Source organism: Vibrio sp. Isolate33, from assembly GCF_022397895.1.
GTDB lineage: Bacteria > Pseudomonadota > Gammaproteobacteria > Enterobacterales > Vibrionaceae > Vibrio > Vibrio pomeroyi.
Map to the genome: position 1 here is coordinate 1 of NZ_JAKEUP010000003.1, position 57,310 is coordinate 57,310.

Sequence of the window (57,310 nt, forward strand, 5' to 3'; positions counted from 1 at the left end):
TGGGCTTTTTAAGGATAATCTGGCGCGGATATCATCGTGGAGCTGGGAAGCTAGTGCTCCCAACAAGGACTCCGAATACATTAGCGCAAACCAACTCCGTTATTACTTAATTGTAGTTGCAATAACGGGGCGGACCATACATTTTTGTATCTGTTTTATCGCTCTTTTTTATTCAATCGAACACCTTTGCTAATTATATATTGCTCATTGGAAGTTACGACTTTGGTTAACAAAACAGCGAATAACAAAAAAGAACAGATTATTATGAACTTAAGTGAAAATGCGATGCCTTAGCCTCTGAGTTTGGCGTTTGTACGCCCTGTGACTTTTACAATTTTATGACTTGTGGCACGCCACAAAGTTATCTAAGCTAGCCTGCTTATAACCTGTGTTAAATACTAACTGATTCGATTACTGACTGATTTGCTGAATACACCGCTACTTTTTTTATCCCAACAGAACCGCCAACAAAAGCAATCGCTTTGGGCGCTTCTTCTTACCGGACTGGTTATCGTAACTTGTCTGGCAAGTACGCTGCCTGCAAATAAAGTGACGTTTTCTAAGGCTTCGGTTAGCCAATCAACACACATAGGGTCTGAAACCAGCGATCCCCAAGCGACTATCGCTTCATTTGAAAAAATGTCTGAGCTTTATGCCAGCGTTTTTGGTTCAGATGCGTCTAAGTCACTGACGGCACCGAATGCTAGCGCCTGCGACCTGAGCTCAAAAATGCTCACCTTCGCCACACCGAAAACAGGTTGGCTGATCCCTTTCATTCTATTTATCGCTGTCGCATTCAGCCTTTCACCTCATATATCGAGATTATCTAGAGACAACCATCGCTCTACTCGACCAACAAAACACCGCCTACACCTAAAGCACTGTATATTTAGAGAGTAAATAACCGGGCTATTCCACCCTTTTATTTATTTTTTGGAGATACATTTGTGTACAACACACTACTAACTAAGTTTGTCGATTCATTGGCATTCTGCATGCGTACATGCGCGAAAACTTTAGTCACTGCCATTTTGGTCATGACGTCATTTACTGCTTTAGCACAGACTACGGGCTGGCTCAGCGTGCCTGAACACCCACCGGTCAAAATGCGAATGATGTCGACAGGTGAACAGTCGGATGACGGTTCTCAGATTCAAACCGTGCTCGATGTTGTGCTCGACGGCGACTGGAAAACCTATTGGCGCAGCCCAGGCGAAGGTGGCATACCTCCAAGCTGGGACTGGTCTGGTTCAACAAACATTGAGTCGGTAGAGTGGCATTGGCCAATTCCGAAGTACTACGAGCAGCTAGACGTAATGACGTTGGGCTACAAAAAGCACGTCAGCTTTCCGGTCACACTCACACTGAAAGACAACACTAAGCCTGCCATCTTTAAGGCTTCGTTCACCTTTCCGTCGTGCACGAATATTTGTGTGTTAACCGATTACGACATCGAACTGCCGATCGACCCACAAACATTAGAGCTCGATGAAGAAGCCATGTTCTTGTTCAATCAAGGCATGAGCCAGTCACCACGCGAAGCAAACCGAACTTCAGTAAACGGCCTGTTTTGGGATAAGAACAAGCAGCAACTGGTGACTCAGCTAACAAGTAAAGAAGGCTGGGATAAGCCAATGGTATTGATTGATGGCCAAGAAGTGATTGACGACTTCTTCTCTCAACCAGCCATTAATATCACAGACAACACAATGACTGCCGTTTTCGATGTGAGTAACTGGATTGGTGACGTCGACTTAACGAATCGTACCGTTAGCGTCACGGTGTCAGATACTAACTTTGCTGAAGAGATGACAGCTCAGGTTGGCTCAGAGCCTATTGCCTATCAATCAAGCAATACTAGCTTTATTGCGATGATTGGCTTTGCCTTAATTGGTGGCTTGATCCTCAATATCATGCCGTGTGTTTTACCTGTATTAGGAATGAAGCTAAACAGCATCATTCAAAACCAAGGTGCATCAAACCGACACATCCGAATCTCATTCCTAGCTTCGGCGATGGGTGTCATCACTTCGTTTGCACTCTTAGCCTTAGGTATGACAGTGCTCAAAATGGGCGGTAATGCGATTGGTTGGGGAATCCAATTCCAAAACGTTTGGTTTATCGGGTTCATGCTGATCATCACCCTACTGTTCTCCATTAACCTACTTGGTTTATTCGAGTTCAGACTGCCATCGGGTTTAAACACTTGGATGGCAACCAAAGGCGATGACTCACACTCAGGTCACTTTGTTCAAGGTATGTTTGCCACGCTGCTAGCAACGCCTTGTAGCGCGCCATTCCTAGGAACCGCCGTGGCTTACGCGCTTGGCGCAAGCTCCCAAGAACTGTGGGCGATCTTCATCGCACTTGGTATTGGTATGAGTGCACCTTGGCTTATTTTCGCGCTGTTCCCGAGCCTAACCAAATTGCTACCAAAGCCGGGCGCTTGGATGTTCAAGGTTAAGCTGGTATTTGGCTTAATGATGTTCATCACTAGTCTGTGGTTAACAAGCCTACTTAGCCCATTCATTGGCAAGTTCCCAACCATCTTGTTGTCACTGTTTATCGTGATTTCAGTACTGGTTTGGATTGGCATGAAATTGGGGCGTAAAGTACTCATACCTATCATGGCAACCACTACCTTGATGTTTGGCGCAGCTCTTATTGTCGGCAGTGTTACTGCAGATAACTGGGCGACGCCTATCGTTGATGATCTTGCTTGGCAAAAACTGGATGCGAAACAAATTCCACAATTGGTCGATGAAGGCAAAACCGTATTTGTCGATGTGACAGCAGAATGGTGTATCACCTGTAAGGCGAACAAGATCGGCGTGATTCTTCAAGATCCTGTATACAGCCACCTGCAACAAGAAGACATTGTTTTGATGAAAGGCGATTGGACAACACCAAGTGAAAGCGTCACTCAATACTTACAAAGTAACGGACGATTTGGTGTGCCATTTAATATCGTGTATGGCCCAAGCTATAAAAGCGGTATCCCACTGCCCGTAATTCTGGACAGTGACACTGTCGTTCAAGCCATCGATGCTGCGAGATAAGTGATGAAGACTCCCAACAATGAAGAGAAGCCCAACACGACCAAAGACCAACCTGTAAAGGGTGAGGCTAAAAAGCCAAGTCGTCTTAAGAAGTGGGGAAAGGAACTGGTCTCAATGATACTGATCGTTGGCGTGGTTTCGTTTGCTATGGATTTTTATCACAGCAGAAGCATGCCTCAAGGAGATGCGATTCCAATCGTGGGTCAGTCACTCCAAGGTGAGGATATTGATGTTATCGAGCTCAGTAAAAACGGTAAGCCTGTCATTGTCTATTTTTGGGCAACTTGGTGTGGTGCGTGCAAATTCGTGAGCCCAACCGTCAATAGCTTCAATGACTCTTACCAAGTCGTTACGGTCGCCCTTCCATCAGGACCCGATGAACGAGTGCAACGCTACTTGGATGCAAAAGAGTATGACTTCCCTGTGATCAATGATCTTTCTGGGTCAATCAGCAGAAGTTGGGGCGTCAATGTCACTCCAAGCATCGTCATCATCAAAGACGGAAAGATCAGCAGTATCGCAACTGGCGTGACTTCCCCTATCGGCCTGTGGTTAAGAACCTATTTTGCATAACTCGCTTACCAAGAAAAAGCGAAGAGAATGAACCGACTTAAGCCAATTTAACAAACAATAATACCGTGTGCGTAACCTAATGAGCGCTCACGGTTATCAAGAATTAGAGAATACATAACATGAAAAAACATCTGATTAGCGCACTGATTTTAGGCTCACTAATGAGCACCAATGCCTTCGCTGAATTAAGCAAAGAACAAACCCAACAACTTGAAGAAATTAATCAGTTTCTGAAGGAAAACCCTTCGACTATATCGGGTTTGCATACCAGCTTAGAGCAGTATGTGGCCGGCCAAGAACAAGCAAAGAAAGCTCAAGCAGAAAGCCATGATTGGTTGTACAACAATGACGCTCACCCAATAACAGGTAACCCTGACGGCAAATCGGTAATCATCAACTTCACCGACTACAACTGTCCTTTCTGTAAACGCTTGGAGAAAGGCTTGGTTAAACTAGCCTCTGAAAACAGTGACATCAAGATCATCAATGTCTACCTGTCGTTTAAGCAGCAACAAGTGAGCGGCCTTAATACCAATGCGGCGCTATACGCGATGAAGGTATGGAAAGACAACCCAGAAGCCTTCCCTGAAGTCGATCGATTACTGATGGCGAAAAGCGGCAGTCACACAAAATCGTCACTGCAAGCGGTAGCGAAAAAAACAGGCACTGAAGCGCAGTTAGAGACAACCACAGAACAAAGCAACACGTTAATGACTAACCACCAAACCTTTAGCGCACTCGGCTTAACGGGTACACCAACGCTAATGATGAATGGTCAGGTCTTACCGGGGTATGTGCCTTACGACCGACTAAAAGACATTGTGGATGACGCTTTCTAATCGAATCTACTAAGGTTTGAGAGAGGTTGTGAGCCTTAACTAAAATTTAAGACGAAATTGATAAAGCCTACTTGCGTTAACCCGCAGTAGGCTTTTTATGGCTTTGAATAATAGATTTTAAGATACAACGATTTCAGGTCAGGCTTTGAAATAATCGTTTTGAAACAAAAAAGCAGTCGAAGTGTCACCATCTCGCAATGGGTTCTTAATTTATCCTATTTACTCTAAAAGCAGTTCTGTCGACGAGTCCAAGACGTGTTAACTCTAGACAACTGTCCTTTGACCGAGCCTAGCTCGGTCTTTTTTTTCACGTTTCGAATGGCAGACCTAGTCGCTGTATAACTAATTACTAGCTCAATAAGCGGCACACCAAAGCACCCGGCTCTCTTAATGCGTCCACGTTATAACTGAGTACACGACCAGAAGATGGCGCATGATAACGACGACATTCATTGCCGAACGCATCATATTGAATGGCTAACAGGTCATCTTGCTCCACGCTTTGCAAAAGCTCGACCTGAGGCAGAACAAAACCACCAATATCAGCACGAATGGATACGACATTGTTGCCTTCAATCCAATCCATGCTCGGCAGTTGCTTTGTCTCTAGCGGATCTTGTCCATCGACCTCAAGCATCTCGTAATAGGAGAGCATATTCAAAACGCCGTCTACCGCTCTTTGAATCATGTCAGGTTGAGTGAACTTACCCATCCCGACTTCGACAGTGATGCTCGGTATACCACTGCGATTCCAAACCGTTTCAAGAATCCCGGGGTCGCCGGGATCATTAAGTACACAGTCGGGTTGCATCAGCCTCGCCATGTCTAAACATTGCTCTATGCGATAATCTGCAAACACATAAAGTGGGTAAACTGCACCACGAGTTTGGGTATGAAGGTCAACGGCGAAAGTAGCATTGTGCTTGAGTAAGCGCTCCCAAAGTGACGCAACAAAGCGCTCTGCTGCTAATCCGTGGGCGTCACCGGGAAAGAGTCGATTGAGATTTGCAGGGCATGAACCCGGATCGGAAGAGATGAAGTCACGACTGTGATTTAGCAAACCAGACAGGTTCACCGTGGGCACAATTGTTACCGTGCCCTTCAGTGTTTTACCCACCAAGTCTCTGATAATTTGCTGAGCAGCCAATACACCGTTCAGTTCATCGCCGTGAATACCGGCTGTGATCATCAACTTAGGGCCATCTTGGCTGCCTTTAAAAACAGAAACCGGCATGTTTTTAGGTTGGCCGAGTCCATCACTAGTCACTTGAAACCAAAACTGATGCTCTCCAACCTGTAAGTCTTCAACATTCAAGGAGCCAATAACCTGTCTACCTTGTAAAACATCGCCTAAGTACTCTGTTTTCATCCAACTACTCCATCTTGTTGAGCAAAATCTATTCTCTTGTCAGTTTTTGCATCATAGAGGATATCTTAACCAGTACAAGCAGTTAATCGATTTAACAAGTACAGTTCAGCCCGTAAAACTCACTCATAACATCCTCACCTCTTTCAAAGTGAAACTTGCACAAATGGCTGTTCTAAAACTTCCAATTTGGATAATTATTCACAAACCACTCAGCCAAATGAAATAAAAGTGCAATAAAATCAACACTTAAAAAGTTCCCTATTCACGAAAATGTAATTTTATAGAAATGAAAGCTTAATTTATCTGCTCTAAATTAGCTTCATATCGAAACGGAGAGCGCATTGCTCACGGATTTTAAAATACAAGGTAAGTGATTATGAAAAAGGCAGTTCTAGCTTCTGCAGTGGTAGCAGCACTAGTTTCAGGTTCATCTCTAGCAGCAACAGTTTACAGCTCTGACGGTACTGAGCTTAAGATTGGCGGTCGTGCTGAATTCCGTGGTGACTTCATTGGTTCAGGTGGTGCAGAAGTTGCAGGTACGATGGAAGATAAAACTCGTTTCCGTTTAAACCTTGCTGGTGAGACACAACTTACAGATACTGCAACAGCATTCGGTTTCTACGAAGCAGAGCAAAGCACTGGTGACAGTGAGTTTGATAACCGTTACATGTACGCTGGTGTTGATTTCGATGGCCAAGCACTTTCTGTCGGTCGCCAAGACATGGCTTCAGTCATCGTTTCTGACTTTACGGATATCACTGAGTTTTCTGGTGTTCAGCAAGTAATCGACGCGGCTTCTGACAAAGAAGACAGCGTATTTGCATACCGCGGTGGCTTTGACGCACTTCAATTAGAAGCGACTTACCAAGCAAATAGTGCAAAAGACACGGATGGCTACAGTATTTCTGGTGTTTATTCATTACCATTCGGTCTTGACCTCGGTCTTGCATACTCTGGCGAAGATCTAGGTGCTGGTGCAGGTAGCGCAAACCAAATCCTAGCTGGTCTAGCGTACTCTTTAGATAACCTTTACCTAGCAGCAACATACTCTACAGGTGATTCAAACGATAAAGCAGTTGGCGCAGATGTTGAGTCATTTACTGCAATGGAATTCGCAGCACAGTATAAATTCACTAAGCAGCTTTCTGCCGCTGTAGTGTACACGTATCAAGAAGATGAAGCGGCAAACGGTTCTACAGCAGATTCTGTTGATGGCATTGAGCTAGCAGGTTACTACAAGCTGAACAGCAACTTCCGTACATACCTTGCATACTACATCAATGGCTTAGATGAAGAAAAAGACACAAATTCAGGTCTAGCAACTGAAGGTGAAGACACACTTCGCCTAGGTGTACGTTACGACTTCTAATCTAAATTCACTTTAGATGAAGACTAAAAAGGTTGGGCAATGGCTCAACCTTTTTTCATATTCGAATATTCTGACTAACTTCATCAATGCTTTTTCTGGTTAAGTGGTGTTAAATCCGTATCATAGGTGAACCACATCAAATAATTAGAAGCATCATGTCACAACACCATCCGATCCAAGGCGCTAGCTGGATGCTAACCGCAGGTTTAGCCTTTGCTTTGATCAACAGCCTAACTCAAATCGCTAGCATTCATTTCGGACTGACTTCTACTACCGTTGCCGTCATTCAGTATTCAATTGCATTGTTCGCCATCCTTCCTTACTTGAAAACGCTAGGAATTCGCCGCGCACTAAAAACTGATAATCTCAAGTTACACGTATTCCGTGTCTTTTTATCCGTTATTGGTATCCAACTTTGGATTTGGGCGCTGGCCTACCCTGTGCCGATTTGGCAAGGCATAGCCCTTCTTATGACTTCGCCACTGTTTGCAACCATAGGTTCTGGTCTTTTCCTAAAAGAGAAAGTGGGCGCAGCTCGTTGGGGGGCAACCTTAGCAGGCTTCGCAGGTGCTATGGTCATTCTCGAACCGTGGGCCGAAGACTTTAGTTGGGCAACATTACTCCCCGTTGGCGCAGCTTTCTTTTGGGCATGTTACTCACTGATGGTGAAAAAGCTCTCTTCACAAGACAGCCCTTCAACCATGGTGGTTTACCTTCTGCTATTGATTACGCCATTTAACATCTTGCTGGCCGTTCCTGATTGGCAAATGCCAAGTGGCGGCACTATTTGGGCTATCTTAATCGTTATCGGTGTTATGACAGCATTGGCTCAGTGGGCTATTGTAAAAGCATACTCGGTGGCTGATGCCTCTTTCGTTCAACCGTTCGATCACGCGAAATTACCACTTAATGTCTTGGCTGGTTGGCTGGTCTTCAGCTGGGTTCCACCAGGTCGTTTATGGCTAGGGGCTGCGATTATCATTGCTTCTGTTGCGTTCATTACCCATTGGGAAACGAAAAAACCGACGAAAGTTAAGAAAGTTTAAAGTCGATGAAATAAATAGTTCTACTGTCCGTTCTATATTGATAAGAGAATTTTAAGCGAGGTCGTAACCATGAAGAAACCAGTCAAGATTACACTATACCGTTGGGCAGGCAGCTGGGGTCCATTTAAAGTAAACATCCCATGTGGAGAATGTACCCTTACCAAAGACATTCTTAAGGATACCTTTGAGAATGAATTGGCTGATGTTGATGTCGAACTAGAAGTGAAAGATTGGTTATCTCACTGGTGGGAACCGCTAAAACTTGGTTCTTGGCATGCGCCTATCCTTGTTGTTGAAGGCAAGGTTGTTAGCCAAGGTGAAGCACTCAATCGTGGTGTATTGGTTCAATCCGTAATCAAAGAGTGGACCAAACGAGACAGCCTAAAGGGCAATATCGTTTATGGCAAAGCAACCTGCCCATTCTGTGTGAAAGCTAAGAAAATGCTTGATGAAGCGGGTGTCGAATATGCCTATCACGATGTCGTTAAAGACAGTGCTGCCTTATATCGAATGATTCCAGAAGTGAAAGCACACATTGGTGAAAAAACACCGGTGACGGTTCCTCAGATCTGGCTTGATGGTAAGTACATCGGCGGAGCAGACAACTTGGAAGCATGGATGAAAGAACATGGTCTAGATTCCATTCCAAACAATGTGGTCGACTTATCCAATCAATCGGCTAGCTAATCTCGCTTAGATAGAGTTAGACTTCCGATCATTAACTAATCAGTGTTTTCTTGTGTCCATCCACAACAAAACAGAGCGATGAAAGTCATCAATCGCTAAAACGAAAAAGGCCTTAAACTTCTATGAGTTTAAGGCCTTTTAAAATTCCGTTTTGGAAAATGCTTACTTAGCCATTTTCTTCATCATTCGCTTAAAGAATGATACTTTTTTTGGCTTTGACTTGCCGTACAATGCTTCGTGCATCATGTTTTTTGCTGCCATTTGACCAAGGTATGCGTGGCCTAGTTCGTAGTTCATGCTTATCTCCGCACATAATCAACTTTCTTATGCGCGGATTCTACACTTTAAACACCCAAAAACAAGATCTAAATCACACTTTAATGCAAGTTAGTTCATTTTATTACACCTCGAGTATTCCCGTTGTAATCACAATCAAAAGTATATTTATATATCAATAACTTAAGCTGTGACTCGTTTTGGCTTTGATGCAATACGTGTGATGCCGCTTAGGATCTAGATGAAACATCCATAAAAAAAGCAGCTCATGTGAGCTGCTTTTTTAAATGCTTGGCTTAAACTTCATGCTTTGATGCTGAAGTCGTTAACGATAACTAAAGCCTTAGCTACGCTTTGGCTGACGGTAAGTTTTACCCGCAATTTGGTAAGTATCTTTTTGCTTTAATTCGAACATAGTTTCGAAGAACCAAGCTGCAAATTTGATTAAGTCATCGCCTTCATTCATTACATGTTCGATGTACTCTTGCTCTTCGCCTTGTTCATTCTCTTGAAGCGTCACGTGGTAAATGCGCTTTTCGCCTTCCACTTCCGCTAGCGCAAATTGACCAGTCAGTGAAGCGGCAGCCTCAGCAACTTCAGTATCCTCATTGGATTTCAATAGCTCAAGTGCTTGAGGTAGGCCATCTAGTGCGCAGATAGCTTTTACCAGTACTTCAAATTCATTTTGCTGCATTTTGTTTTACCTATTAAATGGACGCCAGTATTGTAGAAAACCAGTCAGACAAATACAACGTCTTAACGATAAAGCACTTCTTATTATCCCAAAGAGCTCTATTCATCTAGACTCAGCGACCTCACTTAGACATTAAGCTCCGCCTGAATCGCAGTGCCTTTATCTTTTCGATTGTTAACCACCAAGCTTGCGACGACCATCAGAGCACTGAATACCGCAACGCCATGCCAACCAAAGTGTTCAAACGACAACACGCCAGAAAACGAACCAAACGCGCCACCTAAATAGTAACCCAACATGTAAATACCATTGATACGACTTTGCGCTTGCGGGTCGATAGAAAACACGCGAACTTGGTTAGAGACCTGTGCACTGAACACGCCTAAGTCGATTAGAATGATGCCAACAATGAGACCCATTAAGTGATCGCCGAACAGGCCTGAAACCGCAAAGCCAACCACAATCAAAACTAACGCCATATTGATCATCTTGCGAGAGCCGAACTTACTCACAATCGCGCCAGATACCTTTGCACCAATTACACCAGCCAGTGCCACCACACCGAACAAACCCGCCTGTTGAGCGTTGTAATTGAACGGCGCTTCACTCACGTGCAATGCTAATGTTGCCCAAAGCGCATTAAATGAAGCAAACCACAACGCACCAGTCAGCGCTGATTTTCGTAAAATCGCATGCTGTTTCACTAAAGTCGCCATGCTTCCCACGAGCTTGAGATAAGGCATGTTGTTGGTCGGTTTATTGGACGGCAAAAACACGTAAAGCAATATACCAAATAGCGATGCTAAAGCGGCAGACATAATAAACACTGCGCGCCAGCCGTATTGCTCCCCTACAAAGCCACTGACTGTACGAGAAAGCAAAATACCAACGGTTAAACCTGTCATTAAGGTACCAATCACTCGTCCTTTGGTTTCAGGCATACTTAAAGAAGCCGCAAAAGGGATGAGTTGCTGCGTAATATTCGCGCTGAGACCAATAGCAAAACAAGCCAACACCATTGCCAACAAACTGGAAGCGTTTGAAGCCACTAATGAAGATAAAACAAGTAATACAGAAAGAATCGAGATGAGTTGCTTACGCGGTAACTTATCCCCTAATGGTGATAGAAACAATAATGCCGCTGCATATCCTATCTGACCCGCAGCAGGAATAGAGCCGAGCTGTTCACTTGATAAACCCAGTTCAGCACCAATTTTCGGCAATATTGGTTGGTTGTAGTAAAGGTTGGCGGCTGTTGCAGATACTGCACTAGACATTAACAGTAAACGACCTGTGCCTAGTAATTCTCTTTGAGTTTGTTTCATGTTTCACCCTTAAATTCTGTCTCATTGCGTTGATGAGTAGAGTTTAAGGGGATGCTTTAAATAACAGAAATAGCCATTTAATCTAGAATCGATGCCATTATTGTATAGATGGAATTTAGGTCATTTTACAACGGATATTATCAATCTCGCTGTATACAAGATCGGCAAACAGTCGAGCCGTTGGGGAGAGTGTATGGCGGTGATGCGTCATGACCAAAGGGATCTCAACGGGCTTTGAGTCAATAGCTTGATTGGATTTAAGAGAAAGAAATGAACATTCATCGCACCTAAGATCTTTTACCGAATAAGGCACAATGGTCACCCCTAACCCAGCAGCAACCTGAGTAAGCACGGCCTGCATCTGACTCGGCTGTTTCTTGATGTTGGGTGAGAAGCCTGACATTTGACACTGAGTGATGATGGCATCGAATAGCCCAACAGCCTGATCGCGCTCGAACAAAACAAAAGGATCATTATTGAGTTCGCTGAGATTGATTTCATCCTGATTTGCTAAAGGATGTGTGATAGAAACCGCTGCCACCAGCTTGTCGGTGTAAATATTGGTCGATATGTAGCTATCTTCGAAACCAGCAGGCAAAACGCGCGAGAAAGCGATATCAATGTCATGTTTCTCAAGCGCCTCAATTTGCTCAGACACGGTCATTTCATACAAACTGACATCGATATTTGGATTATGTTGGAGATAGTTTCGAACTAAAGCAGGAAGAAAACCGAGCGTTGCTCCTCCTAGATAGCCTATCTTGAGGCTACCTACCACACCTGAGGCGGCTTGGATGACGGCTTGTTTGGTGTTCTCTGTTTGTTCAATCAGATGAATTGCATCTTGCAACAACCTTGAACCCGCAGCGGTAATCGTAACTTCTCGCGAGGTGCGGAAGAAAAGCTTAACACCCAACTCATCTTCAAGGCTGGTAATGTGGCGACTAATAGCAGGCTGCACCGTATGCAGCTCTTTTGCTGCCCTCGAAAAACTACAGTGTGTTGCTACGGCCACAAAACTACGAAGCACTTTGATTTCCATAAGTATCTCAGCTCACTATCAATCAGTTACTTAAAGTATCGCATCTTTTTAAAGCTGAGTAACCGAACCACACTTATTCATTTAGCTGAATTCTACTTCCGCGTTGTCCTCTTTCTTGTTCATTCTCGCTGAAGACCAAAGCACACCGCCCATACCCCCGCCGATGATGAGATAGAACACGCCAAGTTGTAGATGAGTCGTTACCCAACTTTCAACCAAGTATCCACCTAGCAAACCCGCCAAGCACATTTGAATCGAACCGGATAGAGCAGACACCGCGCCCGCTTGCTTCTTGTGGGGCTCCAACAACATGCTAATAGAAAGAGGGAAAGAGATGCCCTGTGCGATCGCCAACCAAGTAAATGCCCACACTAGGTTAAAGATGGAGAGTTCATGTGTTAACAACCAAGTGCCAGACGCCAATACAATCAAAATCGCGAGGCTCATTAACTGAGGTGTACTGAATCGACGATTGAGTATGTTCAACGCCACACTGCCAATCAACAATCCTGCCGAAGGTACAATCATCAAAGATCCATATTCAGCCGCTGTCAGCCCTAGTTGCTCCTGCATTAAGAATGGGAATAAAGATAACGACACCAAACTCGCCATGTAACTCATCCAGTTATAGCTGGCGCTGCTTATCACTTGGCGATTGGTCAACAAGCGTCCGTAGTTCTTTATCACTTGGCTAACGTCAAAACGGCTCTTCCCATATGGCAGAGTTTCATGCAACACGAAGTAACCCAGTGTGAATATCGCCAGTAAATACAATAGAACGAAAAGGAATACAGCCTGCCAACCAAGGTGGAATGAAATCCAGCCACCAAATACAGGTGCAATGATCGGCATGATCGAAGCCGTTAGGGAAATGTACGACAAGGCTTTAGTTAGCTGAGGGCCATCATAACTGTCACGGAGCACGCTTCGCCCCAACACCGAGGCACTGCCCGCCCCTAAGCCTTGCAGTAATCGACCTACTTCCAACGCTGTCATGTTGTCAGAAAAGGCAAAACAAACGACAGTACCAATCAAATAAACACCCTGACCTAACAAGAAAATAGGTCGTCTTCCCACCGCATCGGACATCGGTCCATAAAACAGCTGCGATAAGCCGAAACCCACAAGAAACAATGTGACGAGCAGCTGCACATCCACTTGGGTAACACTTAAGTCAGCAGCAATCAGCGGCAGTGCTGGCAAGTAGATGCTGACACCCACTTGTCCCGTCGCAATGATCATCATTGCTAACAGTAATGGCGTTTTTTTAAAGGTCGATTGGCTCAAAAAATTCCCTATTCGTTTGATATTTGTTCATGATATAAGTTTATATTCAAAACCAGTAATTGATAATTAACCAAATTGGAATTTAATTAAGTCCCACTAGGAAATAATATGGATTGGATTCTCAACGTAAAAAGCTACGTTAGAGTGGTTGAAGAAGGCAGTTTTAATGGCGCTGCGCGTAAACTCAATACCACCAGCTCAGCGATCAGTAAAAGAGTAAACTGGCTAGAAGAACGCATCGGCACCCAACTTTTAAAGCGCACCACTCGCTCAATTAGCCAAACCGAAGCGGGCGCACTCTTCTATCAAAGAGCAAAAGATCAGCTCGACAATTGGCAGTCGATCATTGATGAAACTCGTTCTGTCAACCAAACCCCTGCGGGCTTGCTCAAAATAGGCGCGACCATTGCGGTTGGCTCTAAGTTTCTTGTGCAATACATGGATGACTTCTTAGAAAAATACCCTGATATTAAGGTACAACTCATCACCACTACGCCCGGTCAATTACCCGAGCTTGGTTTGGACTTGGTAATCAGTCGTGAGCTAGAACAGCTCAACTCGTTAAGCTTCAAGAAAACACCTCTGTTTGAGCATAGAGCCAGCTTCTATGCAGCACCAAGCTATCTCGCCAAGCATGGTTACCCCACTTGTGAACAAGATTTAGAGCAACACAATTCATTGATTTGGGGAGAACGCCCGACCCGTGAAGTGGCACTCACCAAAGGGCAGCGAATCACGTTAAACGGTAACTTTGCCACCACCAACCCAGAGGCGTTATTTCATGCGGCGAAGCGCGGAATGGGCGTATTGTTAACCATCAAAGCGATGATCAAAGAAGATCTCAAACAAGGGACATTAGTTCCAGTATTGCCAAATATAACAGCAGACGAAGTGATGGTTTACGCGTACTACCCTAAGCTTGATTACTCACACACTCGAACCAAGCTGTTTTTGGATCACCTCAAAGAGAGATTGGACCGAGAGCGAAGCACTCAGATTCTGTGAAATAAATCACATTTAAATTTGAAAAGTTATACAACACGATCAATAATAAACTAGACGCATATTGTTTTGTATACACAGATAGACAAGACCTTACATAAACGGCTTACGCAATGATTCTGGTTAGCTATGGATGGTGACTATGACTCAACATACCCACAACAGCATGATAGATACAGAGCGCATTGGGCGTTTACTTAAGTTAGAAGGTATCGACCTTTTAGAGTCGGCTGTGCTCACGTTGCACCAAAAATTTGGTACTCAATACACCAGTATCATCGAAAAGAAGTACTTTCCAGATCAAACAGTTCCTTTGGTGATTGCCCATTCTGATCATGTACTGCATGACAAAATCAACGCGCGTCATGGTCACATCTACCAACAGGCGGTGAATCAACGTCACCCAGATTGTTCGTTTGCTCAATATGTCATTCAGTCGCTTCCTACGTCGGCGTTTAGGCAGGAAATCACTTCACAGAACTCGATCGCGATTCCTACTCGAACTCAAAGTGGCGAAGTCATGGGAGTGCTTTTCTCGACGTTCACCTCTCCGCTTAGCCCAGACCAACAACATGATGTGATCAAACACCATCAGCTATTTGCAGACATCATCATCCACACGCTTAGAGAGATGTGGTTCAACGATCGTTCTGAACAACTGGTAAATCAGCTGAGTTACGAGGTATCACACGACAGCTTAACTGGTCTGTTAAACCGTAGCTGCTTATCCGATACCTTAGAATCAATCACTCAACAGAGTGTTACGCCATTTACATTGGCTTTGCTCGACATCAATAGCTTCAAAGCCATTAATGATATGCACGGTAATTATATTGGCGACAAAGTGCTGCAGTTTGTCGCAGAAACATTGCGCCGCACGTTACCTGAAAGCAACCTGACTTTTCGAACTGCAGGCAATGAGTTCGCCTTCATCACGTACCATTCCGACCCGATAGCCGTGTGCGAACAAATACTGGCCAAAATTAAGCAGGGCTACAGTAGCGTTGATATCAAGATAGATTTCGACGTCAGCATCGGTATTGCCAGTTCGGATGGAGACAACAAAGACGTTGAGCAAATCATCTTCAACACCAGCTTGGCTCTTAAAGAGTGTAAACACAGCCAAGATACCCATATTCAATGTTATGACACCCACTTAAGAGTTCGTTACCAAAGAAAAACAGAGCTAGTCGCTGCGCTACGAAGTGAACTGGAAAACCCAATTTCACAAAGCTATGTCCCCGACAGCAATGGCATGTACGTGGTGGTACAGCCAATTGTGGGGCAAGGTGAGACTCAATGGGAATACTTCGAGGTACTGACTCGCTGGAAAACAGCCAGACATGGAGATATCTCACCCGTAGAGTTTATTCAAGTGGCTGAAGAGTCAGGGCTGATTGTCGAATTAGGCGAACGCATTATTGAATTGGTGTGCCGCGCTAAAACGACCCTAGAGCAAGGTTTGGGCTATAAGATTAAGCTTGGAATCAACTGCTCCGCGCATGAGCTTACCGATTCGAAACGTTATATCTCCTACCTGACTCGAACCATTGAACAGCACCACTTTAAGGCGAATGAGTTTGTTATCGAGTTAACCGAAACCGTTCTGTTATCGCCGACACAAGAGACAAAATCCGCGCTTAACTTTCTGAGAGGACAAGGCTTCACGATTGCACTCGACGACTTTGGTACAGGCTACTCCAGTTTGAATTACATCCACAGCTACCCTATCGATTGCATTAAAATTGATGCGACCTTTATTCGAGACTTGTTAACTAGTTCGACCTCAGAAAGCGTAGTATGGCTGATTGTTCAACTAGCCCATAGACTCGATGTATCTTTGGTTGCGGAAGGTGTTGAGAAGCGTGAGCAATTAGAAAAACTGCACGCGATGGGATGTGACAAGATCCAAGGTTACCTCTACTCACCTCCAATGCGACCTGAAGCTATCGTTAGCTATGTCGCGCACTCAGAGCCTTTAGTTTAAAGCCTTACCGAACCTTCTCTTGAGAACTAAAAAGCCGCAAGAGCATCACTTAACGCTGACTGTGCTTTGTGATGCTCTTGCGGCTTTAAAACAGTTTAATGGCTAGCTACTTACTAGCATTATTAACCATTGCTAGATTGCGCGTTTCTAACGCTGCCTTCAATAGCTTGTCGGCTTCATCTCTCGCGGCTGTAAATGTCGCTTTTTCCTTTTTAGGCACAGAATCGGCCATTGGGATATTCGCTTTCATCGCATCAACAGGGCGACCACGTTCGATCAGTTCATAGTGCAAGTGAGCACCTGTCACTCGACCCGTTTTACCCGAGAGGCCAATACGTTGGCCACGAGATACCGTTTGTCCTTTACGAACAAGGATCTTGCTTAAGTGCAAGTAACGCGTTTTATAAGTGCTACCGTGTTGAATCACCACATAGTTACCCGCATAAGGGTGTTTACGGGTCATGATCACTTTGCCGTCACCCGTTGCTTGAACAGGCGTGCCAATTGGTGTCGCGAAATCCGTACCGTTGTGCGGTGAGATTCGGCCCGTCACTGGGTGTAGACGTTTAGGGTTAAATTGAGAACTCTGACGCCAGCTGCTGCTTACAGGATAACGTTGGAAAGCACGTTGAAGGCTATCACCGTCTGCGTCGTAGTATTGACCATCGGTATGAAGATACGCAGACACTACACGGTTCTTATTAATGATCTTAATTGCTTCAATTTCGCGTTTGCCTGTAGCAACACCATCAACGAATTGCGCTTTCTGAAGCACCTCAAACTGATCGCCAGCACGTAAGTCTCGGCTGAAGTTCAGCTTGTCTTTAAGAAGGGTCACAATATGGTCAATCTCAAGGCTGTTCAGGCCAGCTTTATTCGCCGACATTGAGAAGCTGCCATGAATATCACCCACCAGAGGTCGCTGCTTCCATTCGCCCGGAATAGAGATATCTTCAAACTCGTATGTGCCATCTTCAAGTAGTCGGTAAACCACTTTATCAGCAACACTAAATTGAAGTTCCATTTTAGAAAGATCGCCCGTCGCCTCATCACGCCAAAAACGCAATGTGTTACCCGGACGAAGCGTGTCTAACGCAAGGAAGTTTAAATCGGTTTCCATCACGCTCATCATCGATTTATAAGAAAACCCAAGCTGAGTGAAGATGCTACTTAAGTTATCACCCGTTTGAATTTGGTACTCAAACGTTGGCGGCTCGATAACAGTAACAGAAGAAGGTGACAGAATAGACTCAATCACGGTTGAGTCGGGTAAATCAAGATCGATCGTTTTCGTCAGATCCGATTGTGACGATTGCAAAGCAACACCAATCGCAGCAATAAGTGGCAGTCCCAAAATAGCTACTTTTTTTACAGGTGAAAGCTCAGCAAACGGAGAGGGAAATATTTTTGAATACACGGTAAACAGGTCTTTCTACGATATAAAGGCATAGGATATGCTTTTCAAACGCATAAATCATCAATGCATTGTCATAATATGACGTGAATCTGTCTACTTAGAGCTAAGTCATTGAGTTGCCGTAAGTGAACGTTCACTTCTCTCCAAATAAAATTAACCGCTAAATTTGAAAATAAAAAAGCAGAAACGGCTAGTTTCTGCTTTCTATTGATTTACGTTATTCCGTTTCGAATAATTAATAAACGAAGCGAATTAGTCGCCGTTTTTAGAAAATGAAGCGCTTAAACAACTCAATCCATTATCACGATTGAAGCAAAACGGCTTAGTTCGAAAAACGCGACTTTTTACCTAAAACAAACGGTCGCGATTAAGCGTTAACCGTCGACACTAGGCAGTTGTCTTCGCCAAATTCATTGGGAATGTAACGATCCGCATTCGAATCGTTTACCCATTGCTGATCATCAACTAGATAGCGAAATTGAAACTCGCCATCTTTAGGTAAGCGAGTTTTGAATTTGTAGACTTTTCCTTTCGCCAGTTTTTTCATTGGCGTAGCTTTCCAGTCAAGGAAGTCAGCAACAATGGATACAGAGTTCGCTTCTTGAGCTTCTAGCTCGAAGGTCACTTCCACTTCATCTTTCGTCTTAAAAAAACGTTTATTAATCATTCGCAAGCTCCATTTGTAAAAGTAAGCAGACACAAGCACAAAAAAGTGTCTAAATTTCATTCATCTTATTAAGATAATATGTAATTTGGCTCACATAAACAACAAATCCTTGCACTAACGAAAACGCTATTGCTTACCAATTGATTGCGTATCAAAAGAAAAGCTCATCAACACCTTTTCAGAAGGGGGTTCTGCAAATGATTGTTCCGCAGAATGCTGAGTAAAGCCGATAAAACCTTCCCCAGTGAGTTTTTTCTGTGATTGCGAATCTGGCTGCTCGGCGACATCCAAAGTCTGGATTTGCACGCGATCGCCTAAGAAAAGCTGGTCAACTAGCACCACACGGCTTCGCTGCTGATCATGTTTAAACAGAGCAAGGTAATAGAATACGCCGCTGCCTTGGTTCGATATCCACATTGGCGCAACGAAAAAGCTCGCGTTACCCAAGGTCACCGCAGAAAGGCTTTTCGTATCAACAGTCACCACACCACGCTCTACTCCAGAATCATAACGACCAAACGCGATTGCTTTTGGTGCATCGATTTCATTAATAAAGGCATATGCGTTGGTTTCAGGTACTTTGATTGTCCATGGGTTGGTTGTCTTCAAATCAAAAACGGTTTCTACGACTGGGTCATAACTGACTTGAGAAGAAGGAAACTTAGCTAAGATTTCTTCATCACTTAAACTAAAACGATAAACACCCGCCAGTATCACCACGACCAGCATGACGATTGGAATCAGTAAAATCAGAGGTATAGGCAAGATTTTCTTTTTCATGAGCAATTATATTCTTTTGTTTTCATCCAGTTGTGCAGACCATAAAGGGCTTTAGTATAATTATCAATACAGGGTTAACCAGAAGTGGAGCATGGATGGATATCAATCATATTAAAGACAGAAATATCAGAAGTTGCGAATGCCGCTGTGGAGCCGTCAATCTCGTATGCCGCGGTGAGCCTCAACGTACCTCTGTATGTCATTGCTATGAATGCCAAAAACGCACAGGAAGCGTGTTCGGCGTTCAAGCTCGGTTCCCAATTGAACAAGTCACACTCAGCGGAGAGGTCACCTCTTTCTCACGCATCAGCGATACAGGCAATGAAGTCACCTATCAGTTTTGTCCTCAATGTGGCACCACTATGCTTTTACAATCTGTTGCCGCTGCCGATTTTTATATCGTCCCTCTCGGGCTGTTTAAAGAACAAGATTTTCCACTGCCAAGTTTTTCAGTTTATGAAGAGCGCAAACATGGTTGGGTCAAATTTGACCATCAAATGAGTCACTATAATTAGTGGCTACAGCCCTCTAGTATTGCGATAGCACCTGTAAAGAAACAAACTGCAATACTGTTGCCCAAGATCAAATATGAAAGCCCCGCAACGCTAGCGTATCTTTTCGCTAGCGTTATAATCTGCTCCTCTTTCTAACCCAGGGTGAACCACATGATTTCTAAGCTACCTCGCTGGGTTGAATACGGCGCGCTACTGTTAGCAGGCCTTGCTGGCAGCGTAAATGCTATTGGTTTACTTGGTTTCCAACATCAAGCCATCTCGCACATCTCTGGCACCATGTCTTTACTCGGCAGCAGCCTGCTCACCCCAACTTCGGCTTCCGTGCACCTTCTATTGGTGATCACGAGCTTTATGTTAGGCGCAGCCTTCAGTGGATTCTTTATTGAAAACCAAGCACTAAAGCTAGGACGCCGCTACGGTGTCGCGCTGTGTATTGAAGGTGGGTTGTTGTTCTTGGCACTTTGGGCACTATTACAAGGCTATATGTCCGGCCAATACTTCGCTTCAGCCGCATGTGGGTTACAGAACGCGATGATCACGACTTATAGCGGCGCGATCATTCGTACCACACACATGAGCGGGATCATCACGGATCTTGGGATCATGATTGGTGCTCGCCTCAAAGGCATGCCCTTTGACCGCCGCAAAGCCAAACTGCTGATGTTCATCGTTGTCGGTTTTCTATTTGGAGGCTTAACGGGCGCTTGCTTGTTCCAACGCTTCGAAATATTAGCTCTGGCATTCCCTGCTTCTTTCGCCTTCATCATTGCGTTTAGCTATTGGCTATACTTGACCTATCGAACTGAAACGCCAGTGAATTTATAAATACCTGGCAATATATCCTCAAACTACGTAACATCCGCAACACTTTATTCTAAACTCTTAAGGAGTTGCAGAATAACCAGTGTGAATACTTAGCGATATTTGATGAATAGTATTGCAAGCGATATTAATACTGGGTAATCTTGCACCCAATGAGAAAATACGGACGTTTAGTGAATAAAAATGCCAAGGATGTGGCTTTTTTACGTGTAGAAATTCGAGAACAATAACATGTCTAACAACACGAATACTGCTCAAACAGAGAAATCTAAAGGCAGTTTCTGGGTTTTCTTAATCCCATCATTGATTGGTTTATTCCTTTTCATGGCACCAATCAGCTATCAAGGCGATCTCACCATCCCTGTAGCGATCTTAGCCAAGTCAATTCAAGCGGTTTTCGGTGAGTACCTAGTCTCTATCATCACTGCGATCGTCGCTTTCATGTCTGTAGCTTCCGTTTTAAGCACCATTTTCAAGCCTACATTCATTACATCGAATTCATTTTTAAACGGCCTTTTCAACCCATCTCCATTGTGGTTGTTGGTTCGTTTGATTGGTGGTGCTGCAGCATTCATGGCGTTCTTCCAAGTGGGCCCAGAGTTTATTTGGGAAGAAAACACCGGTGGTTTAGTGTTAGAAGGCCTGCTTCCTACACTGTTCTCAGTATTTATCTTTGCGGGTTTGCTACTGCCTCTTCTACTTAACTTCGGTTTATTAGAATTGTTCGGCACCCTGTTAAGTAAAATCATGCGCCCAATCTTCAACCTACCAGGTCGTAGTGCTATTGACTGTATGGCTTCTTGGTTAGGTGATGGCAGCGTTGGTATCCTACTTACCAGCAAGCAGTACGAGAAAAAGTTCTACACTCAGCGGGAAGCTGCGGTTGTTGGTACGACTTTCTCGGCAGTATCGATTACATTCAGCCTTGTGGTAATTGCACAAGTAGAGTTAGAGCACTTGTTCTTACCTTTCTACGCAGCAATCTGTTTAGCGGGTATTGTGGCAGCGGTAATCATCCCTCGCCTTCCACCACTAAGCATGAAGAAAGACACCTTCATTGACGGTAGCAAGCCGCACAAAGACGCTGACGCGATTCCTGCAGGTCACTCAACATTCTCTTGGGGTCTTGAGCTAGCAGTAAACAAAGCATCACAAGTGAAGTCGGCTAAGTCTGTGTTTGGCGAAGGCGTTCGTAACGCTGTGGATATGGTCTTTGGTGTACTGCCAGTGGTTATGGGTCTTGGTACTATGGCGTTGGTAATTGCGGAATACACTTCTGTATTCTCATTCCTAGGTCAGCCTTTCATCCCATTCCTAGAGCTACTTGGTGTACCTGAAGCCGTTGCAGCCTCTGAAACGATCGTTGTTGGTTTTGCGGATATGTTTATCCCAGCAATCCTTGCAGCTTCTATCGACAACGAGATGACTCGCTTTGTTATTGCAGCAATGTCGGTAACTCAACTGATTTACATGTCTGAAGTAGGCGCTCTGCTTCTAGGTAGTAAGATCCCAGTGAACATCTTGGAACTGTTTATTATCTTTATTCTGCGTACTCTAATTACGCTTCCAGTGATCGCTGGTGTAGCTCATCTAATATTCTAAATTAGATGCTACTTATATAAGTAAATAAGCAGACAGAATTATAAGCCTCACTTTTGTGGGGCTTTTTATTTGCGCAAAATATATACACAGTGTCATTTAGATTTTAATCAATATATAAGCCCTGCATATCATTTAATTTCATATTGTTTATTCACATCGCCTCTTGTTAATAGAAAACTGAACGCATAATCTACAAATTAATACATTCTTAATTCCCCCTTAAACCCCGTCTAGCGCCATTCCCCAACTCATTGAACCCAATAATAAAAGTAACAAATATGTGATTTAGTGAATTTTGTATTGTTTGGGTTGTTGTATTTTTGTAGTCTATTTTGTGAAATTACATTCAAGTAAATTTCAATCTCGTCGATATATATAATTAGAAAAACACGATTAACTTTAGTCTTCGCAAAGCCTGTGAGAAGGGGAAAACTCAATGAAATTTAGCCATAAGGTGGTTGCTGCATCATCAGCCTTGCTGCTAGTGACAGTATCATTGCTTTCAATACAACAACTTTACACCGTTAGAAGTGCTGTAGAGAACCACGTCAATGCGAGTCTTAATGAGATGGTCTCGGGCGTAAAAAATACCGTCGTATCCGAGATGAATGCCAAGAAAGCTTTGGCTCAATCGACGACTGAAGTCATCGAGATCAATCCTCAAGATCGTACTTACGTAAAAGAAATTTTAGAAAAGCCAAAGCTTAAAAACAGCTTCCTTGCGGTTGGTTTTGGTTATGAAGCAAACGGTTTCGTCATTGAAAATGATGACGGCTGGGAAGCCGGTCCAGATTACGACCCACGAATTCGTCCTTGGTACATTGATGCTAAATCCAAAAACAGTTTAGTTGTTACCGCGCCTTATGTGGATGCATCAAGTAAGAAAGTCATTATCTCAGTGGGTACGCCAGTTAAAGACAACGGCCGCTTTACTGCAGGTATGTTCTACGATCTAGAACTGACCAATCTTGCGACCTTAGTAAACCAAGTAAACCTGTTTGATGCGGGCTACCTATTCCTAGTGACAGCCGACGGCACAACGATTGCTCACCCAAATGCTAAAAACAACGGTGAAACGCTTTCAAGCTACATGCCGCAAGCGACTATTCGTGAAGGCTCTCAAGAGATCGAAGTCGACGGCAAAATGTTCCTCGTTAACTTCACACACATCCCAAGTGAAGATTGGTACATCGGCGCAATCCTAGATGAAGAGATCGCTTACCAAACCGTTGAAGACCTGAAAAACAGCTCAATGATCTACTCTTTGCTTGCTGTAATTCTTAGTGTTGTGGCACTAACGGTTCTGATCCGCGTGTTGATGCGTCCACTGGATGCGCTTAACCAAGCGATTCAAGATGTGGCTAGCGGACAAGGTGACTTAACTAAGCGTCTGGATACCAATACAGACCAAGAGTTCTCTGATCTAGCGAAAGGCTTCAACACCTTTACCGAAAACCTGCAAAATCAAATCATTCAATCGAAAGCGATTGGCGTTGAGATTAAGCGTGGTACTGAATTCACAGTGAAAGGCGCTGGCGAATCTGCAAATGCGATGAACACGCAACTGCAAGAGCTTGAGCAGCTAGCGACCGCAATGAACGAGATGGCGGTTACCGCAACAGAAGTAGCAAACAACGCTCAAGGTGCTGCAGCAGCGGCTCGTGAAGCTGACGAAGCAACGCTAGACGGTACCTCTGTCGTAAGTGAAACCACTCAAGCGATTGATAACTTATCTGAGCGTATCGACCAAGCCGTTGCAGAAGTACAAGTGCTTGAATCAGCGACCGCAAACATCGAAACGATTCTCAAGGTAATCAACGACATTGCTGACCAAACCAATCTATTGGCACTAAACGCAGCAATTGAAGCCGCGCGTGCGGGTGAATCGGGTCGTGGTTTCGCAGTCGTAGCCGATGAAGTTCGTACGCTAGCGCAACGTACTCAAGAATCGACCACTGAAATTCGTAACATGATCGAGCAGCTTCAAGCCGGCGCAAGCTCAGTATCGAATGCGATGAACCAAAGTAAAGACACCGCAACTGACGCCGTTGAACGTGCTCAGCAAGCGAACTCTTCACTTGACCGTATCCGTGACGCGATTCAGCGTATCTCTGATATGAACATTCAGATTGCTTCAGCAGCAGAAGAGCAGAGCTTAGTAGCGGAAGAGATCAACAACAACACAGTTAAGATCAAAGACCTTTCAACACAAGTATCAACAGCGGCTCAAGAAGCGAATACCGCAATGCAGCAGCAAACTGACAATGTTCGCCAACAAGACGAGCTATTGAATAAGTTTACGGTTTAGCCACGGTTTGGCTCAGTTGCCGTTTGGTTGAGTCGCCGATCGTTTAAGCTACCGAGCAATAACTTAAAATAAAAAGCCCCGCTTACTGATTGCCAGTAAGCGGGGCTTCTCTTTCTAGTCTATCTGAGTTAACTCGTTACAGGTTTCAATTCATTCGTCGTCAACATCATGCATTGGTTCGATTCCACCTTGATGGTTAAATCCTTACCCACACATTCAAACACATCACCCGACATTAAATCGGTTACCGCACCTGTCCAACTTAATGAGGCGGTTTTGCTGCGTTTCGACTTGTTAATCACCACAATGCCTTTGTCACCACGGACAAATACCAGCAAGTCGTCATTCGCTTCAACCACACGCATCGCTTCGCCATGAACATGATTATGGAATTGAATCATGCTTTTCATGTAAGGCGCTTGCCAGTCGTTAAGCCAACGAGGCTGACCATTCTGGTCCAAAATACCACTCGTGCTTAATTCACTATAAACCAGTGGTACACCGCCATCTCGACCAAGAATGAAGGCGTGAGCCAATCGCTCGTCCACTTCATCCATCACATGTTCCAAAAACACCTCGTTGTTTGGAATGTCATGGGTCACGGCAAAGGTGATGGCTCTCATGTTCGATAGAGCCTGACCAAAACAGTAAGGGTTGATCAGAGACTTAAAGCTGCCCTGCTCTTCAAAGGCTTTGAAGATGGTATTGAACAGAGGGAAATCGTACGCCCCCAAACGCGTGTGCTTCAGGTAAGGCTCAAGGAACAGCTCGTACTCTTCTTCCGTCGCACCGCCATCGGTAATGATCTCGCCAAAGATGTGCATTTCTTCACAGATATCATCAGTCCAAACCTTACGCAGGTGTGACAGTGTCATGTGCTTTGCAGCATCAATACGGAAGCCTTTCACACCAATCGCTTTCAAGGCTTTCAGGTAAGCTCGCTGCTGTGCAACCACATTGTCGTTGTCTAACAGCGTTGGCAAACCAGGATCGCTGGCTCCGCCAGTAATACGCCCGTTCTGCACTTCCCAAGTGTCTTTCCAGTTTTTGATACCAAACGCTTCCACAAAGTCGTTTTCATCAAATAAAGGCTTAGAAAGATCACCAAATAAACGGATCGATTCGTAATAGTCAGCGTCTTCTTGGTAAGACGCCATATCTTGAAGGTTCGGATATGTTAAGTCACTGCGAATGCCAGACTCGTTTGCCATGTGGTTGAACACCACATCCACATAGGTACGAAGCCCATGTTGCTTTAACGTGTCGACCATTGCTTTAAAATCTTGTGTGTCACCCAACTGATTATCGATCACACGATAGTCTTGTGGCTGATAGCGCTGCCACCATTGAGTACCAGAATCTCGGTCGCAGCCTTTAGGGCCACGTAACGATTTCATTGCTGGTGAAACTAAAACAGATTTATAACCCAACTCTTGAATCAGTGGGGCGTTCTTCATTACGTCAGCGTAGCACCAGTCAAAGGCATGCAATATGACATCTGTCGCTGGGTTGCTTAACATAGCTGAACTCTCCATGTTGTTCTCCTACCAAACTCGTTTACAGCTTTTTAGAAAAGGCAAAGGCTAAAAGGCAAAGCTGCATAAATTTCCTCAAGAATGGCATTTATTATATGAGTTACGCATTAAAAACCCTCCTCCTCCTACCAATTACTCACGGTGGATAGTTGAGGGCGTAGCACCAATTATCGCATAACGTCTGGGATGAACACTCAGCCATTGTGCTTTTAAATGCACCAAAAAGTCACAAAAAAGGAGCGTATATACGCTCCTTTTATTCCATCTAACACATATCTTACACTAGGTTCTGTAAAGAACCTTAACTACGTGCCAGCCGAATTTAGTTTTTACAAGATGTGGTACAAGCGTCTCGCCAGAGAAACAAACCTTATCAAACTGAGGCACCATTTGACCTTTCTTGAACTCGCCTAGGTCGCCGCCCTTTTTACCAGATGGACAGGTTGAATGTTTCTTCGCTAGCGTTTGAAATTTAGCGCCCTTTTTAAGCTGCGTCATGATGTCTTCTGCTAGTTCTTTATGCTTCACCAGAATATGAAGCGCTGCTGCTGTTCTTGCCATGATAATTCTCAGTTTGTTGCTGTCTGCTTGTCGACTGATCATCGACAGCGAGTATTTAGCGTGATTTTAACCCAAGAAACACCATTCTTCACTCTATAACCGAAAACAACCGCCTTAAAGCCCCTAAAAACAGTAGAGTTACTTGCCGCGACTGCTATTTCCCTTTAAATTATTCTTTATAAATTAAGCGTGTAGTAAATAGGAGCCAATTATGGCCAAACCGATCAGTAAAGCGAGTCAGTCACAGGGAATGTTGATGTTCAAATTGTCCCTCACTCAAAGTTTTGCGATTGGCACGCTTAAAGTCAGGGAAATCGTTCCTTTTCAACCGATGACTCAAATCCCCTACTCTCATCACCATGTGATTGGCACCGTGACCATTCGCGATCTAACGGTTCCAGTGATTGATATGTCTGCTGCGATTGGCTTTCGCCCGATCACTCCTGCTGAATACAATGACTGTGTGCTCATCGTGACCGATTGTTTAAGAACGGTCGTGGCATTCTTGGTTCGCTCAATCGACAAAATCATTGAATGTGATTGGAAGAGTATTGAATCGCCACCAGCGAGTGTCGGTCGTAATGTGTTTGTGACGGGCATTACCCGCTTTGAAGATCGTATCGTGCAAATGCTCGATGTCGAACTGCTGCTCTCTAAGATCTACCCAGATTACGAGAACGCGCATATTCCAATGCTGACCGATGTAGAAAGGGAGCGACTCAAAGCGCTGAACATCTTATTGGTGGATGACTCTTTAATTGCGCGTAAGCAGTTATCTGATGCCCTAGATAGCATCAACATTCCTTATAGCATCTGCAATAACGGTTTGGATGCGATCGACCTAATGCGACGCCAAGCTAGTGTAGGCAAAGCGATTGACCTTCTTGTGAGTGACATTGAGATGCCAGGACTAGATGGTTACGAACTTGCATTTGAAGTACAGAACGACAGTGCATTGAGCCATGCTTACTGTATTTTGCATACCTCACTATCGAGTGAGATCTGTGTTGATCGTGCGAACCAGGTAGGTGCCCACGAAGCGCTTGAGAAGTTCAATGCGGGTGAGTTAATCGAAGCCATGCTACGCGGCGCAAAAGTCTTAAACAACGCCTCTACAGCGGCTTAAGACTATTCACAAAGCTAAACCAACATCAAGTTTAATGGTTTAGCTTCTTCAATTCTTACTTTTTCATCTCTTAACCAAAATAGAGCTCATCATTAGTCTTTCTTTTTCGGCATAGAGCTTTTTGGCATCGAATAGCTCTTACTCACGAATTCCACTTCCTCTACCTCATTGACATGATTAGTGAAAGAAGCCAATGCATACAGTGTGTTCGCGACTAAGTTAGCGTATTTAAAAAGAATCGGATCAGGTGACTTTTTACTTTCATGGTGCTCAATGCTCACCAAAGCGCGCACTACTTTCTTAGCCTGACAACGACACAAATGAAGCTCACTCGATACTCGATTCCCACCAGGTAATACAAACCCTTTGAAGCCACCTTCTAACTGCTCACGGATACGGTGGTAATCTTGCTTAAGCTCGACCAGTTCGGATTCAGTGATCGCTAACTTCCCACGCACGGAACCATTCAAATGATAGATGTTAGGCTGCAAGCGTTGCAGGATCTCGCGAACTTGTGGTTCCAATTCCAATGAAAGAACCAATCCAACTCGGCAGCAAAGCTCGTCCGATAGAATCTCAAAATCACAGATAGGGCTGTCTTCATAAATAAACGGGTAACAGAACTCGTCCCAATCTCGACTTACTGGTTTCACGTAGCGATCCTTACACATAAATATTAATCAAACGCCAATATACCAAACTCTTTGATTTAGTCTGCATTTTCTCACATCAATGACCAGTGTGTTTATGACGATTTTTAGACGTAAAAAAGCCCTCACATTGGAGGGCTTCTAAATAACCAATTAAACGAGATTACTCGTTAGATACTTTTTTGTGGCCTTCTTGCAGGTGAACGAAATCTACTAGATCGTCACCCGATACTTGGTATGCCTGACCAAAGCCTTTAACGAACAGGCCGTTCTCTGCTTTAAGGTTGAACAGAGAGAAATCTTGAAGCTGGCTCAAACCATCGATGATCTCGCCGAAACGCTCTTGCATCTGGCCGATCACTTGAGTCCAAAGCTCTGTTTCACGTTCTACAACGCTCGCTTGAGCATCAAACGTTAGACGCTTACGTGCATAAAGCTGCTTCGAGCTCTCTTCGTCTTCAATCATCATCAAAGACACTTGAGGGTTTGCTTTCAAGTTACGAGCATGACGAGCAATATCAGAAATTAGAACAAAGTAACCTTCTTGGTTCTGAACGAAAGGTGCGTAACTTACGTTTGGGCGACCTTCTTCATCAACCGTTGCAAGTTGAAGGGTACGGCGCTCTTGGCGAAACTCTTTAATTTCTGGACCTAGGCGACCTTGTAGACGTTCTTGTTTTACTTGCTGTTCCATGGGTAATTCCTTTATTCACTTTCTCTGATTTATTATTTTTGCTCGAGGTTGAGCGATCATTAGCGAACTAAACGATCCTCGAGCATTGATGTCTTATTAACTATTACTGCTGATTCTGTTTAAGCTTGTGCTTTTAGCGCTTTGAAGCGTTCTACTTGGTCGGCAATAAGCTCACGCTTTTCGTTGCGGCCTAGGTAGATCTTGAAAATGTTCTCGCCCGTTTCACTGAAGAAACCGAAGTAATGACTTTCACGCCCCATGAACGCTTTGCTCACCAAACCGATCTGTTTAACGTTGTCGAGTTTCAGGTGACCATGAAGCTCGCCCTCTTTGCCCATAAGGTTGTAGTAACCACGCGCTACTTTGCCTTTAGGGAACGGCGCTTTTACTTCGAAGATTGATCCGAATGAATGCACGATTGTGGTCACAGGGCCCCAACCCACTAAACCTTCAAGAATTTCTTGAGCACGGCTACCATCTAACATCACTGCCATGTCGTTTGGAAAAGCAGCAACCACTTCAACCTCTGAAACACCGAGCTTCTCAGCAATCGCAGTAGGAAGCAGTTTTGGCTCTTCTTCTAGAATGCGAGCAACACGTTGTTCTAAAGTTTCTGTCATTTCTAATGTTGTATCTGTCATTGAATATGTTTCCGTATAAACGAGTAATTTACGTAAGTTCTAAATTTAAAAGTCGATATTAAGCGTGCTTCAAGCTTGCATGCGGGTGAACGCCCGAACTTGATGCTTTCGGCGCTGGGTGCATTGCTTGATATTCAGCGTTAAGCACTTGAATCACACTCTGAGCGAGGCTTACTGCCCAGAAGCTGCCAGCAATAGTCAGGCTCAAGTAATCCTCTGCAAGCTCAACCAAGCCATTCTTTTCCCAATGTGAGAACAGAGGCTTCAAGTAATCGAACGTGTCTTGCCCCATAAAGGTCGGCAACGTACTTCTTCTAACAACACCAGAATCAAAGCCTGCCTTTAATGTCGAGAAGATTGGCTCTAATGAGCTTTGCTTCGTCATCATCGCAATCGGCAACTGACCTTGTTTTATAGACTCCATGTAGCTGTCTAAAGTTCGATGTTGCATCACACCGTGGCCGCCAAGATTGCCACCAGCACCACAACCAATTGGAAGCACCTCGGCATAAGTTTTCGCTAAGCTGTTGTAAATGCTGCGTTCGCGGTTATCGCGAGTCCAGTGATTCACACTCAGTTGTTTAACTTTGTGCTTGGCCATGAACTCAACACCCGCCAAGTACATGCTCGCCTTATCAGGCGTATTGGCCGGCGGTGGGATTCTTCCTTTCTCAACAAGATTAAGCATAGGAGCATTGCCCCCAACAATCAGTTGGTAGAGGTCGATACCGTGTGCACCAGTAGACATGTAGTCTTCTAAATCTTGTTGGAACACTTCCATAGATTGGTATGGTAATCCGTACAGCAAATCCAGAACGATGGGCGCTTGCTCAGTACGGCTCAAAGCACTGATACGTTCCAACACAACCTCTCGGTCATCTAAGCGCTTGGCACTGCGTCGAACTTGAGTGTTGAAACTTTGAATACCAAAGGAGAAACGGTTGAAACCACCTTCAAGCGCACGATCGAACATCTCGTCGCCAAAGCGATTGATGCGCCCTTCTAAAGTCATTTCCACATCGTTTGCTAACGGGAAGTATTGGCGAATCGCTTTACCTAGTTGCTCTACCTGTTGAGGCGATAGATCGGTAGGTGTTCCACCACCAATATAGACGGCGTGAAATAATCCAGACTGAGCCCAAGGCGTTTTGGCTTTTTGCTTCAACTCAACCATCAGAGCATCGAAGTACTCATCCACTAATTTGCGGCTTGCGGCATTTTGGAAAAAGTTACAGAACGTACAGCGCACACGGCAGAAGGGAATGTGGATATACAAGCAACGCTTATCCTGTTTCTTCCCTTCACTTAGCATCAGTTCATCAAAGAGCTCCAACTTCTTGCTCGGGTCGACCGGAATTGAACTTCCTCCGGCATGTGCAGAATGCTTTTTCGCAAACGCAAAACGAAGCGGATCAGGGCTAGAAACACCCAAGATTGATTCGTCAAATTTATAAATATTAAGACTCATATAATCTCTCTAAACACTTACATAGCAAAGTCTGGAAGACTATTCGCTAAAAACTGAGAGAATCATAAATAGAGCCAAATGATAATGCAATTGATAATTGATCTTATTTAGATTCTAGGCAATAATCCAATACAGAATTTTGATTTGGTAAAGGATTGATTGTGAACGTTCCTAGATATGTTATTGCAGGCGGTGCATCGTTGGTGATTCATGCAGCGCTATTGTTTGTCGCTCAAGAATCCAAAGTATTTGCGATGCCTGCAGGTAGCCAATCGAACACGGTATCGATCAACTTCACGCCTAAAAGCGCTCCTTCTCAAGCTCAACAAAAAACGGTTACAGAACCCGTTGAACCCAAACCAATTGAGGAAACAGTCTCACAAGCTGAACCTAAACCTGTCGAGCCGAAGGCCGTTGAGCCAAAGCAAGCCAAACCGACACCAAAGAAAAAAGCGATCACCAATAAGCCTCAACCTAAGAAAGTAGAGAAAAAGGTTGTTGAAAAGAAAGTTGAGAAGAAGCCGGTTCAAAAGAAACCGGTGACTGAAAAAAAGGTCGTGAAGAAAGAACGCCCTGAACCAGCCACTAAACCAGAGAAGCTAGCCGACAAAAAAGTCGATAAGAATATGGACGAGTCTGCGAACCAACCTCAGGAAGTAAACCAAGGCGTATCAAACCAAGAGCCGGTGCTAGTCACTAAGCCTTCTTTCTCTGCACGCCCTACACCGCCGAATTATCCTCGCCAAGCCAGACGACGTGGCGTTGAAGGTGTCGCAACTTATGAGATCTGGTTAGACGCTGATGGCAAACAAATTAAACAAGCATTAGTAAATTCATCAGGCGCACTAATGCTCGATAACGCCGCTTTAGACGCCATTAAACAATGGAAATTCTCACCTCATACTGTCAATGGTCGAGCGATTGCTCACCGAGTACAAATACCTGTTCGTTTTAGGTTGGATTAATCATGCAACAAATCAGTTACTTACAAGATCAACTGGGCTTAATGACTTGGCCTCTTCTTATCTGCTCTGCATTAACAGCAATGATCATCGCAGAACGTATATTCCAAGTTATGTTAAGTATTGGCGTTGGCAAACGTGCCATTCGTCGTGAGCTCAACCAGATCTCACCAACCAATAGCAAAGAGATTGAAGCACTCGCTCAGTCGATTTCAGGTAAACGACCGCTACTGTACAAGGGCGTTTCGATGCTGCTTGCTCACCACTCATTCTCAAAAGGTTTACGTGAAGATGCAGCGGGGATCTGGCTACAAGAAAAACGCCACCAATTGCACGCAGGCCTAAGACTGCTTGGTTTAATCGGTGTGATTAGCCCACTGATTGGACTACTTGGCACGGTACTTGGCCTTATTGAAATGTTCAAAGGTGTTGCTGCGACGACAGGCAGCATCACACCGAACGACCTAGCAGACGGTCTTGGTTTAGCAATGAGAACGACGGCTGCAGGCTTGATGATCGCACTTCCTGCAATTTCAGGCGCACAGCTATTAGGCCTTTGGGCTGACCGAGTGCTTGCTCAGCTAGAACATACTCTGAACTATGTGAATGTGTGGCTAGAAGGTATGTCGATTCAAACCAATCAATCTGATGATGCTCAAAGTAAGCCTGTCAACAAAACCTCTATCGGTGATGTGAGCCAAGCATGATTAAGACGCCCCACTCATCTCACACACAAAGCCTAGCGCCGGACTTAACACCGCTGCTCGACATCATTTTTATCGTGATGGTTTTTCTATTGCTTACGGCATCAGTAAAGCTGGAGTCACTGGAAGTTGAACTGCCTAGTTCTGACGTTAAAAACGTTTCTGAAGTCCACAAAGACTCGATTAGCGTCAACATCCTAGACCATGAACCCTACTGGGCGATTAACGGCCAAGAGTACATCGACTGGGAAAACTTCAAGATTGCCTTGTTAGAAGAGACTGATTCAACGGATAAAAAGCCGATCATCATTGGCGCGGATAAAGCCGCCAACGTTGAAAACTTAGTGAAGCTGCTTTCATTTCTTCAAGAGAACGGAATACCAGCGACTCAACTGCTCACTGACGATGGCTAGAACAAGACTCAATTTTCACGAGGTTTGGCTTCTGACCGACAAGACTAAACAATCAGAGCTAAGCCTTTCTATCGACTCGAACTCACAATGCGAACGGACTGCTCACTGAGTATCTTCGCGATACAAAAAGAAAATATAAAGAACTTATTATGAACAACTTAAACGTGCTCAATAAATTAAAGACCAAGACACATCTCCTTTCAGTAGCTGCAATGAGCTTGGCATTGACTGCACCAACCGCAATGGCTAACGACGTTGAACAACCTCGTATCATCAGTGCCGGTAGTGCCGTTACAGAATTAGTTTTGGCGCTTGGCGCAGAAGAACAATTAGTGGGTATTGATGTAACCAGTCGCTTCCCTCAGTCTGAAAACCTGCCAAAAATTGGCTACCACAGAAACCTGTCTGCTGAAGGCTTACTTGCCCTAGAGCCAACCACTCTGATTGGGTCGGATGAAATGGGACCAGACAACGCTATCTCTCAATTAAAATCGGCAGGCGTCGATGTCGAGATCGTGAACACTGAAGCAAACGTTGAAGGGCTGTTAAAGCGTATCGACCAAATCGCAAAGATCACCCATACCGAAGACCACTCGCAGCAAGTGAAAGCCGATGTGAATCAAAAAATTGCAGCACTGAAAGCGAACCAAGTACCAAGCAACGAAGCGAAGAAAGTTCTATTCCTGTTGCTGCATGAAGGTCGCCCTGCGAACGTTGCTGGTGGTGAAACATCACCAAACGCAATCATCGAATTAGCTGGCGGTATCAACCCTGCCGCTCAGAGCTTAACGTCTTACAAGCCACTTTCAATGGAATCACTCGTTGAGATGCAACCTGATGTCATTTTAGTAAGCGGCCGTAGCTATCAAAAAATGGGCGGTGCGGATGCCATCCTTAAATCACTGCCTATGCTAGCTGCAACGCCTGCTGGTATGAACAAGCAAATCATTACCGTAAATGGCAGTGCTTTGGTTGGCGGGCTTGGCCTAGAAAGCCTCTCTGAAGCTAAGCGCTTAAACGCACTTATCTACCCGCTATAACTCAACCACCCTATTTCTGCTATCGCTAATTCGCTTCCCTCACCAACTGACTCACGCTGTTGGTGAAGGTGATTAAAATTAGCGATAGATATTGAGGCCCTTTATGTTGTTACGATCCGTCCCACTGAAAACATCGATGTTAGGCCTAGGTGCTACCTTAGCTTTTGTCGCACTGTACTCGATCACTGTTGGGCCAATGAACATTAGCTTAGCCGACAGCGCTACGAGCTTAATTCAACCAAACAATGACTTAGCACCTCACATCAACTTGGTGATTCAAGAAATTCGCTTACCTAGAACCATCTTGTGCATGCTGATTGGTGCAATCCTCGCTCTGTGTGGCGCGGTGATGCAAGGTTTGTTTCGAAACCCACTTGCCGAACCTGGCATCATAGGTGTGTCTGCGGGCGCTGCATTAGGTGCAGCATTGGCTATCGTTCTTTTCTCTGAGCTTTCACTGCAATATCCTGCATTCATGAACTTTGCTGCGGTACCTGTGTTTGCCTTTTTAGGCGGCGCCTTAACCACGCTGCTGGTTTACAAACTGGGTACTGGCAAATTCGGCACCTCAGTAACCATCATGTTGTTAGCAGGTGTGGCGATCAGTGCACTATCAGGCGCAGGTATTGGCTTCTTAAACTTCATTGCAGATGACCAAATGCTGCGTGATCTTTCACTATGGTCGATGGGTTCACTAGCAGGTGCAAAGTGGTCGGGTATTTTGCTTGCTGCGGTTACGCTCGTTGGTCTGTTTGTTGTGTTCTACCGCCAAGCGATGTCTTTGAATGCCCTATTACTGGGTGAATCAGAAGCGCAACACCTTGGCATTCCAGTACAAAAGCTAAAACGAAAGTTGATTCTACTAACGGCTGCGGGCGTTGGTATCACGGTGAGCCTGTCTGGCATGATTGGCTTTATCGGACTGGTTATCCCTCATTTAGGTCGCATGTTAGCGGGCCCAGATCATCGAGTGCTACTTCCCCTGTCAGCGGTTCTAGGCGCATTACTACTAACGGCTGCAGACATGTTCTCTCGCGTGGCACTGGCACCGGCAGAACTGCCAGTAGGTATTGTCACAGCAATCATCGGCGCTCCATTCTTCTTGTATCTACTATTTCAACAGAAAGGGAGAATCCTTTAATGTTTCCTGCAGCGTTAAAAGCAACCGACATCGAAGTAAAGTTCGGCAGTAAAGTGATTTTAGATGGCGTTTCTATTGAGATTGAAGCAGGAAAGGTAACCACACTGCTTGGGCCGAACGGCGCAGGAAAAAGCACACTACTTAAAGCCTTGTGTCAGGAAATATCGAGCACGGGTGATATCCAATATTTTGGACACGCTAAAGACAAGTGGCCTTCACAGAAGCTGGCGAAACATTTAGCGATGCTTCCTCAACACAGCACGTTGACCTTCCCCTTTCTGGCACATGAAGTTGTCGAACTTGGTGGTATTCCTCTGCAAGAGTCAAATAAACAGCTGACGAGCATCGCTAGCCAAAAAATGGATGTGGCTGATGTCACTCACCTGAGTGAAAGGCTCTACCCTTCCCTATCTGGCGGTGAAAAACAGCGCGTTCACTTGGCTCGAGTGTTAACTCAGCTTCACCACTCTGGTGACCAATGCATCTTAATGCTCGATGAACCGACATCAGCACTGGATCTCGCCCACCAGCACAACACTTTAAAAATCGCGAGAGAGCTAGCCGACAACCACAATGCTGCCGTTATCGTAGTTTTGCACGACCTAAACCTAGCCGCTCAATATTCTGATCGACTCGTAGTCTTAAAAGACGGTAACTTGGTTTGCGATGGCAACCCTTGGGAGGCGCTTGAACCTTCTATGATTGAGGATGTGTACGGCTACAAAAGTATTGTAGAAAAGCACCCAACCATGAGCTTCCCTCAAGTTCACCCAGCCCAATAGTCTCGATTTAAAACCTATTCGTTGTGAACATTTGCTCCTAATAACAATTAAGTCATTATAAGCCTCGATTTTATCGAGGCTTTTTATTGGCTCATAGCCTCTCTCACGTCTTAAACTTAATTTTACTAGCAACCATAGCAATGAACCCCAAAACGTCTCACTCCGAGCGTTTGAGGCTCTATAAGTGAACATTATCAATTAGGGTTACTTAGCTTTTCACAGTAAGGGTGAAGAAAAGGCATGAATGTAAGCGGTTAAAAAGACTAGAGATAACGCCATTGGACACAAACAAGCAGACGAAGAAAGAGTGGTAAATACGATAGAAAAAGAGCAAAAGCACAAACGACAAGCACAAAAAAAGCCCCCTCAGGAGCTTCTTTCATTGTGTGTTGATTATTGGCTCATACGAATCAATGATTTACCAATCAACCACTCTAGTTCTTTACCGCTAGTATCACCAAACTGAGTTTCAGTCAGTTTGTATAGACGATCAATACCGTTTGCCGCGAATTCATGTGCACTTTCAGCAGTAACGATATGATGGAAAAGTAAACGTAAGATTGCTAGGAACTCAGCGTCTTCAAGTGCTGTAACCCAGCTAGCAGAGAATGCATCCAGACCGTTTTCGAAATCAATGTGTTCCATGAACATCTTGAAGATTCGACCATCTAGAGCAGCTGTGAAATCTGTTTTCTTTGGAAAGTGGTGGCTTATACCTGTACGAGAAACGCCCGTTTGCTGACTTAACGTCGTGTATGACATCTTGTCGTAACCCAATCTTAGTAGCTGGTCTACAACGGCATCCATGATTTTCTGGATAGTGATTTCTGTATCTTCTTTACTACGCTTTGGCATATTCAGGCTCTTCTCTTTGTAAATCCATCTAACTCAATCAAATGAAGTCAGAATGAAAATCGTTATCAGCATTATGTGAGCAAGGTATTTTTTCGCAAGTATTTCCATTAAATACCGACAAATACTTTGTACGAACAATTTTACAGTGCTGCCTCTTTGGGCACTTTGTCTAATTATCCTTCGAAAGTCACCTTACCGCTCTAAGTGGTTAATCTAAAATAACTACTTAGAATATCAAATACCCAACGATAAATTCATTGTATAAATACCTATCAAGCAATAGATAGTCTTATAAAATCAGTTACGACGCAACTAACTGAATGATATTCTGACAAATTAATGACACTGCTTTTCAACAAAACATGAGATAGATCACATACATATTTGTCGGCGCGAATGTACATATTCATTTAACCCCTCAACAAACAACATAGCATACCAGTATAAATTAGTTCAAAGATTTTAATTTTTGTAGATACAGTTCAAATTGCTCGTTAGAATAACCTCAGACTTTGTAAGAGGATTATTTATGAGCCAAGATATGGGTAACAACGATGTATGTGAGGCTTGCGGCTGCGCAGGTGAAATCGGGTTCATCATTAAAGAAGGCGACGATGTTGCTGAAGTAACGGTTTACGGTAACTCTAAAGCAATCATTGAAACTGAGTTTGCTAAGTACGTTGAGCTTGCTAAACAAGTGTCTAGCAACGTTGAATTTGAAGCGTCAGAGATGACAGAAGAAAGCACGGAATTGCATGCTCGCTTTAAATTTGAAGTCAGTGCTGAAAAGATTATTTTTGAACTTAAAACTCGCTCTCTAGCGCGTTAATATAAGCATTCATATTCTTATTAAAAGACGAGTAGCTTTACTCGTCTTTTTTTATTTCAATCCAAGCCAGTGAACCGTTTTGCTCAAAATCGTTTTCTGCAGCGCACCGAATCACGACACCACCAACCTCTAACACCGCACCAACGCTATAAGCTTTGTCATCGTAATAACAAACTCGTTGTGGTTGCCCACCTTGAGTCACCAATACGGCCGCCTTTGCGGGTGTTGAAATTACTTTGTTCGCACTTACAGACATAGAGCCAAACATCGAAGCTGCAACCAGAAAGACCTTAATTATTGGCGTATTTACTCTAATCATTGATTTACCTGCCATTATCGCTTAATTCCTCTTTCACCTACCGCCAAATGGGTAAAACACTATGCGAGAATAATTTTTCCATTATAGTGTTAGCGTCTATCGTAATAAGAAGTCCGTTATGCTCAGAATAATTGCACTTATTATTGGTTCCCTAACCATAACAAATGTCAGTGCTGAACCACTCGATCACTATCAAATATTGAACCATCTCGATAATTACGGAAACTTATATCTACGTAATAAGCCTTATACCTTGCTTCCAACGGGCTTAGTGGTCGATGGTAATCTCAATATCGAAAACACGGCGATCACACGCCTACCTAAAGGGTTAGAAGTTAACGGCAGCCTAAAAGCCTCTAACAGCCAACTCGCAAGAGTTCCGACTGGGGTTAAGATAAAAGGCTATGCCGATTTGATTGGCAGCCAAATTACCAGTTGGCCGAAAGGCGTGCGAGTGGGCGGGTTTATTAACCTCACCGATACCCCGCTGCAAAGGCTCCCAAATGGCTTTCGAGTGAAAGGTGACTTGAGCGTGATTCGTACTCCTTTAACAGAGTTACCCAATGGAATCGTGATTGACGGTGACTTATATATAGGCGGCTCAGCAATTACAACGTTTCCCGATACCATGACTGTCAGAGGCAATATCTACCTAGGAGGCAACACCGTAACTAAATGGCCAACCAATTTAGATCTGGGTGGCGCAGTCGCTCGCTAATCTATCCGACAGTTCATCCTCTTTAATGCAAAGATAAAGCAGCAAAAACAAAAAAGGAGCCCAAGGCTCCTTTTTCAATTCAATCAACTAATGCTCATTAAGCGAGATGTTCGCTAACCAATGTTCTTCACTGGGTTCGCATAGCTATCAATCAGATACTGACGCGCACCTTTTGGCAAGCTCGATAGTTTCTCTTCAAACTCTTGCTTAACCGCAGCAGTAATCGACTCGTCTTCTTTTTCTGCCGCCAGTAGGTTTACTGGGAACAGTTTGTAGTTTTTGTGGATCTGGCGATCGATCTCTTCAGCCAATGCTTCTGGCGTATCAAAATCTTGGTCGATAACCTGACCAAAACCAACGTGCACGCGGCCTTTATTGCCGATGATGCCCTGAATGATACTTTCGATATCTTCAAACTCACCTTTTTCGTAGCTGCCATTAACGTCTTTTTCAAAGAGTTCGATGGCTTTAGCCGTGTCACACGGATCGTTTTCGTAAGAAATAGCGACCGGTACGATCTTCAATGATTTCACATACTCAGGGAATGCGATCTTCTGCTTACGCCCTTCAACGTGGAACATTTTCAAGATAGCTGGCTCTGTAAAATCGTTACCATCTTTAGCACGACCTTCTTTTTGAGCGATCCAGATAGAGTTACCTGTCTCTAGAGAGTGCTTAATGTAAGAAGACAGTTGACCTAGCGCTTTCATCATTTCACGCGGCCCTTTCAAAGAACGCTTAACAATGAAACTCTTGTTCAAACGCATCAATTCGGTCGCACATGGCTTCTTCAACAGGTTGTCACCAATCGCGATGCGACAAGTCTGATGATTATTTTGATGCAGAGCGTAATTTACTAACGCCGGATCCATAGCAATGTCACGATGGTTTGATACAAACAGGTAAGCTTGATTTGCATCCAGTGACTCTACACCTGTGTAAGTCACACCGTTTGTGGTCTTAGCGAGCGTGTCACGTAAGTACTTTTTCACTTCAATCTGAATGGACTCAACGCTAGTCAGCTTGCTCCATTTCATTTTTAAGTACACACGTAAAATTGGACTCATTAATGCTTTGAACCAAGACGCATGGTTTGAAAAACGGTAGTGCAGTATCGCACTGATAAATTCTTCATCATTAATAAGGCGGTTTAGTGCCGCTGGAATTTCATCATCGCCGTAAGGACGAATATCAACATATGGATCGGTTGGAGAGGTCATTTTTTAATTCATATAATAAAAAGCTGGCTCATTCTACGCGTTGTTTTGACTTCTCGCAGCTACAGAGCCCATACTTTTGACAAGGTCAGACCAGAAACATTGAAAATCCCCTGTTATTGTTGGCATTCTTTGAGATTAACGGTAATCTTGACGCCCCAAAATTAAGGTACTATCTATGAACTTCGCTATTGAATATACATCGGCTTACTTTTCACACTTGGTGATCACACCACGCAAGAAAGTACTTAAACATAGCCTTGTATCCGTTCAAAGTGGCTTGGTTTTGATAAAGCTGGGTAAACAAGAGTACGCCGTTGAACCAGGACAAAGCGTCTGGATCCCATACGACTGCTTAACATCACTGACCTACTTTCCAAACACTCAGATTAATCGTGTCGATTTTTCTGTGCGTTTGACAGATTCATTCCCAAGACAAGCGGGTTACATCACGCAAACCAACCTCTCTTTAGCGCTACTCGAAAAGCTAGAGCTGACTAAGTCTCGTACTTCAAGTGCCAACAATACAGAGCAAGCCTGCAAAGATATGCTGTCTGTATTGAAGCAAGAAGTGTTGTCGTTTAAGCCACTGCTTTGTGAAAGTGCCCTGTCTCAGCGATTCAATCAATGGAACATTGATGATTCTAACCTGCCACAAGAGCACACCTTGGTGATGGTAATGCGTGAAGCGAAGAAGCGAATGCAGTCAGGTCAGAAGCGAGATGTTGTGATCGATGATTTGTTCTCAGGAAAAGAAGAAGAGTTTGAACAGCTTTGCATGCTTGTTTTTGGTGACGACCTATAAGCGCCAAAAGACTGAGAAGACTGAAAATCTCGTCCAGATACTAAAAAGCCGCAAAAACTGAGTTTTTGCGGCTTTTTTAATTCTTCAACGTCTGTTCTAGGTTTAGAGCAAACCTTCGGCTTCTTCCCTTAGAAAGGCAATTCAACCTGCATCATTAGGTCAGCATCACGCGAGTCGTGCCAACGGTAGTCAAAGCGCATACGAGGTTGCCCTTCGACCTTCTCACCAAAACCAATGCTCAGTTGCAAGCCGTGGTTTAGCAGCCACTCCTCTGTAGACATATCATACTGCTCGTCTTCCAGATCTTCAGGAAACCACATCCCCAAACCTACATAGTTTGATTCTATGCTTTGTGTCAGTAGTGGTGCGTCTTTACTTTGAAGTACCCAGTCAGACCAATAGTCAGGTGCACTCTGCGCTTCTTCATCGCTCAGCCCACTGATTTCCATCATACGTTGACCAAAAGACTCAATACTCGAAGAAAAGTCCAAACAGTTGTCGTCATCAGAAGTCAGCATGATCGAATCTAAGCTAAAAAAATCACATTCAGCATAAGCAGGCATACTGCATGCTGCCATGATCAACGTCGCTGGTATCGCGCTCTTTAGCATAGTCCTCTGACCTCTTGATTAGTGAACTCACATTATCTGATACAGTCCACTATCTTGCAACATCTTTGTAACTGACTTAGTACTCAATTTTGCAACATCGCTTCCACTTATCAGCGCATTACGTATGTCAGTGCTGCGTATTTTCACTTTTTCAGGGCAAGCCATTACAGACCAACGTTCAGTAATCTCATCGGATTTATAGAAAGATGAGAACTTAAAGAAGTTGTCCGGCCCGATCACAAACGTCAGTTCAGCGTCACGATGTAACTTTTGCAGTTCACTGAGCACAGCAAAAGTCGTTACGCTTTCACCGGGTGTAAATAGGCTCTTTTCGATCAACGAAAGCTCAACTTGATCCAGTGAAAGATCACTGATAAATGCGTTAACTAACTGACATCTCGTATCAAAGTCTAGCATCTCTTTTCCCCAAGCATGGGCAATACTTGGAACGAGTAGAATTTTGTCAAAGTGAGCCAACGAATCAATCACACTTTTATGCCCTAGGCTCGGTGGATTAAACGCACTACCGAAAATGGCTATTTTTTCCATTATTTATTACTGCCTTCTCTTTCTAAGCTTGTGCAAAGAGGTTTTTAAATCGGATGATTTAGGTATGATAACACTAGATTTTTAATTTGCTTGCAGGAAAGGAATACGAATGGAACAGTTAATTCGTGACGAAATGCGCGTACTACCTTCAATTGACCCTCACTTCGAAGTGACTCGTCGTGTGGACTTTATTAAAACGAAACTTCAGCAGTCAGGCTGCAAGTCTCTGATCCTTGGTATCAGTGGCGGTGTAGACTCAACGACCTGTGGCCGCTTGGCACAGATGGCCGTTGATAGCCTGAACGAAAACTCTGGCAGCAACGACTACCAATTCATTGCGGTTCGCCTACCTTATGGCGAGCAAAAAGATGAAGACGAAGCACAACTTGCTCTCTCTTTCATCCAGCCTTCTCAATCTGTTTCTGTAAACATCAAAGCGGGTGTTGATGGGCTTCATTCTGCATCTCACGTTGCGCTTGAAGGTACAGGTTTACTACCAACAGACTCAGCAAAAATCGACTTTGTGAAAGGTAATGTGAAAGCTCGCGCTCGCATGATCGCACAATACGAAATTGCTGGTTACGTTGGCGGTCTTGTGATTGGTACTGACCACTCAGCAGAAAACATCACTGGCTTCTACACCAAACACGGTGACGGTGCCTGTGATTTAGCGCCTTTGTTTGGCCTAAACAAGCGTCAAGTTCGTGAACTTGCAGCAACGCTAGGTGCGCCAGAGCTATTGGTTAAGAAAGTTCCTACTGCCGACCTAGAAGAGCTTGATCCACAGAAAGCCGACGAAGCAGCATTGAACCTTTCTTATGACCAAATCGACGATTTCCTTGAAGGTAAAGAAGTCCCTCAAGACGTCTCTGACCGCTTAGTGGGTATCTACAAAGCAACACAGCACAAGCGTCAACCGATCCCAACGATCTACGATTAATTTGCTGGATTAGTCTCAGAATCAAAAAGGCCGGAAGTTCATTTCAGTGAACTTCCGGCCTTTCTATTAAATGCGCTTTTCTTTCTGGTCTTTCGACCTACCGAGTTAGTCTACGACTTCGATATCAGTTTGAGGCACACTGCAGCACGCCAGTATTTGCCCCATGTTGCGTTCATGCTCTTGCAGCGCTGGTACGTCAGGTTGATGAACTTGCCCTGACTCAAGGGTCACTTTACAAGCGCCACAGAAACCCGCGCGGCAACTTGAAGCAATAGACACACCCGCCGACTCTGCTTGCTCTAGCAAGGTTGACTGGTTATTACCTTCGAACAAGTAGCCATTCACACTCAACTGAAGTTGCTTCACAGCTTCCTCGGTCGATTGAGCAACACCAAACGCTTCTTGATGGTAATGCTGAGGGTTCAGCCCCATTTGAATCAGCAGTTTCTTGGCATTATCCATAAAGCCGTCAGGGCCACACACGAACGCTTGGCGCTTATGTAACTCATCAATTTTTGCAACATGAGACACGCTCAAACGACCAGACAGACCATCCCAATCTTTCGTTGGTTGGCTTAGTGAATAAATCACGCGAAGCCCAGCATGTTCGCGAGTGATCTTATCAATCTCAGCTTGATAAGGGATATCTTCTTCACTGCTGCATTGGTGATAGAACACCACATCATCAATCTGACCATGGTCGGCTAAGTAACGAAGCATCGACAACATTGGTGTGATGCCACTTCCCGCTGACAACAGCAACAATGGGTGTGTTGGGTTATCTTCCAAATAGAATGCGCCATCTGGATTTTGAGCGACTAAGGTATCACCCACTTGGAAGTGATCATTTAACCAATTAGAGATTTGGCCATCATCGACACGCTTCACTGAGATCGCTAAACGACCCGCTCGTGACGGACTAGAAGATAAGGTGTAACGACGAGAGACCTTCTCGCCATCAATCACCATTTCAATCGGTAGATGTTGTCCCGGTTGATAACTAGGTAGTGAGTGGTTCTCTTTCGCAGGCTCTAACCAAAACGTTGTAAAGTCGCGAGCGATCTCTTCACGTTCAACACAAGTTAAATGCAGCGACTCCACCCATGTGTCTTCGTAATGCTCTTTCTCTTTGGTTTCGAGCACCTCAACCACATCACCGGCTTTGATTAAACCTTCATTTTTCGCGACGAGGTTTTGACCAAAGAACACGCCACCACGCTCATTGGCTCTAAAAGTCGAGAAGGTATTCAGCGGCTCTTTTGTTGCTCTAAATTCGCCACGCTCAACATCTACCGTCGTCAGAATACAGCGCTCACAAGGTTTCACTGCTTCAAATTCAACCTCGCCGATTCGTATGCGCTTCCAACCATCTTCAGCAAAGGCTTCTGTATTAGAGACAACAAAGTTAGTGCGGAACTGATCCATAGAATGGACTTCAGGGCTTCGGCGATTCAGCTCATCAAGGGATGCTTGGCTGATCACCAACATTGGATAGCCATCAGCGAAACTTACGTTCTGGCCGAGCTTTTCACGAACACGATTCGATTGCTCGCCTGAGAACAATAACTCAACACGAACACCCAACACGTCACTGAACCAATCATCGGCTTCATCGTTAGTGGTGTAAGCGGTGAAGCTGTCTTTCCAAACCGTTGCTGGCGCTTCTTGCATCTTGAAGTTCGCGTATTTTAGTCGCAGCGGCTCTTTGCCTTCATAAGTGAAAATCAAACCGTCTGGTTGCAAGCTTGAAGATACCTTAACCATCTTCGGGTACTTACGAGCCGTGACCATTGAACCGTCAGCCAATGCCAACATAAAACGTCTGTCGAAGGTAAGACCTTGTTTTTCGACCCAAGCAGAAGAGAGCGAGATGCCACCCACTGACTTTACCGGAAACACATTGATTTGAGATAAGGAAGGCTGTTGACCTGAAGCTTTTTGAGCTAAAGCCCTTTGACCTGAAGATAGCTGCGACATAACGATTCCAATGTTTTGTTGTTTGTCCCAATGCTAACAAATGGTTATAAATAGATAAACTGGCAGGCATTAAACACTTGATACTAAGCTAATATCTTGAGATGTTTAAACGACTGTCTTCTATACATAAAGACAGCAATGCATTAACACTCTCCAGACGTTCTATAATATGAACACGGTTAACGCATTGAACTCTCATTGAATAAAAAGGATTTATCATGAACAAACTCGTCATTATCATTTTATGTGTACTGCTTCCGCCTGTTGGCGTGTTTTTCGCTCGTGGCGCAGGTAAAGATTTGCTAATCAACATTGTCCTTACCTTCTTCTTCTGGGTACCAGGAATGATTCACGGACTCTGGGTAGCTACCCGCTAACCTGCCTTCAAAAATAAATACCGAATAAAATACCCAGAAAAACAAGCTCCTAACCCTGAAGAGTTAAAAATAGGATGAAATGAAAGTGCTTTTCCACTATCATCCTGTCGCCTAAACGTAAGCGATTGCTTTCACAGATTTCGCCGAGTTTAGGCTCCAACTACATAACACTTCAAATGGTGGGAGCCTTCAATGACACAACTTACGATTACTCGTCCTGACGACTGGCACGTTCATCTACGCGATGGCGACGTATTAAAAGATACAGTGCGCGATATCAGCCGCTACAATGGTCGAGCGTTAATCATGCCAAACACCATCCCACCGGTAACCGATACCGAAATGGCTCTTGCTTACCGTGAACGCATCATGGCAGAGCAACCAAGTGAACAGTTCCAGCCTTTAATGGCACTTTACCTAACAGACAACACAACACCTGATGAAATTCGCAAAGCGAAAGAGTCTGGCGCAGTGGTTGCAGCTAAGCTTTACCCAGCAGGCGCAACAACAAACTCTGATTCAGGCGTAACTTCAGCTAAGAACATCTACCACGTACTAGAAGCGATGCAGGAAGTTGGCATGCTACTTTTGGTACACGGTGAAGTAACGACTCACGATGTTGATATCTTTGACCGTGAGAAGCAGTTCTTAGACACAGTACTAGCACCGATTGTGAACGACTTCCCTAACCTGAAGATTGTTCTAGAGCACATCACAACAGCAGATGCTGCGACTTTCGTGAAGAACGCCAACGACAACGTTGCTGCAACCATCACAGCTCACCACCTGCTTTACAACCGCAACCACATGTTGGTTGGCGGCATTAAGCCACACTTCTACTGCCTACCGATTCTTAAGCGTAACACTCACCAATTAGCGCTTATCGAAGCGGCAACAAGCGGCAGCAAGAAGTTCTTCTTGGGTACAGACTCAGCACCACACGCGAAAGGTGCTAAAGAGTCAGCATGTGGTTGTGCGGGTTCTTACACTGCGCACGCAGCAGTAGAACTGTACACAGAAGTATTCGAACTAGAAGGTAAACTTGAGAACCTAGAAGGTTTCGCGAGCCACAACGGCCCTGACTTCTACGGTATCCCACGTAACACAGACACCATCACTCTAGTAAAAGAAGAGTGGAATGTATCTGAGACAATGCCTTTCGGTTCAGACATCGTTGTGCCAATCCGTGGCGGCGAGACAATTGCTTGGACTGTTAAATAACGCAGCACCGTTTTAAACGAGATTTCTTGTTTAAATCAAAAACTTCAAAGCCCTTCACATTAAGTGAGGGGCTTTTTTAATTATGTCTTAATTCCCTTGATTCTAGGCCATTAGCGCCTAATCTTATTCCATACAATGCATAAATTTACATGGATAGTGATGAGTTTAGGCTTAGACGTTCGTACTCTATGTTTAATTATGGTGTTCCTTTCTGGGACCTATTGCATCGGGCTAATAATTAAACAAAGAAATCAAGCACCGACTCAAGGTACTCGGAGCCTGTTCTATGCCGTATTTTTTTTAATGGCAGGATTTTCCCTGCTCAGCTTTGGCGATGATATTTCCTTCTGGCTTTCAAAAGTCGCTGCCAATTTCTGTATTGCTTTAGGGTTCGCTCTGGTCGTACTCAGTTTGCATCAAATCAGACATGCTCCCTTAATCTATCCACTGGTTGTTTTCTCTTGTTTACCACTGGCGTTAGCTGCGCTGATCTATTATTCCGTCATCGAACCTTCTACCAATGCACGTGTTGTTGTCATCTCTGTGTATGTCACGCTTTGTACGGTTTCAAGTGCGATTGTCGTCAATAAAAGCCAAGTAGAAGACCTAAAACTGCCGATCATGCTGCTCACAGGCGTGCTTGTTATCCACTCTCTATTTATGCTGTTTAGAATCTGGTGCACCCTACGCGAGCCTAATATCGGCGACTTCCTTCATGCCGGTAATGTCCACCAGCTCGCCATCATCATGACTGCGATTCTTCTAAGTACTCTTGGCTTTACTTACAACTGGATTCTTAATGCTCGACTGATGGAGTCACTCTATAGCTCTTCATTAAAAGACAGCCTCACACAGCTTTATAATCGAAGAGCGATGAACGAGATGACCAGCCGAGAGTTGACACGTAGCTTGCGGCATAAACACGCTCTGTCGGTGATCATTTTAGACATCGATCACTTCAAACAGGTTAATGACGTTTATGGGCACCAAGTCGGTGATCGTGTGTTGCACAACCTTGGCGAGATACTCATCAACAATCTAAGAGCACACGATGTGGCATTTCGTTACGGGGGTGAAGAGTTCTTAATCATGCTGCCTGACACAGCAATCAATGATGCATGTACAGCAGCAGAGAAACTAAAAGTACTAATAGAAAGTCACACCTTCTGGAAACAACAAGAAAAGCCATTAACGGCGAGTTTTGGGGTCGCTCAATTACACCCTAATGACCAACGTACTAATCTGATTGAACGTGCAGATAAAGCCTTGTACCACGCAAAAGAACAAGGTCGGAATACCGTGTGCAAAGGTGAATTCGAAGGAACTGTCTCCGCTTAACCCAAACATTGGTATCAAGCATATCAAGGGTTCCTCTTCCATAGTCATCAACCTGACTTGTACTCACATATGTTATTTGGAATGTTGGCCGTCATTTACATACACAGGTTCAATAAGAGTTGCACGATGCCATTCTGCTGATTATTCTCACTTCATCACAACGTACCCCACAGAGATAAAACAATGGAAAGTACCTACACCTACCCTATTGGTGAGCCAGGAAAAAAATGGCAAGAAGCAGAGCGTCAAGCATGGTTTGCTCAAAGAACGGTTAAGCGTGAATACCAACAAGAAGTCGTGCCAAAGATTAAAGCACTGGCAGACCGCTTTGACATCGAGCAATACGGCGCACTGAGCTACGACGAAGCTCGCTTCCCACTCTTCGCAATCAAGAGCAAAAACTGGGACGCGTCAAAGCCAACCATCCTCGTAACAGGTGGTGTTCACGGCTACGAAACCAGTGGTGTACATGGCGCAATCAAATTCGCTGCAACTCAAGCAGAAAAGTACACTGCGCACTTCAACATTGTTGTAGCACCTTGTGTGAGCCCATGGGGTTACGAAGTCATCAACCGCTGGAACCCAAATGCTGTTGATCCAAACCGCTCTTTCTATGACGGTACGCCAGCTGAAGAATCAGCAAACCTACGAGCATTAGTCGCGTCTCTGCCAGAAGTATTGGTTCACGTTGATCTTCACGAGACAACCGATTCTGATGAAACTGAGTTCCGCCCTGCACTCGCTGCACGTGATGGCATTGAGTACATCGAAGGCATGATCCCAGACGGTTTCTATACTGTGGGTGACACTGAAAACCCTCAACCTGAATTCCAAGCTGCTGTCATCGCTTCAGTTGAAAAAGTAACGCACATCGCACCAGCGGATGACGAAGGCAAGATCATTGGTTCAGACGTCACTCAACACGGCGTAATTAACTACCCAATGAAGAAGCTTGGTTTATGTGGCGGTGTGACGGATTGTAAGTACGGCACGACTACTGAGGTTTACCCAGACAGCGACAAAGTCACAGACGAAGAGTGTAACGATGCTCAAGTTGCTGCTGTTGTTGGTGCTTTAGATTACGTTATTCAGCACGAATTGAACGCGTAAGCGCAAACCCGCTAATTAGTACCTAATAGCAAGAACTAAGAACTAAAAGAGCCACAAGTGACTACTCACTTGTGGCTCTTTTTTGTTTCTCTTTCGCTGATTTCTTCACGGCATAAAAAAGCTCCCTTGCACGCGGTGCCAGGGAGCTTTGAATCTGCTGACTAGAGTAAGTCCCTATCTAGAAACTTATTGAGTTCGCGATTTACTTAGTTGCTGGAGTAACCGTTTCTTGCCCTTTACCGACTTCAGTCAGTAGGCCTTTCAGCAAGCTGATACAGCCAAGCAGAAGAATGATCGTAAACGGCAGTGCTGCAATAATCGTAATAGATTGCAGTGCTTGAATTGATTGAGTACCACCAATCCACAACATCACCATTGCGATAGCACCTGAAATAACCGCCCAAACCACTTTCTGTTTCACAGGCACTTCAAGTTTACCACCCGCCGTCATGCCATCGATAACGATAGAACCAGAATCTAGCGTTGTCACGAAGAACACGATGATCAGCGCGACTGCGATAACAGACAGGATGCTACCAAACTCGTAAGCATCTAACATGTAGAACAAGCTTAGAGATACGTCTGTGATACCTTGGTCAAGGCCAAGTTGCCCCACTTGATTAATCACTTGTTCGATAGCCACGCCACCGAAGATAGACATCCAAGCTGAAGTTACTAACGTTGGAATGATCAGTACGCAAAGTAGGAACTCACGAACCGTACGGCCTTTAGAAATACGCGCTACGAACATACCGAAGAATGGTGCATACGCTACCCACCATGCCCAGTAGAACACTGTCCAACCGTGCAGCCATGTTGTGTCTTCACGACCCGCACTTTGGCTCAACGCGACGATATTTTTCACATAACCAGTTACAGCCGTTGCCATTGAATCAAGCACAGTTGTGAAGTTCAATACTGCGATAAGACCAAGGAATACGAACGCAATAACCATGTTCAGGTTACTTAGGAACTTAACACCGCCGTCCATGCCACGCAGAACAGAGATGATCGCCAAGCCCATGATCAGAACAATGATCGATTGCTGAAGGAAGATGTTGTTGTCCAAGCCAAACACGTGGCTGATACCACTTGCTGCTTGTGTGCCACCTAAGCCCAATGAAGTCGCAAGACCGAACAGAGTAACTAATACAGTTAGTACATCGATAACATCACCGGTTTTGCCCCATACTCGCTCACCCAAAATTGGGTAGAACACAGAGCGCATAGATAGCGGCAGACCTTTATTGTAAACAAAGTACGCTAGGCAAAGTGCCGTCATGCCATAGATAGCCCATGCATGAAAACCCCAGTGGAATACGGTTGCACCCAATGCTAATTCACGACCAGCGGCTGTGAAAGGTTCTGCGTCTAATGGCGTTCCGAACCAGTTCGTGAAGAACGCAGTTGGCTCTGCAACACCCCAGAAGATAAGTCCAATACCCATACCTGCTGCGAATAACATCGCAATCCAAGATGCCATTGAATAGTCCGCTGTCGCGTCTTCACCACCTAAGCGAACTTTGCCTAGAGGTGAGAATGCAAGAACAACGGCAAAAACTAACATGATGTTGGCTCCCCACATAAACAAGAAGTCAAACTTTGATAGAACAGCACCCTTAATAGAATCAATTGCAGCTTTAGCGTCTGCAGGAGGAAGAGCAAGAAGAGTGATGATGAAAAGAAGAGATAAGCCAACTGAGGCTACGAAGACGGTGTTATGGACATCCATGCCCCATTTACTGACGTTGTCTTGACCAACTTGATAGTCAGTAGAATCGATACTGTATTTTTTTGATTTAAAACTCATAAATTATGATGTTCGCATATCCGGTTCAACGAATATAAGGACGCTCTCCATATCCAACTACTACTTGATTGGCTCGCCATTTCACTAAAATAAAACGTGATAAAAACCACCGAGCAAGGTGATAAATGGACTTACTGGCTCAATCCCAGGACGCGCATTATAGCACAGCACGAAGCATTTTGACTGAGTTTTTGCTCAATAGTCACTCAACGCCCTGTCATTTATGGTCATTAAGCCTATAAAAAACCAACTCAAGACAACATCAAAACCATTAAATTACAAATACTTAAACAAACAAACCTGTCAGCGTGAGTTTTTGAAAACTTTTGTGAGATAATTTTAAGAATCGCTTAATTTACTTATAGCTCTAACAAAAAAGCCCCGCTATAGGGGCGGGGAAATTACCAAAGGTAAAAGAGAAATCGATAGTGCGATTTTAGCGCCACGTATCGCAGCGCTAAGATATTAAATCGCTATAGAGAGCATTAAATCGCGAAGCAAAAACCTAGGTTGTAGTCTTCGCCATTTTTCGCTGTGAACTCTTTGTCTTCACTCGATGCATTCGGTCGACCACTTTCATCGCCCTTCACTAGGCTCACCCAGTGACGGATTCCTGAAGAACGACTAGCCTCAGTTTGACCAAATGTGGTACACGTCTCTAGTTGAATATCTTCAATATCAACCAATTCCAAGTGACCCGTGCCTTTACGAGCGCCGATTGTCACTTCAACGTGTGTACCGCTCTCATCACGGAACAGGATTGAAGCAGGTTTAGACTTATCACCTGTGTAAGCCACAAAGTGTTTAGCGCGTTTCAGACCAGTGTGTTCACCGTTTTTGAAGTAAACCTGAACGTGTCGGTAGTCAATCTCGTAGCTCACTACATCTTCGTGAGAACCCGACTCGAGAGGGAATAGAGTATCAAGCAACTGTTTCGCCATTTTCTGCTTTTCGAGTTGCTTGTCTGCTTTCACCATTTCGACGGCAAAGACAGCTTCAGCAATAAAAGTTGAATGGTTTCTGTGAAGTTCTGTTTTGTCTAGTGTCAGCATATTCATAGTCTATCCCTCGTACGGCTTTAAATTTCATTAAGGTCAAACATCCCAATTGACCCTTTTCAAAATTGTTCTTTACTGTGTGGTTTCCATGTTTTTCATACTACTTGTATTTTTGTCACAATTTCACAACAAAAATTTCACAGTGTGAATTTTACTAAATTGCTTTTTTACACACTCCTATTTTCAGGGATTAAATGAGTCGTAAGCCATTAATTTAAATAGACTTACGATCATTGAATACTCACTTTTACGTCTTGTTTGAATTTGTGTAATAACCGACCCCTACTAGCTTATTGTCAATAACACGGTAATAAGTGTGCTTGGTTTCAACTTTACTCGACAGCGGATTCAACCAACGATAAGTGTAAACACCTCGGCCGTTTTCTTTGGCAAGGTTCAACATCTCAGTAAGAATTGGCTTGTCGTCCGGGCTTAGAATCTCGTTGTGCGAACGCCCAACTAGCTCAGGAGAGACTCCATGCGCCAGCAGTTTTCCAGAGCTCATATCCATCACAAACACATATAAGTCTCCTTCAACAAAACTGCCTTCTGCGTCATTGAACTCAGTTAGGCTCTCTTGTTCTGACTCCACTATCGCGGTCATCGCTCTCGCGAGTAAACTCTTTGCCTCGGCCGCACTCGAACGCTCAGGGTAATAACCCACAGCCACAATCACATCGCCTACTCGCTCAAAGAACGTGGTTTTCGGCTCACCCATGCGGTCGGTCGGGTTGGTCCAGTGATACTTCACCTCACCAAAACCGTTGTGTACTGCTTTGGTGATCATTTCACGGAAAAAAGGATTACCGTAAACGTCTTGCGTATCTAAAACACTGTCACCTACTAGCACCATTGACGAGCCGCCGCTGGCGAGGAATTGGCCATCGATGCCCAACGCAAATACATATAGCTCCCCATCGATATATTCAGGGTCACTAATGAAATCTTTAACGCTATCGTCACCCTCTTTTTGAACGTGGACCACTGCCTTCGCAAGCAAGGTTTTGGCTCTTCTTTCAGCCTTACTAACAACATGTGGTTCAGAAATATCGAGCACATTAACAGGCTTGGCTTCTTTCTCTGTTTCAGAGTGTTCGGCACGTAAACTAATGCCACTCACCACTGCAAACACGGCACAACCAATGAGGATGATTCTGGATAAATTCATGGTTATCTCTCCTAATAGCCGACTAAAGACGGTAGCCAAAGCGTAATTTGTGGGAAGAAAGCGATAACGAAAACGCCCACAACAGAAGCAAGAACAAAGGGATGGATCTTCGCGGTGATTTGTTCAACCGTAGAGCCCCCTATTCCCGATGCGACAAAGATATTCTCGCCAAGAGGCGGCGTTGCAAAACCTATCGATAAGGTACACACCACCACGATGCCCACGTGAGTTGGATCAGCACCCAGCATGTACATGATTGGTAGTAACACTGGCACGATGATCATGATGGCCGCTAAGGTTTCCATGAACATGCCGATGAACAACAACAAGGTAATGGTTAGCGCCCATACCATGTACATGTTATCGGTGAAGCTGAGTAGTGATTCAGCCACCACTACTGGGATCTTTTGTTCAATCAACAAGCGTCCGAACACGGTAGCGGCAAAGAGTATCAACAACACACGTCCGGTGATCCATGTCGTAGTCGACAGAGATTTCATCACGCTTTTGAACGACAGCTCACGGTGAATGAAAAGCCCAACAAACAACGAATAGAATATCGCTACAACTGCGGATTCTGTTGGTGTAAACATGCCGCTGTAAATACCGCCAAGAATCAAGAACGGCGCCAATATTGACCATAAACCGCGGCGTAAGTAATGCCTTACATCGCCAAACGACCACGTTTCGGTCAGCCCTTTATAGCCTTCTCGCTTAGCTATGAAGTAGTTGGTTACCACCAGCGTCGATGCCATGATGAAGCCCGGTACGACCCCAGCGACAAACAGTTTCGGAATCGACAAAGAAGCAAACTGGCCGTGTTGAGCAATGGCTTCTGGTGGCGCCATTAAGCCCATTGCCGAGATACCAAAGATAACCAAAGGAATGGAGGGCGGGATGATAATGCCCAAGCCTCCGGATGCAGCCGTCACTGCCGAGGCGTAGCTCTTATCGTAGTCACGCTTCACCATCGCAGGCACCATTAACATGCCTACCGCGGCGGTGGTTGCTGGGCCTGAACCCGAGATAGCACCAAAGAAAAGACACGCCATTACCGTTGCTGCGCCAAGGCCGCCAGTTACCGGCCCCGCTAAGCTTTCGGCGATATCCACCAGACGTTTGGAGATACCCGCCGCCTCCATTAATGCGCCCGCAAGAACAAAAGCTGGCAGGGCCATTAACGGGAAGTTACCCACCGAGGTAAACGCGATTTGTACTAAAGCGATGGGATTTTTGTCGAGCAACATATAGGCCGCCATCGAAGCGCCGGCCAGTGATACTGTGATTGGTGCGCCCAGAATTAACAGCGTTAAAAAGCCACCAAATAAAATTAGAGTTAAATAGGATTCCATTATTACATCTCTCTATTACGACTATTCTCTGTGATGACTATTGCGCTGACTTTTGTGCCGTCATTTTGCGCAGCTCTTTGACTTCTGGATCTTCGTTGGTTGCGCCTTTGAATAGACGCTCATAGTTGTTCCAGATAATTCGAATCATCATCAGTGAAAACGCGATAGGTAAAATCATGTAGAAGTACTTCATCGGGATACCTGTGGTTTGAGACTTCCAAAACAGATTCATTTTGTTGAACACGAAGTCGTAGCTGAGGTAAACGAAGTAGCCGTTGAAACAGAGCCATAAGAAGTCAGCGATGGTTTCACTCACGGTCTGCACGATTGGCGGAAAGAATTTAAAGTGAAAGCTCACTCGGTTGTGCGCCGACATCTTGGCCGCAACAACAGCCCCTAGATAGGCAAACCAAACGAACATGTAAGTAGCGACCTCATCCCCCCAAGGGATAGAGTAATCAAAGAACTGGCGAGTAAGGATTTGTGTGAACAGCAGTAGGACAAAGCTTGCGAGCAGCAGACAACATGTATATTCCTCAATGTTGTTTAGGTGCTTTTTTATTGTTTTAGCGACTGACATATAACCTCCAATGTTGATTTCCACATGACAACCAGTCGCTCACGGTCCTAAAAAGATCAGGTACAGAACAGATCAACGAGTACAGCCATGTAAATGCCCTATCTCACTGTTCTATCGCTAGGTGATTAAGTAGCGGAGAACAGCAGATAGGGCGAATCTAATCGTTACTTTCTACCTAGTAACTCAAGAACGTCGTCTAGCTTGTCTTTGCCCCCAATGCTTGAGTAGAACTTAGGCCAAACTGACTTAGTCACCTTGCTGATCCACTCTTGCTCGTTGTCTGCTGGGTCGGTGAATACCATGCCTTTCGCTTGTAGCTCTTCGCGAATCTTGTTTTCCGTATTTTCTAGATAAGCAAAGCTGTGCTCTGTCGCTTCCTGACCAGCTTCAAGAATGATCTTTTGCATTTCAGGAGTCTGTTGTTGGAAGACCGTTTCACTCACGATTAGAGGTTCTAGAGAGAAAATGTAGCGAATGTTGGTCACGTACTTTTGTACTTCGTTAAACTTCATCGCGTGGACTGTGATGTAAGGGTTATCTTGTCCATCTACCACGCCTTGTTGCAGGCCAGTGAAAGTCTCAGACCATGCCATTGGCGTTGGGTTGACACCCCATGCTTGATAAGACGCAATCATGATTTCGTTACGAGGAACACGAATCACGAGCCCTTTTAGATCTTCTGGTGAAGCAACAGGCTTTTTCGAGTTAGTCAAAACCCTAAAGCCAGAATAAGCCCAACCTACGATGCGAACACCAGCGTCACGAATCGTGTTATCGACTAAGTCTTGGCCTACTTGGCCTTGAGTCAGTAGCACTGCTTCTTCTGCGCTTTGAATCACGTAAGGCATGGTCAATAGACCAACAGTTGGAGAGAAAGGCGTCACGTTGTTGATCGCCAGTACAGAGAAGTCGAGAAGACCAATTGCCGCATCATTTACGGTGTCTTGCTCATTGCCTAATTGGCCGTTCGGGAACAGATCGATTTTCACTTTACCGTCTGTTTTTTGCTCCATCAGCTCAGAGAATGAGGTCGCTAGTTCCCACTGCGTACCACCAGCAGCATCGCCGATAGCCATTTTAAAATTCGCTGCTGCCGCGGTATGAGATAGCACCGCTGTTGCTACAATAGTGACACCAGCAATAATTTTATTTTTAATCAATTTCATAGTCTTAACCTTTCCTATCATACAGACTTCCTGCCTGTACTTTGCTCACAAGGTGACCTGGTACAACTTTCCTGGTCGTAGTTCTATTTCCCTATTTTGGAAACAATGTTCGGGTAGTTACAGCCGTTCATCCTTTAACGAATACCACTGATAAAGGAACCGCTGCCCCATTCTTCGAAACGGTGCAAACATCTCTGATTCCACCACTTCCCTCACGTTGGGGAACGGAAGTTTTGATTCAAATATTGGTAGGTCGAGCTTGTGACCTTCGCCTGCTATCCACTGAGCAAGGCGCTTACCTGCTTGAGCGGAATACATCACACCATTACCGCCATATCCCAGCGCGTAGAAGATGGATTGCTTCGGGTTCGGCTGATAAATTCTCGGCATCATGTCGTGGCTGACATCCACCCAGCCCCACCATGAATAATCAATTTGGATCTGGTCGAGAGATGGGAATTTTCGTGTTAAATCCGCTCTCAACATGTCTTCATATTTCTTCTCAGGTGCGTTCTTGCCACTGATGGCACTGCGTGTACCAATCTGCACTCGGTTATCCGGTAACAAACGGTAGTAGTGGCGCAGAATTCGAGTATCAGTAATCACCTGATTGGTTTTGAAGTTACATGCGGCGATTTCGTCTTGAGTTAACGGACGTGTCACCATCGAGTTCGAAAGCACTGGTAATAGGCGATTCTTAAGCTCGGAATGCAAACCTTGGCTAGTATACCCACCCGTACAAACACCGACAGAACGCGCCTTCACAACACCACCTGGCGTTTTCAGATAATGCACACCGCCACGAGTTTCCCAACCCATAACTGGGCTAGATGGGTGAACTTTAACGCCGAGTGCTCGCGCCTTTCTTAGGTAACCAAACGCCAGTTTCCCTGCATGAATACCAATCCCTTCGGGTTCATGCATCGC

The 57,310-nt window shown here is 44.6% G+C and carries 56 protein-coding genes (1 of these 56 cut by a window edge); 28 read left to right on the top strand and 28 right to left on the bottom strand.

Going from position 1 to position 57,310, the window contains the following annotated elements:
- The first annotated feature begins 423 nt into the window (after window positions 1-423).
- The 4 genes from L1D37_RS06700 (at window position 424) to L1D37_RS06715 (ending at window position 4,471) form a co-directional block, all read left to right on the top strand.
- Window positions 424-900 carry a hypothetical protein gene (locus L1D37_RS06700; protein ID WP_239847326.1) on the top strand — a complete coding sequence of 159 codons (477 nt, stop codon included), beginning with the start codon at window positions 424-426 and terminating at the stop codon, window positions 898-900.
- Window positions 901-995: 95 nt separating this feature from the next.
- Entirely contained in the window at window positions 996-3,059 is a 2,064-nt protein-coding gene (locus L1D37_RS06705) for a protein-disulfide reductase DsbD domain-containing protein (RefSeq protein WP_239847590.1), read from the top strand.
- A gap of 3 nt (window positions 3,060-3,062) precedes the next feature.
- Window positions 3,063-3,632, top strand: a complete 570-nt coding sequence (locus tag L1D37_RS06710) for a protein disulfide oxidoreductase (protein ID WP_239847327.1) — start codon at window positions 3,063-3,065, stop codon at window positions 3,630-3,632.
- Between the two features lie 119 nt (window positions 3,633-3,751).
- Window positions 3,752-4,471: a DsbA family protein gene (locus L1D37_RS06715; protein WP_239847328.1), complete on the top strand. Its 720-nt coding sequence runs from the start codon at window positions 3,752-3,754 to the stop codon at window positions 4,469-4,471.
- Between the two features lie 349 nt (window positions 4,472-4,820).
- Here the strand turns inward: L1D37_RS06715 and L1D37_RS06720 are convergent, their stop codons facing one another.
- Entirely contained in the window at window positions 4,821-5,840 is a 1,020-nt protein-coding gene (locus L1D37_RS06720) for a succinylglutamate desuccinylase/aspartoacylase family protein (protein ID WP_239847329.1), read from the bottom strand.
- 376 nt (window positions 5,841-6,216) lie between these two features.
- Between L1D37_RS06720 and L1D37_RS06725 the strand changes: the two genes are divergently transcribed.
- The 3 genes from L1D37_RS06725 (at window position 6,217) to L1D37_RS06735 (ending at window position 8,942) form a co-directional block, all read left to right on the top strand.
- Window positions 6,217-7,209, top strand: a complete 993-nt coding sequence (locus L1D37_RS06725) for a porin (RefSeq protein ID WP_239847330.1) — start codon at window positions 6,217-6,219, stop codon at window positions 7,207-7,209.
- A 155-nt stretch (window positions 7,210-7,364) separates the two neighbouring features.
- Window positions 7,365-8,255, top strand: coding sequence for a DMT family transporter (locus tag L1D37_RS06730; protein WP_017630101.1), 891 nt, complete (start codon window positions 7,365-7,367; stop codon window positions 8,253-8,255).
- A gap of 69 nt (window positions 8,256-8,324) precedes the next feature.
- Window positions 8,325-8,942, top strand: a complete 618-nt coding sequence (locus L1D37_RS06735; RefSeq protein ID WP_239847331.1) for a glutaredoxin — start codon at window positions 8,325-8,327, stop codon at window positions 8,940-8,942.
- A 162-nt stretch (window positions 8,943-9,104) separates the two neighbouring features.
- Here L1D37_RS06735 and L1D37_RS24010 read toward each other — a convergent pair whose 3' ends face one another.
- The 5 genes from L1D37_RS24010 to L1D37_RS06755 all read right to left on the bottom strand — a co-directional run bounded on the left by L1D37_RS24010 (window position 9,105) and on the right by L1D37_RS06755 (window position 13,566).
- Window positions 9,105-9,239: a hypothetical protein gene (locus tag L1D37_RS24010; protein WP_256099315.1), complete on the bottom strand. Its 135-nt coding sequence runs from the start codon at window positions 9,237-9,239 to the stop codon at window positions 9,105-9,107.
- Window positions 9,240-9,561: 322 nt separating this feature from the next.
- The gene (locus L1D37_RS06740; RefSeq protein WP_017057980.1) at window positions 9,562-9,912 is read right to left on the bottom strand and encodes a hypothetical protein; all 351 of its coding nucleotides are present in this window, start codon (window positions 9,910-9,912) and stop codon (window positions 9,562-9,564) included.
- A gap of 125 nt (window positions 9,913-10,037) precedes the next feature.
- Entirely contained in the window at window positions 10,038-11,237 is a 1,200-nt protein-coding gene (locus L1D37_RS06745) for an MFS transporter (RefSeq protein ID WP_239847332.1), read from the bottom strand.
- A gap of 115 nt (window positions 11,238-11,352) precedes the next feature.
- Window positions 11,353-12,279 carry a LysR family transcriptional regulator gene (locus tag L1D37_RS06750; protein ID WP_239847333.1) on the bottom strand — a complete coding sequence of 309 codons (927 nt, stop codon included), beginning with the start codon at window positions 12,277-12,279 and terminating at the stop codon, window positions 11,353-11,355.
- An 81-nt stretch (window positions 12,280-12,360) separates the two neighbouring features.
- On the bottom strand, window positions 12,361-13,566 hold the full coding sequence (locus L1D37_RS06755) for a multidrug effflux MFS transporter (RefSeq protein ID WP_239847334.1): 1,206 nt from the start codon (window positions 13,564-13,566) through the stop codon (window positions 12,361-12,363).
- 108 nt (window positions 13,567-13,674) lie between these two features.
- Here L1D37_RS06755 and L1D37_RS06760 point away from each other — a divergent pair, with 108 nt between their 5' ends.
- Together L1D37_RS06760 and L1D37_RS06765 are read left to right on the top strand one after the other, a co-directional pair.
- A complete protein-coding gene (locus L1D37_RS06760) occupies window positions 13,675-14,571 on the top strand; it encodes a LysR family transcriptional regulator (protein WP_176679368.1) in 897 nt (298 codons plus the stop codon).
- A gap of 139 nt (window positions 14,572-14,710) precedes the next feature.
- Window positions 14,711-16,555 (top strand): bifunctional diguanylate cyclase/phosphodiesterase, encoded by a 1,845-nt coding sequence (locus tag L1D37_RS06765; protein ID WP_239847335.1) that lies wholly within the window; start codon window positions 14,711-14,713, stop codon window positions 16,553-16,555.
- Window positions 16,556-16,661: 106 nt separating this feature from the next.
- Here the strand turns inward: L1D37_RS06765 and L1D37_RS06770 are convergent, their stop codons facing one another.
- The 3 genes from L1D37_RS06770 to L1D37_RS06780 all read right to left on the bottom strand — a co-directional run bounded on the left by L1D37_RS06770 (window position 16,662) and on the right by L1D37_RS06780 (window position 19,419).
- Window positions 16,662-17,972 (bottom strand): peptidoglycan DD-metalloendopeptidase family protein, encoded by a 1,311-nt coding sequence (locus L1D37_RS06770; RefSeq protein ID WP_123309493.1) that lies wholly within the window; start codon window positions 17,970-17,972, stop codon window positions 16,662-16,664.
- A gap of 367 nt (window positions 17,973-18,339) precedes the next feature.
- Complete coding sequence (locus tag L1D37_RS06775; protein WP_017630092.1) at window positions 18,340-18,639, bottom strand: isoamylase early set domain-containing protein; 300 nt, start codon at window positions 18,637-18,639, stop codon at window positions 18,340-18,342.
- Between the two features lie 126 nt (window positions 18,640-18,765).
- A complete protein-coding gene (locus L1D37_RS06780) occupies window positions 18,766-19,419 on the bottom strand; it encodes a hypothetical protein (protein WP_239847336.1) in 654 nt (217 codons plus the stop codon).
- Window positions 19,420-19,451: 32 nt separating this feature from the next.
- Here L1D37_RS06780 and L1D37_RS06785 point away from each other — a divergent pair, with 32 nt between their 5' ends.
- The 4 genes from L1D37_RS06785 to L1D37_RS06800 all read left to right on the top strand — a co-directional run bounded on the left by L1D37_RS06785 (window position 19,452) and on the right by L1D37_RS06800 (window position 24,666).
- Window positions 19,452-19,934 (top strand): GFA family protein, encoded by a 483-nt coding sequence (locus L1D37_RS06785; protein ID WP_176679365.1) that lies wholly within the window; start codon window positions 19,452-19,454, stop codon window positions 19,932-19,934.
- Window positions 19,935-20,084: 150 nt separating this feature from the next.
- Complete coding sequence (locus L1D37_RS06790; RefSeq protein WP_239830448.1) at window positions 20,085-20,759, top strand: YoaK family protein; 675 nt, start codon at window positions 20,085-20,087, stop codon at window positions 20,757-20,759.
- Between the two features lie 228 nt (window positions 20,760-20,987).
- On the top strand, window positions 20,988-22,358 hold the full coding sequence (locus tag L1D37_RS06795; protein WP_086775662.1) for a YjiH family protein: 1,371 nt from the start codon (window positions 20,988-20,990) through the stop codon (window positions 22,356-22,358).
- Between the two features lie 436 nt (window positions 22,359-22,794).
- Window positions 22,795-24,666, top strand: coding sequence for a methyl-accepting chemotaxis protein (locus L1D37_RS06800; protein WP_239847337.1), 1,872 nt, complete (start codon window positions 22,795-22,797; stop codon window positions 24,664-24,666).
- Window positions 24,667-24,794: 128 nt separating this feature from the next.
- Here the strand turns inward: L1D37_RS06800 and L1D37_RS06805 are convergent, their stop codons facing one another.
- On the bottom strand, window positions 24,795-26,201 hold the full coding sequence (locus L1D37_RS06805; RefSeq protein ID WP_239847338.1) for an alpha-amylase family glycosyl hydrolase: 1,407 nt from the start codon (window positions 26,199-26,201) through the stop codon (window positions 24,795-24,797).
- 282 nt (window positions 26,202-26,483) lie between these two features.
- A complete protein-coding gene (ppiC, locus tag L1D37_RS06810) occupies window positions 26,484-26,804 on the bottom strand; it encodes a peptidylprolyl isomerase PpiC (protein ID WP_275665465.1) in 321 nt (106 codons plus the stop codon).
- Between the two features lie 169 nt (window positions 26,805-26,973).
- Here ppiC and L1D37_RS06815 point away from each other — a divergent pair, with 169 nt between their 5' ends.
- The gene (locus L1D37_RS06815; protein ID WP_176679362.1) at window positions 26,974-27,888 is read left to right on the top strand and encodes a chemotaxis protein; all 915 of its coding nucleotides are present in this window, start codon (window positions 26,974-26,976) and stop codon (window positions 27,886-27,888) included.
- 92 nt (window positions 27,889-27,980) lie between these two features.
- Here the strand turns inward: L1D37_RS06815 and L1D37_RS06820 are convergent, their stop codons facing one another.
- From L1D37_RS06820 to hutW, 4 genes are all read right to left on the bottom strand, one after another.
- Window positions 27,981-28,541, bottom strand: coding sequence for an ATP:cob(I)alamin adenosyltransferase (locus L1D37_RS06820; RefSeq protein WP_239847339.1), 561 nt, complete (start codon window positions 28,539-28,541; stop codon window positions 27,981-27,983).
- Window positions 28,542-28,701: 160 nt separating this feature from the next.
- Window positions 28,702-29,232, bottom strand: coding sequence for a heme utilization protein HutZ (gene hutZ, locus L1D37_RS06825; RefSeq protein ID WP_004731858.1), 531 nt, complete (start codon window positions 29,230-29,232; stop codon window positions 28,702-28,704).
- 119 nt (window positions 29,233-29,351) lie between these two features.
- Window positions 29,352-29,873: a heme utilization cystosolic carrier protein HutX gene (gene hutX / locus L1D37_RS06830; protein WP_008215687.1), complete on the bottom strand. Its 522-nt coding sequence runs from the start codon at window positions 29,871-29,873 to the stop codon at window positions 29,352-29,354.
- 58 nt (window positions 29,874-29,931) lie between these two features.
- Complete coding sequence (gene hutW, locus L1D37_RS06835) at window positions 29,932-31,341, bottom strand: heme anaerobic degradation radical SAM methyltransferase ChuW/HutW (RefSeq protein ID WP_239847340.1); 1,410 nt, start codon at window positions 31,339-31,341, stop codon at window positions 29,932-29,934.
- Window positions 31,342-31,502: 161 nt separating this feature from the next.
- Here hutW and L1D37_RS06840 point away from each other — a divergent pair, with 161 nt between their 5' ends.
- The 6 genes from L1D37_RS06840 to L1D37_RS06865 all read left to right on the top strand — a co-directional run bounded on the left by L1D37_RS06840 (window position 31,503) and on the right by L1D37_RS06865 (window position 36,383).
- The gene (locus L1D37_RS06840) at window positions 31,503-32,306 is read left to right on the top strand and encodes an energy transducer TonB (RefSeq protein WP_239847341.1); all 804 of its coding nucleotides are present in this window, start codon (window positions 31,503-31,505) and stop codon (window positions 32,304-32,306) included.
- Between the two features lie 2 nt (window positions 32,307-32,308).
- Window positions 32,309-33,010, top strand: a complete 702-nt coding sequence (locus tag L1D37_RS06845; RefSeq protein ID WP_239847342.1) for a MotA/TolQ/ExbB proton channel family protein — start codon at window positions 32,309-32,311, stop codon at window positions 33,008-33,010.
- Window positions 33,007-33,420, top strand: coding sequence for a biopolymer transporter ExbD (locus tag L1D37_RS06850; protein WP_239847343.1), 414 nt, complete (start codon window positions 33,007-33,009; stop codon window positions 33,418-33,420). The genes L1D37_RS06845 and L1D37_RS06850 overlap by 4 nt, the downstream gene beginning before the upstream one ends.
- 149 nt (window positions 33,421-33,569) lie before the next feature.
- Window positions 33,570-34,460: an ABC transporter substrate-binding protein gene (locus tag L1D37_RS06855; protein ID WP_239847344.1), complete on the top strand. Its 891-nt coding sequence runs from the start codon at window positions 33,570-33,572 to the stop codon at window positions 34,458-34,460.
- Window positions 34,461-34,563: 103 nt separating this feature from the next.
- Entirely contained in the window at window positions 34,564-35,601 is a 1,038-nt protein-coding gene (locus tag L1D37_RS06860) for an iron ABC transporter permease (protein WP_086712827.1), read from the top strand.
- The gene (locus L1D37_RS06865) at window positions 35,601-36,383 is read left to right on the top strand and encodes a heme ABC transporter ATP-binding protein (protein WP_239847345.1); all 783 of its coding nucleotides are present in this window, start codon (window positions 35,601-35,603) and stop codon (window positions 36,381-36,383) included. The genes L1D37_RS06860 and L1D37_RS06865 overlap by 1 nt, the downstream gene beginning before the upstream one ends.
- Before the next feature lie 393 nt (window positions 36,384-36,776).
- Here L1D37_RS06865 and L1D37_RS06870 read toward each other — a convergent pair whose 3' ends face one another.
- Window positions 36,777-37,238 (bottom strand): TetR/AcrR family transcriptional regulator, encoded by a 462-nt coding sequence (locus tag L1D37_RS06870; RefSeq protein WP_017105619.1) that lies wholly within the window; start codon window positions 37,236-37,238, stop codon window positions 36,777-36,779.
- A 529-nt stretch (window positions 37,239-37,767) separates the two neighbouring features.
- Here L1D37_RS06870 and L1D37_RS06875 point away from each other — a divergent pair.
- Window positions 37,768-38,067, top strand: coding sequence for a YfcZ/YiiS family protein (locus L1D37_RS06875; protein ID WP_176679354.1), 300 nt, complete (start codon window positions 37,768-37,770; stop codon window positions 38,065-38,067).
- A gap of 37 nt (window positions 38,068-38,104) precedes the next feature.
- Here the strand turns inward: L1D37_RS06875 and L1D37_RS06880 are convergent, their stop codons facing one another.
- Window positions 38,105-38,401, bottom strand: coding sequence for a YnjH family protein (locus L1D37_RS06880; protein WP_239847346.1), 297 nt, complete (start codon window positions 38,399-38,401; stop codon window positions 38,105-38,107).
- A gap of 103 nt (window positions 38,402-38,504) precedes the next feature.
- Here L1D37_RS06880 and L1D37_RS06885 point away from each other — a divergent pair, with 103 nt between their 5' ends.
- Window positions 38,505-39,104: a hypothetical protein gene (locus tag L1D37_RS06885; RefSeq protein WP_239847347.1), complete on the top strand. Its 600-nt coding sequence runs from the start codon at window positions 38,505-38,507 to the stop codon at window positions 39,102-39,104.
- A 113-nt stretch (window positions 39,105-39,217) separates the two neighbouring features.
- On the opposite strand, the gene L1D37_RS06890 is transcribed toward L1D37_RS06885, so the two are convergent.
- Entirely contained in the window at window positions 39,218-40,324 is a 1,107-nt protein-coding gene (locus tag L1D37_RS06890; protein WP_239847348.1) for a 1-acyl-sn-glycerol-3-phosphate acyltransferase, read from the bottom strand.
- A gap of 175 nt (window positions 40,325-40,499) precedes the next feature.
- Between L1D37_RS06890 and L1D37_RS06895 the strand changes: the two genes are divergently transcribed.
- The gene (locus tag L1D37_RS06895; protein WP_239847349.1) at window positions 40,500-41,126 is read left to right on the top strand and encodes an AraC family transcriptional regulator; all 627 of its coding nucleotides are present in this window, start codon (window positions 40,500-40,502) and stop codon (window positions 41,124-41,126) included.
- Between the two features lie 128 nt (window positions 41,127-41,254).
- On the opposite strand, the gene L1D37_RS06900 is transcribed toward L1D37_RS06895, so the two are convergent.
- Together L1D37_RS06900 and L1D37_RS06905 are read right to left on the bottom strand one after the other, a co-directional pair.
- The gene (locus L1D37_RS06900) at window positions 41,255-41,737 is read right to left on the bottom strand and encodes a hypothetical protein (RefSeq protein WP_239847350.1); all 483 of its coding nucleotides are present in this window, start codon (window positions 41,735-41,737) and stop codon (window positions 41,255-41,257) included.
- A gap of 27 nt (window positions 41,738-41,764) precedes the next feature.
- Window positions 41,765-42,286 carry a nicotinate-nicotinamide nucleotide adenylyltransferase gene (locus tag L1D37_RS06905; RefSeq protein WP_017633380.1) on the bottom strand — a complete coding sequence of 174 codons (522 nt, stop codon included), beginning with the start codon at window positions 42,284-42,286 and terminating at the stop codon, window positions 41,765-41,767.
- A gap of 109 nt (window positions 42,287-42,395) precedes the next feature.
- Between L1D37_RS06905 and nadE the strand changes: the two genes are divergently transcribed.
- Window positions 42,396-43,226: an ammonia-dependent NAD(+) synthetase gene (gene nadE / locus L1D37_RS06910; protein WP_239847351.1), complete on the top strand. Its 831-nt coding sequence runs from the start codon at window positions 42,396-42,398 to the stop codon at window positions 43,224-43,226.
- A gap of 105 nt (window positions 43,227-43,331) precedes the next feature.
- Here nadE and L1D37_RS06915 read toward each other — a convergent pair whose 3' ends face one another.
- The gene (locus L1D37_RS06915) at window positions 43,332-45,203 is read right to left on the bottom strand and encodes a hybrid-cluster NAD(P)-dependent oxidoreductase (RefSeq protein WP_239847352.1); all 1,872 of its coding nucleotides are present in this window, start codon (window positions 45,201-45,203) and stop codon (window positions 43,332-43,334) included.
- A 218-nt stretch (window positions 45,204-45,421) separates the two neighbouring features.
- Between L1D37_RS06915 and L1D37_RS06920 the strand changes: the two genes are divergently transcribed.
- The 4 genes from L1D37_RS06920 to L1D37_RS06935 all read left to right on the top strand — a co-directional run bounded on the left by L1D37_RS06920 (window position 45,422) and on the right by L1D37_RS06935 (window position 49,249).
- Window positions 45,422-45,580 (top strand): YqaE/Pmp3 family membrane protein, encoded by a 159-nt coding sequence (locus L1D37_RS06920; protein ID WP_008215717.1) that lies wholly within the window; start codon window positions 45,422-45,424, stop codon window positions 45,578-45,580.
- Window positions 45,581-45,772: 192 nt separating this feature from the next.
- Window positions 45,773-46,801 carry a dihydroorotase gene (pyrC, locus tag L1D37_RS06925; protein ID WP_017633383.1) on the top strand — a complete coding sequence of 343 codons (1,029 nt, stop codon included), beginning with the start codon at window positions 45,773-45,775 and terminating at the stop codon, window positions 46,799-46,801.
- 303 nt (window positions 46,802-47,104) lie between these two features.
- Window positions 47,105-48,139: a GGDEF domain-containing protein gene (locus L1D37_RS06930; RefSeq protein ID WP_239847353.1), complete on the top strand. Its 1,035-nt coding sequence runs from the start codon at window positions 47,105-47,107 to the stop codon at window positions 48,137-48,139.
- 183 nt (window positions 48,140-48,322) lie between these two features.
- Window positions 48,323-49,249 carry a M14 family metallocarboxypeptidase gene (locus L1D37_RS06935; protein ID WP_017633377.1) on the top strand — a complete coding sequence of 309 codons (927 nt, stop codon included), beginning with the start codon at window positions 48,323-48,325 and terminating at the stop codon, window positions 49,247-49,249.
- 202 nt (window positions 49,250-49,451) lie between these two features.
- Here the strand turns inward: L1D37_RS06935 and L1D37_RS06940 are convergent, their stop codons facing one another.
- The 7 genes from L1D37_RS06940 to L1D37_RS06970 form a co-directional block, all read right to left on the bottom strand.
- Window positions 49,452-51,059, bottom strand: coding sequence for a BCCT family transporter (locus L1D37_RS06940; protein ID WP_239847354.1), 1,608 nt, complete (start codon window positions 51,057-51,059; stop codon window positions 49,452-49,454).
- 485 nt (window positions 51,060-51,544) lie between these two features.
- A complete protein-coding gene (locus L1D37_RS06945) occupies window positions 51,545-52,117 on the bottom strand; it encodes a hypothetical protein (protein WP_123284843.1) in 573 nt (190 codons plus the stop codon).
- Between the two features lie 247 nt (window positions 52,118-52,364).
- A complete protein-coding gene (locus tag L1D37_RS06950; protein ID WP_239847355.1) occupies window positions 52,365-53,285 on the bottom strand; it encodes a cache domain-containing protein in 921 nt (306 codons plus the stop codon).
- 11 nt (window positions 53,286-53,296) lie between these two features.
- Window positions 53,297-54,637, bottom strand: coding sequence for a TRAP transporter large permease (locus tag L1D37_RS06955; RefSeq protein WP_017057942.1), 1,341 nt, complete (start codon window positions 54,635-54,637; stop codon window positions 53,297-53,299).
- A gap of 37 nt (window positions 54,638-54,674) precedes the next feature.
- The gene (locus L1D37_RS06960) at window positions 54,675-55,217 is read right to left on the bottom strand and encodes a TRAP transporter small permease (protein WP_017064289.1); all 543 of its coding nucleotides are present in this window, start codon (window positions 55,215-55,217) and stop codon (window positions 54,675-54,677) included.
- A 164-nt stretch (window positions 55,218-55,381) separates the two neighbouring features.
- Window positions 55,382-56,383, bottom strand: a complete 1,002-nt coding sequence (locus L1D37_RS06965; protein WP_017059971.1) for a TRAP transporter substrate-binding protein — start codon at window positions 56,381-56,383, stop codon at window positions 55,382-55,384.
- 117 nt (window positions 56,384-56,500) lie between these two features.
- Window positions 56,501-57,310 carry the 3' portion of an FAD-binding oxidoreductase gene (locus L1D37_RS06970; RefSeq protein WP_239847356.1) on the bottom strand. The gene runs 657 nt beyond the window's last position, so only the last 810 of its 1,467 coding nucleotides appear in the window; its start codon lies beyond the right edge, outside the window; its stop codon occupies window positions 56,501-56,503.

Excerpts from the sequence above, each read along its gene's own strand:
- L1D37_RS06890 (WP_239847348.1), bottom strand. The coding sequence starts at position 40,324 with ATGACCTCTCCAACCGATCCATATGTTGATATTCGTCCTTACGGCGAT.
- L1D37_RS06800 (WP_239847337.1), top strand. The coding sequence starts at position 22,795 with ATGAAATTTAGCCATAAGGTGGTTGCTGCATCATCAGCCTTGCTGCTA.
- L1D37_RS06805 (WP_239847338.1), bottom strand. The coding sequence starts at position 26,201 with ATGGAGAGTTCAGCTATGTTAAGCAACCCAGCGACAGATGTCATATTG.
- pyrC (WP_017633383.1), top strand. The coding sequence starts at position 45,773 with ATGACACAACTTACGATTACTCGTCCTGACGACTGGCACGTTCATCTA.
- ppiC (WP_275665465.1), bottom strand. The coding sequence starts at position 26,804 with ATGATCAGTCGACAAGCAGACAGCAACAAACTGAGAATTATCATGGCA.
- hutX (WP_008215687.1), bottom strand. The coding sequence starts at position 29,873 with ATGACAGATACAACATTAGAAATGACAGAAACTTTAGAACAACGTGTT.
- L1D37_RS06885 (WP_239847347.1), top strand. The coding sequence starts at position 38,505 with ATGCTCAGAATAATTGCACTTATTATTGGTTCCCTAACCATAACAAAT.
- L1D37_RS06745 (WP_239847332.1), bottom strand. The coding sequence starts at position 11,237 with ATGAAACAAACTCAAAGAGAATTACTAGGCACAGGTCGTTTACTGTTA.
- L1D37_RS06945 (WP_123284843.1), bottom strand. The coding sequence starts at position 52,117 with ATGAATATGCTGACACTAGACAAAACAGAACTTCACAGAAACCATTCA.
- L1D37_RS06935 (WP_017633377.1), top strand. The coding sequence starts at position 48,323 with ATGGAAAGTACCTACACCTACCCTATTGGTGAGCCAGGAAAAAAATGG.
- L1D37_RS06865 (WP_239847345.1), top strand. The coding sequence starts at position 35,601 with ATGTTTCCTGCAGCGTTAAAAGCAACCGACATCGAAGTAAAGTTCGGC.
- L1D37_RS06845 (WP_239847342.1), top strand. The coding sequence starts at position 32,309 with ATGCAACAAATCAGTTACTTACAAGATCAACTGGGCTTAATGACTTGG.
- nadE (WP_239847351.1), top strand. The coding sequence starts at position 42,396 with ATGGAACAGTTAATTCGTGACGAAATGCGCGTACTACCTTCAATTGAC.
- L1D37_RS06955 (WP_017057942.1), bottom strand. The coding sequence starts at position 54,637 with ATGGAATCCTATTTAACTCTAATTTTATTTGGTGGCTTTTTAACGCTG.
- L1D37_RS06895 (WP_239847349.1), top strand. The coding sequence starts at position 40,500 with ATGAACTTCGCTATTGAATATACATCGGCTTACTTTTCACACTTGGTG.
- L1D37_RS06960 (WP_017064289.1), bottom strand. The coding sequence starts at position 55,217 with ATGTCAGTCGCTAAAACAATAAAAAAGCACCTAAACAACATTGAGGAA.
- L1D37_RS06965 (WP_017059971.1), bottom strand. The coding sequence starts at position 56,383 with ATGAAATTGATTAAAAATAAAATTATTGCTGGTGTCACTATTGTAGCA.
- L1D37_RS06760 (WP_176679368.1), top strand. The coding sequence starts at position 13,675 with ATGGATTGGATTCTCAACGTAAAAAGCTACGTTAGAGTGGTTGAAGAA.
- L1D37_RS06775 (WP_017630092.1), bottom strand. The coding sequence starts at position 18,639 with ATGATTAATAAACGTTTTTTTAAGACGAAAGATGAAGTGGAAGTGACC.
- hutW (WP_239847340.1), bottom strand. The coding sequence starts at position 31,341 with ATGAGTCTTAATATTTATAAATTTGACGAATCAATCTTGGGTGTTTCT.
- L1D37_RS06740 (WP_017057980.1), bottom strand. The coding sequence starts at position 9,912 with ATGCAGCAAAATGAATTTGAAGTACTGGTAAAAGCTATCTGCGCACTA.
- L1D37_RS06860 (WP_086712827.1), top strand. The coding sequence starts at position 34,564 with ATGTTGTTACGATCCGTCCCACTGAAAACATCGATGTTAGGCCTAGGT.
- L1D37_RS06930 (WP_239847353.1), top strand. The coding sequence starts at position 47,105 with ATGGCAGGATTTTCCCTGCTCAGCTTTGGCGATGATATTTCCTTCTGG.
- L1D37_RS06795 (WP_086775662.1), top strand. The coding sequence starts at position 20,988 with ATGTCTAACAACACGAATACTGCTCAAACAGAGAAATCTAAAGGCAGT.
- L1D37_RS06790 (WP_239830448.1), top strand. The coding sequence starts at position 20,085 with ATGATTTCTAAGCTACCTCGCTGGGTTGAATACGGCGCGCTACTGTTA.
- L1D37_RS06905 (WP_017633380.1), bottom strand. The coding sequence starts at position 42,286 with ATGGAAAAAATAGCCATTTTCGGTAGTGCGTTTAATCCACCGAGCCTA.
- L1D37_RS06780 (WP_239847336.1), bottom strand. The coding sequence starts at position 19,419 with ATGAAAAAGAAAATCTTGCCTATACCTCTGATTTTACTGATTCCAATC.
- L1D37_RS06720 (WP_239847329.1), bottom strand. The coding sequence starts at position 5,840 with ATGAAAACAGAGTACTTAGGCGATGTTTTACAAGGTAGACAGGTTATT.
- L1D37_RS06815 (WP_176679362.1), top strand. The coding sequence starts at position 26,974 with ATGGCCAAACCGATCAGTAAAGCGAGTCAGTCACAGGGAATGTTGATG.
- L1D37_RS06735 (WP_239847331.1), top strand. The coding sequence starts at position 8,325 with ATGAAGAAACCAGTCAAGATTACACTATACCGTTGGGCAGGCAGCTGG.
- L1D37_RS06750 (WP_239847333.1), bottom strand. The coding sequence starts at position 12,279 with ATGGAAATCAAAGTGCTTCGTAGTTTTGTGGCCGTAGCAACACACTGT.
- L1D37_RS06850 (WP_239847343.1), top strand. The coding sequence starts at position 33,007 with ATGATTAAGACGCCCCACTCATCTCACACACAAAGCCTAGCGCCGGAC.
- L1D37_RS06715 (WP_239847328.1), top strand. The coding sequence starts at position 3,752 with ATGAAAAAACATCTGATTAGCGCACTGATTTTAGGCTCACTAATGAGC.
- L1D37_RS06870 (WP_017105619.1), bottom strand. The coding sequence starts at position 37,238 with ATGCCAAAGCGTAGTAAAGAAGATACAGAAATCACTATCCAGAAAATC.
- L1D37_RS24010 (WP_256099315.1), bottom strand. The coding sequence starts at position 9,239 with ATGAACTACGAACTAGGCCACGCATACCTTGGTCAAATGGCAGCAAAA.
- L1D37_RS06950 (WP_239847355.1), bottom strand. The coding sequence starts at position 53,285 with ATGAATTTATCCAGAATCATCCTCATTGGTTGTGCCGTGTTTGCAGTG.
- L1D37_RS06875 (WP_176679354.1), top strand. The coding sequence starts at position 37,768 with ATGAGCCAAGATATGGGTAACAACGATGTATGTGAGGCTTGCGGCTGC.
- L1D37_RS06730 (WP_017630101.1), top strand. The coding sequence starts at position 7,365 with ATGTCACAACACCATCCGATCCAAGGCGCTAGCTGGATGCTAACCGCA.
- L1D37_RS06920 (WP_008215717.1), top strand. The coding sequence starts at position 45,422 with ATGAACAAACTCGTCATTATCATTTTATGTGTACTGCTTCCGCCTGTT.
- L1D37_RS06710 (WP_239847327.1), top strand. The coding sequence starts at position 3,063 with ATGAAGACTCCCAACAATGAAGAGAAGCCCAACACGACCAAAGACCAA.
- L1D37_RS06705 (WP_239847590.1), top strand. The coding sequence starts at position 996 with ATGCGTACATGCGCGAAAACTTTAGTCACTGCCATTTTGGTCATGACG.
- L1D37_RS06765 (WP_239847335.1), top strand. The coding sequence starts at position 14,711 with ATGACTCAACATACCCACAACAGCATGATAGATACAGAGCGCATTGGG.
- L1D37_RS06855 (WP_239847344.1), top strand. The coding sequence starts at position 33,570 with ATGAACAACTTAAACGTGCTCAATAAATTAAAGACCAAGACACATCTC.
- L1D37_RS06940 (WP_239847354.1), bottom strand. The coding sequence starts at position 51,059 with ATGAGTTTTAAATCAAAAAAATACAGTATCGATTCTACTGACTATCAA.
- L1D37_RS06880 (WP_239847346.1), bottom strand. The coding sequence starts at position 38,401 with ATGGCAGGTAAATCAATGATTAGAGTAAATACGCCAATAATTAAGGTC.
- L1D37_RS06900 (WP_239847350.1), bottom strand. The coding sequence starts at position 41,737 with ATGCTAAAGAGCGCGATACCAGCGACGTTGATCATGGCAGCATGCAGT.
- hutZ (WP_004731858.1), bottom strand. The coding sequence starts at position 29,232 with ATGGAACAGCAAGTAAAACAAGAACGTCTACAAGGTCGCCTAGGTCCA.
- L1D37_RS06915 (WP_239847352.1), bottom strand. The coding sequence starts at position 45,203 with ATGTCGCAGCTATCTTCAGGTCAAAGGGCTTTAGCTCAAAAAGCTTCA.
- L1D37_RS06725 (WP_239847330.1), top strand. The coding sequence starts at position 6,217 with ATGAAAAAGGCAGTTCTAGCTTCTGCAGTGGTAGCAGCACTAGTTTCA.